The sequence below is a fragment of the Gammaproteobacteria bacterium genome (genome assembly GCA_016199745.1).
Lineage (GTDB): Bacteria > Pseudomonadota > Gammaproteobacteria > Acidiferrobacterales > Sulfurifustaceae > JACQFZ01.
This window is the reverse complement of sequence record JACQFZ010000057.1, coordinates 113153-170823: the sequence shown is the minus strand read 5'-3', so window position 1 is coordinate 170823 and position 57671 is coordinate 113153. Positions and strand designations below refer to the sequence as shown.

Sequence of the window (57671 nt, the reverse complement as noted above, 5' to 3'; positions counted from 1 at the left end):
GTTCATCCGGCGCGGCAATGCCTACCTGCACCAACACCGCGCGCGCACGCGCGCGGGCGGCGTTGCTACTGACGCGCTCATGCGCCTTGATCGCTTCGATCATTTGCGTGTCGATCCGCAGTACCGGATTCAACGCCATCGCCGGATCCTGAAAGATCATGGCCAAGCGATTACCGCGCAACGACCGCCATTGCTCCGGCTGCAACTGTCGGAGGTCCTGGCCTCTGAACAGAATGCGCCCGCCGATCACCTCGCCCGGCGGATCGACCAGACCCATGATCGAATAAGCGGTGACCGACTTACCGGATCCGGATTCGCCGACCAAGCCGAGCACTTCGCCGGGCGCCACCTGAAAGCTCACGTCATCGACCGCTTTGAGCACACTGCCCTTGCCGACGAAAACCGTTTGCAATCCGTCGACGCTCAAGATCGGTAACGTCATGCGCGGCTCACGGCGCCTGCAATCGCGGATTTATCAAGTCGCGCAGCTGATCGGCGACAACATTGATCGCCACGATCGTCAGCACCAGCGCGGCGCCGGGGAAAAAACTGATCCAGTAGTCGCCGGATAATAAATATTGAAAACCATTGGCGATCAACAAACCGAGCGACGGCTCGGTGATCGGCAGACCTATCCCGAGGAACGACAGCGTCGCTTCGAGCGTGATGGCGGCGGCGAGTTGCAGCGTGGCGATTACGATCAACGGTGGCAAACAATTCGGCAATAAGTGCTTAAAGAGAATGCGCCACGGTGACAGACCCAGCAGCACCGCCGCCTCGATATATTCCTGCCGGCGTTCGATCATCGCCGCCGACCGGGTGGTGCGCGCGTAGTACGCCCACTGCACGGCGACGAGCGCGGCGATCACCTTGCCGATACCCTGCCCCGCCACCGTAATCAATATCAGCGCGATCAAGATGGCTGGGAACGACAGCTGCATATCGGCGATACGCATGAGCAACGCATCGGTCCACCCGCCGACATAGCCGGCAATTAAACCGAGCAAGGTACCGATCGCGAATGCCAGCAGCGTCGCTGACACACCGACGGCGATACTGATGCGCAAGCCGTAAATTATGGCAGACAGCATGTCGCGACCCTGTTCGTCGGTGCCGAGCCAATAAATCTTGCCACCGTCGCCGGCCGGCGACCCCGGCGGCATGCGCGCGTCGAGAATATTGAGTTGCGCCAAATCGTAAGGATTTTGCGGAGCCAACCACGGCGCCGTTAGCGCCAACAGCACGATCGCCACCAACACGACTAACCCGCCGACGGCGAGTTTGCTTTCACGGTAGCTGGTCACGAGTTCACGGAACAACGTTGGCGTCGTCATTGCTTAGAGTGCCTAACAAAATGAAATGACTTCAACGTAGCGTTCCCTCCCCTTCAGGGGGGCGAAGCGGGGAATTCACGAATGTCCGGTGGACATTCGCGCCGCTGAGCGGATGCGTTGAAGTTTGCGCATCCTGGGCGGGAAGCGACAGGGTGGGGGTGGGTTTCGACGTTGCGTCACTAACCCACCCCCACCCCAACCCTCCCCCTGAGGGGGAGGGAGTTAACGTGCCAATGTTCATTTTGTTACCGTCTCTTAGCGTGCTCGCATTTTCGGTTCGGCTAGGCGAATTCGCGGGTCGAGTAGCGCATACAACAGATCGACCACGAGATTGATACCGATGAATAACGCCACGACGATCAACACGTAAGCGACGATCACGGGACGATCGAGCAAGTTGATCGAATCGATCAGCAGCTTGCCCATACCCGGCCAAGCAAAGATGGTTTCCGTGACCACCGCGAACGCGACTACCGAACCGAACTGCAACGCGACGACGGTCACGATCGGAATAGCGATGTTCTTCAAGACGTGGACACCGACAATGCGACGGTTCGACAAACCTTTGGCGCGGGCGAACTTTATATAGTCCTGCGCCATCGCCTCCTGCGTGCCGGTGCGCGCCAAGCGGATGATCAGAGCGATGTTGAACAATGCCAGCGTCAGCGCCGGCAGCAGCAGGTGGCACCAACCATCGAGCGTGAATATCGACAGCGGCATGCCAAAGATGTCGATCGTCGCACCGCGCCCGTTCGACGGCAGCCAGCCCAGCTGCACCGAGAACCACATAATCAACATCAGTCCGATCCAAAACGTCGGCAGGCTGAAACCGAGTATCGACACGCCCATGATGGTGCGCGCCGCCCACGACCGCGGATGCAGCCCAGCCCATAAGCCGAGCGGCATGCCGACGGCAATAGCGCCGACGATGGCGACGCTCGCCAACTCGAGCGTCGCTGGCATGCGCTCGAGAATCAGCCCCAACGCCGGCACGCCGTGCACGAACGACTTGCCGAGATCGCCGCTAACGGCGCCCTTTAGGAAGTACAGATACTGCGCCCACAACGGCTTATCCAAACCAAGAGCGGCGACGGTGCGGGCGATTTCGGCTTGCGTTGCTTGCGGGTCGATCAACAGATCAATCGGATTACCGACGGCATATACCCCGACGAACACCAGCAGCGACATGACTAACAGCGCCAGCACGCTTTGCAGCAGGCGCCGCAACATAAAAACCATCATGCCGTCTTACTCAGGATGAAATTGCTGCGCCAAGGTGAATTCGTCGGTGCGCGGCGTATAGCGAATGCCCTTCTTAGTCGCCCAGGTCACGACCTGGTTGTACAACGGAATAATGGCGTAATCTTTTTTCACGGCGAGCTCGACCGCTTGCTGCAACAATTTTTCGCGCGGCTTGTCGTCGACGGTGCGCAGTGCCTGCAACAACAACTCATCGAACCGCGGATTGCTGTAGCTCGCCCAATTGTAAGCACCGAGCCCTTTTTCCTTATCGGTGGTCGCCAAGAACGCGCGCATCGCGCCGGACGGCTCGCCGCCGCCGACGCCCCAACCGAGCAACCCGAAGCCGTTCTCCTTGCGCGCCGCGCGTGGGATGTACGTGGCCATCGGCATGGTCTGCACCTTGGTGTCGATGCCGCCACGCGTCAACATCTGGCCGATGGCCTGCGCCACTTGATCGTCGTTGATGAATCGATTGTTCGGCGCGAAGAACGTAATGCCGAAACCGTTGGGATAACCCGCCTCGGTCAGCAGCCGCTTCGCGCCGGCCAGGTCGTAGGTCTCCGGCGTCAACGTCGGACTGAAGCCGTATGTGCCGGGCGCGGCGATATTGCCGTTCGGCACACCGAGCTTATCGATCACGCGTTCGGCCAGAACGTTGCGGTCGATCAACTTGGATATCGCCTGGCGCACGCGCAAATCCTGCAACGGATTTTTCGCCAACGGCTTACCCGCTTTATCGACCGCGTACGGCGTGGTGTCGCGAAAATCGAGATAGATGAACATGAATCGGCTGGACACCTTTTCATACACCGACAGCTTCTTGTTCTGGCGAAATTGCGCCACCAGATTCGCCTGCACGTTCTCAATCGCCTGCACGTCGCCGGACAACAACGCCGACATGCGCGCCGAGTCGTTCGGCAGCATCTTCAACGTCACCTGGGTCCACGCCGGCTTGTCACCCCAATAAGCGTCGTTGCGTTGCAACTGAATGCTGTCGCCCTTGGTGTACCTGGTCAGCTTGAACGGGCCGGAACCGGCCTCGACCTTGCCCAAATTAAAATCTTCGGTCGAGGCGTTCTGCGCCGCCTTCTTCGACACGATAAAAATCCGCGACAGGTCGTTCGGCAACAACGGATACGGTATCGCCGTCGTCAGCTGGATCGTGTAGGGATCGATGATCTTTTTGCTGACGATCGTTTTCGTGTAACTGGTGAACGGCGCACTACTGGTCGTGAGCGTCGCCGGCCGATCGATCGAAAACGCCACATCGTCCGCCGTCAACGGCGATCCGTCGTGAAACTTAACATCGCGCCGCAGCTTGAACTCCCACGTCGTCTCGTTGATCGGACGCCACGATGTCGCCAATACTGGGATCAAGTGCGTATCCGGATCCAACGCGACTAAGGTTTCGTAAATATGCGCGCACACGGCGCTGACGGAATCTTGATTGGCAAAGTGCGGATCGACCGTAACGATGTCGGTGCTCAACCCAACCCGCAACTCATCGAGCGCCAGCAACGGCGAACTAGCAACGACCCATAACACGCAGAAAAATATACGCAGGAACTTCAGCATCCGACTCATCTCCTTTATCTCGGCAGGGGTTCCATAAAAGCTCGGTTCATGAGAACGCTAAACACCGCCACTGTCCAGCCGGCGGCACGATGTTGCCGCATTCACGAATCCTAATGAGCCTTTGGGTCGCCATTCTGGCTTAACTACCTATTCTTCCAAACGGATTACCCCTTAGCCCTAATTTTCTCGAAACTGTCATGTCATTATCGGTCCAACGGGGTCTCGGGCTATGCTTGGTAACACAGCAGTCATATTTCCCCTGTAACATTATTGAAAATTAGACCTGCCCCCATGAGCAGCGCCGAGACCATCACGATCGAACTGCAGCAGCAGCCCGAACTCTATTTGAACCGGGAGTTGTCGTTGCTCGCGTTCAATCGGCGCGTATTGGAGCAAGCACGCGACCTCAGCACGCCGCTGCTCGAACGGTTGCGCTTCTTATGTATCGCCAGCAGCAACCTCGACGAATTCTTCGAAATTCGCGTGGCCGGATTGAAGGAGCAAGTCGTATCGGGATCGACCCAGGCCGGTCCCGACAACATCGGCCCGCAGGAAGTGCTGACGCGCATCTGTACCGAAGCACACAAGCTGGTGGAAGAGCAGTACCGGGTACTGAACGAAGAGCTCATTCCAGCGCTGGAGCGCGAACGCATTCGCTTCTTGCGTCGCAGCCAATGGAGCACCGAGCAAGAGCAATGGGTGCGTAATTACTTTGAGCAAGAGCTGTTGCCGGTATTGAGCCCGCTCGGGCTCGATCCGGCGCATCCGTTCCCGAAGATCCTCAACAAGAGTTTGAACTTCATCGTCTCGCTACGCGGGCGCGATGCCTTCGGCCGCGTCGGCGGTATCGCCATCGTTCAAGCGCCGCGGGCGTTACCGCGGTTGATCCAGCTCCCGATCGAATGCGGCAGCGGTCCGCACGACTTCGTGTTCTTGTCGTCGATCATTCATAACCACGTCAGCGATTTGTTCCCCGGCATGGAAGTCACCGGCTGCCATCAGTTCCGCGTCACCCGCAACTCGGAACTGTTCGTCGACGAAGAAGAAGTCGGCGACCTATTGCGCGCGGTCGAAGGCGAGCTCGCATCGCGGCGCTACGGCGACACCGTGCGCCTTGAAGTTGCCGACAACTGTGCGGCGGCCATGACGTCGTATTTAATGAACGAATTCGAATTGGGCGAACCGGACGTTTATCAGGTCAACGGGCCGGTCAATCTCAATCGATTGATGGCAATCTCCGAGCTGCTCGACCGCCCGGACCTCAAGTACCCCGCGTTCGTACCGGGCATGCCGCCGGTGTTGGCGCACCGGGAAGACATCTTCGCCGCGATCCGTGCCGGCGACATTCTGCTGCATCATCCGTTCGAGTCGTTCGTGCCGGTGGTCGATTTTTTACGCCAGGCGGCAGCCGATCCAAACGTGCTGGCGATCAAGCAAACGCTCTATCGTACCGGCAAAAGCTCGGTGTTAGTCGAAGCGCTGATCGCCGCCGCCCGCGCCGGCAAAGAAGTGACGGTCATCATCGAGCTACGCGCCCGGTTCGATGAAGAAGCAAACATCAACCTCGCGTCGGCGCTACAGGAAGCCGGCGCGCACGTCGTCTACGGCGTCGTCGGTTACAAGACGCACGCGAAGATGGTGTTGGTGGTACGGCGCGAAAACGGCAAGCTGCGACAGTACGTGCACCTCGGTACCGGCAATTACCACGACCGTACCGCCCGGCTCTACACCGACTTCGGCCTGCTGACCTGCGACGGCCCGATTGGCGACGACGTACACAAAGTGTTTCTGCAACTCACCAGTCTCGGCCGAGTGCCGAAGCTGAAGAAACTTTTACAGTCGCCGTTTACCCTGCAAAAAGAACTGCTGAACCGCATCGAGCGCGAAGCCAACTACGCCCGTGTCGGTCGGCCGGCGAAGATCGTCGCCAAGATGAACGCCATCATCGAGCCGCAGATCATCCAAGCGCTCTATCGCGCGTCCCAGGCCGGCGTGCAAATCGACCTCATCATCCGCGGCACTTGCTGCCTGCGGCCGGGCTTAGCCGGCATTTCCGACAATATTCGCGTGCGCTCGATCATCGGTCGCTTTCTCGAACATCCGCGGGTTTATTGGTTTCAGAACGACGGTAAGGAAGAAGTATGGCTCGCCAGCGCCGACTGGATGGATCGCAATTTCTTTCGGCGCGTCGAGATTGCGTTCCCGGTCAACGACGCAAAATTGCGTGCGCGCGTCGTCAAGGAAGCGCTGGAAACGTATCTCGCCGATAACACGCAAGCGTGGGAACTTCGGAGCGATGGTAGCTATGTGCGCGTTGCCACACCGGAGGCGCCGCCGATAGCAGCACAACTTACCCTGCTTAAGAGTTTGGCAGAGACACCGTAGCAGATTGCTAGACGGCGCTGCTCGCCGACATAAATGCTACGCAGTCACATCCATCTTTTTCGATCGCGACCGACGATATTCATGGGGCGTCATGCCTTCTAGGCGCTTGAACACGGTAAGGATTGGCTGTATCGAATCCGGCTGTTGTCGCTTCACCGTGTAATTACCGGGTTATTATTTTTGCCTTCACTGAGTGACAGCATTTTTATAAAGCCTATCGCCACTCACTACCGTTTTGCCGCTAATAACTAACTCGCAAAAAAGACCGGGGCCGTCCCCGCTCCGGCCTACCGCTAGCACGTCACATAGCAGCTTTATTAGGTAGATTGATGAGCCAACAACTAACCGTTAACTGTGCGAATGGTCGCCGCGGTCCAGGCACATCTTGTATCCACAGAGGCAATAATATTGAGCGCCAGTGCCTTGGTAACCGCTTGTGTGCGATTGCTGACGTTCAACTTAACGAAGATTTGTTGAATGTGGTATTTGACGTTCCGATGAGTAATGCCGGTAATTTCGGCGATTTCTACGTTGGTCTTACCGTAATGCAGCCAACGCAGAATCTCGATCTGACGCTCACTCAAAATTGCCGAGCCATCGTTGGCCGGCAGATCAAGTGCTGTTATCGCTTCCAGCACAACCATCGCCCGCTTTAGGGCCATATGTAGCTGCGGTACTAACCCAGCAGTGCTTACCGCTTTTAATTCATCTATGACATCTACCAGTGTCAGGCGTTGCTCAGCGTTCATGGCTCGACGGTCTAGTACCTATCTTTTGTTCGCTGTTCCTTACCGTTCCCGTCACCATCCCTGGCAACGGCGCCCTATGGGCGCGCGTGCTGCACTTAGGCAGGTGAATCTTGCATCATTAGAGCGACATCATCGTCCACGCCTATAGGCGCGGACGCCGTTCAGCGGTCAAGCGGCGGTCGCCTGTCTCGATCGGGTCTTGCGATACTCGCTAGGCGTCATCCCTTCAACGCGTTTGAACACTGAGTTGAACGTGGTCTTTGAGCGAAAACCGCTGATATAGGCAACGTCGAGCAGCGAAAAAGAATCGAACGATGGATCATCGATCGCCCGCTTTACGGCATCGATGCGCATCCGGTTAATGAAATCGTAGAAGTTGGCGCCCATATGCTGGTTAATCAGCTGTGATAATTGATTTGGCGTGGCATCGATTTGCTCGGCGAGGTCGGCTAATGTTAGGTCCTCTTCCAAATATGGCTTATCGGTCTTTATAACCGCCTCCAAACGCGCCTGAAGCACGGCAATTTGTTCAGCGGTGAGGGTTGAGCGGACGTATTTGCCGGCTTCTACCCGATCCAACATCGGCGTTTCCGATACAGCCGACTCTTCCATCGCGGGCGGCGCATGGGCCGATTCGCGGCCCGAGTTAGCGGTAGTAGCCACACTGCGCTTCCTGCGGACTCCATGCCTTATATATATCGAACGCTGAATGACGCCGTAGTAGCCCATATAGCCAATGTAAATCGCTATCCCAATAGCGGTAATCGAGTTGCCAATTTGTAGCGACCATGTCCAAGTCATCGCCCAGGCCAACCATAATCCGAACGCCACCCCGAAGAGCCCAGTGACCCAGTTAAGCGAGCGCGACTCGATTTCGGAAAATTGCTCGACCAAGCGACGACGATATTGCGTAACTGCGCGGAAAACAGCGAGCAGATAGACCAGTATCTGTGCAACCGCTGGCGCCATCATTATCAAGATCACCGACGTTTGGCTCGTCATTGAGACGTTCATATCAGGTACGAGCAACTCCAGTCGGCCGTCGATAATGACGCCACAGGTGAAAACTACCGCCGCGATCGGCAACGCAAAATGCAACGCATCGCGCCGACGGAACGCGGGTACAGGCTGCGTCAGTGTTCGTATATAAAGCCACAATGCTGGGCCGATTGAGAGAACTGCCGTAGGAACGAAAGCGAGTAGCAGTGCCCCTTGGTGGGCCATATCGAATTGCAGAAAGAGGGTGGCGATACAGTTAATAGAAAGCCCGGCCAACGCTAGCGCCAGCCAGTAGTTCGCCCGGTTTTTGACGGCAGAACGCAACAACAGCAGAATCAATGGCGCCGCCTGACCTACGCTGGCGGCGGCAATGATAATGTTTAACTTATTAATACCGCCCAAGAGATTGCGATCCCCCCCCATCAGTGAAATTTAGCGCCGCCCAAAAAAATAAAGGACCAACAGAAGTGTCGGTCCCTCGCGCACTATCGCCTGCCCATTGAGCCTAAAACTAACTGGCTATTTTAAGGAGCACTACGCCTGATCTCTTACGACGCTTATCGGCGCAATACCCAGTTCCGTCGCCGCCGATGGCCAAGGTCGAGAGAGTTCTAGCTAAATAACGATGAAGACAGGCACAAATGTCTTTTTGCGAGGTTACAACGACGGGCAGGAAATTACCGAGTAAATGCCAGTAGGACCAGCACTAATACTGTGTCAATCGAAGTTGAGCTGCAACTTAGCTACCCGCAAATAACGCGCTTCTTGTGCCAAATCCGCCGCCGTCAGCGGATTGTGCGCCAACCAACCGGCCGGAAAACGCAATGATAACCGACGCTTATCGGCGCGCAGCCGAGCGCGCGGTAGTGGCGCGTCGGTACGGCCGCGATTGAGTAGCACCGCCAACCGCAACATTGCAGCCATTTGCCGCGCGCGTTTGCCGCTGCGTCGCGGTAACGTCTCGAACGCTTCGATAGGAAACCGCCGGCGATGACTGCGCACTAACACCGCTAACAGCTGCTGCTGCTCGCGGGCAAAACCAGGGAGATCGGAATTCGCCAATAGATAGGCGCCGTGATGATGATATTTACTGTGGGCGACTGCCAAGCCGAGCTCATGCAACCGCGCCGCCCAACCGAGCAACCGCGCCGCGTCGTCGTCTAGCTCCCAAGCGTGCTTCACTTGGGCGACGCACTCGTCGACCGTACGGGCGACGCGCTCAGCTTGGGCAGTATCGATGTGATACCGACTGCCGAGCGCCTGCACCGTCTGCTCGCGCGCGTCTTCGTGACGTAAGCGACCGAGCAGATCGTGCAATATGCCTTCGCGTAATCCGCTCGCCGATACCTGCAAACGCTTGAGATCGAGTGCCTGAAATACGGCGCGCAGGATGACGACACCGGCGGCAAACACCGGCGCGCGCTCGGCACTCAAACCCGGCATATCGAACGCACGCGCGTGGCCGGCGGCGGTAATTCTGTCGGTTAATTTTTCGAGCGCGGCGGCAGTGATACCTTCGTCCGGCTCAACCCACTTCTGACTCTGCACCACCGCGGCCATCGCACGGATCGCGCCGGAACTGCCGTAGGCCTCGTCCCAGCCATGCGCCCGAAATTGCGCTTCGATGGGTTTGCACTCAAGCCGGGCGGCAGTCGAGGCGGCGCGCATCGCCTTGGCGTTTATCCGACCGTTAGCGAAGTAAGCGCGGTTCAGGCTGACGCAACCGAGCGACAAGCTTTCGGCGAGCTGCGGCATGACACCGACACCGAGGATCAACTCGGTACTACCGCCGCCGATATCGATCACCAACCGTCGCTTGTCGGTGTTGGGTAAGTGGTGAGCGACGCCTTGGTAGATGAGTCGTGCCTCTTCTTGGCCGGAGACGATCTCGATCGGATGGCCCAGCGCCTTCTGCGCCGCTACCAGAAACGGTTCGCTGTTGCGCGCACGCCGCAAGGTGTCGGTGCCGACCACGCGCACCGCCTCCGACGGCAAGCCACGCAGGCGCTCGCCGAACCGTTGTAGGCATTCGAGCGCACGCCGGCTGGTGGTTTTGGTCAACCGATTGCGCGCATCGAGCGCGCCGCCCAGCCGCACCATTTCCTGCAAACGATCGATAACACGCACTTGACCGTGCTCGATACGGGCGACCACTAAGTGGAAACTGTTCGAGCCGAGATCGATTGCGGCGATCAGCGACGGCACCGGCTGCTGCAGGTTCTCGGTTAAAGGGTCGAGCTCTAAGGCCTTCAGCGGCACCGCGATATTCCTGTCATCACCTACTGCGAATCTAACCGCTGGACAGGTGATCGAACAAGACCAGCCCCCAGGTGAGGATTACCAGAAACACCGACAACAACACTGCCGCCGAGCCCATGTCCTTGGCGCGGCCGGAAAGCTTGTGCCGGTCTTCGCCGATACGATCGACCGTTGCCTCGATCGCCGAGTTCAACAACTCGACGATCATGACAATAAACAAGCTACCGATCAGGAGTATCCGCTCGATGCCGTTGTCGCCAAGCCAAGCTCCCAACGGCGCCAGAATAAAAAATAATGCGACTTCCTGCCGAAACGCCGCCTCCTCCTGTAGCGCCGCCCGTATCCCCTGAACCGCGTAACGCAACGCGTTAATCAATCGTTCGATGTCACCCAAGCTGGCAATGATCTTCGTTAGCAACGGCATAAGCGTTCCTTATTTTGCGGCCACGCCATCTTAATGACACGGCCGTGACAAAACGATGACTCCGAAATCATCTGCCCGCAAAAAATGTTTCATGACCGTGCGTCATAGTCTAGTGGGCAAAAATGAGAGTGACGTCTATGGAACCGTTGCGCTTTCGCTCGATATGGATATCTGACGTTCATCTCGGCACACGTGCCTGCAAGGCCGAGTATCTCCTCGACTTCCTGCAGCACACCGACTCGACGCGCCTCTACCTGGTCGGCGACATCGTCGATTTCTGGAATCTCAAAGGCGGTTGGTATTGGCCGCGGCTGCATAACCAAGTCATTCAAACCGCCATGGAAAAAGCGTCGCGCGGAACCGAGGTGACGTACGTACCGGGCAATCACGACGAGCTGTTCCGCGATCATATCGGTCGTGCGTTCGGCGGTATACGCGTCGTCAAGGATGTCATTCACGAAACCGCCGACGGTCGCAAGCTGCTCGTGATCCACGGCGATGAGTTCGACGCCATCGTCGTCAACAGCAAGTGGCTGGCGCTGCTCGGTAGCTGGATGTACGACGTGCTGCTGTCGGCCAACCGCTGGGTCAACTGGGTGCGCCGACGCTGCGGCTTTCCGTATTGGTCGCTCGCCGCATTCCTCAAGCACAAAGTCAAAAACGCCGTCAACTTTATCAGCCACTTCGAACAGGCACTCGTGCACGAAGCCAAGCGCCGGCAAGTCGACGGCGTGATCTGCGGCCACATTCACAAAGCGACGCTCGAAGACTACGGCGACATCTTGTACGGCAACTGCGGCGATTGGGTGGAGTCGTGCACGGCGCTGGTCGAACGGCTCGACGGCAGCCTCGCCATCGTCCACTGGGCCGACGAAAGCGTTTACCTGTTGGAAGAAACTGACCATGAATATAGTCATAGTTACCGACGCCTGGTTCCCGCAGATTAACGGGGTCGTCCGCACGATCGCGCGCACGCGCGACGAGCTGCAGCGGCTCGGCCACGATGTCGACATCATCGGCCCGGATCGATTTCGCACGATCGCCTGCCCGACCTATCCGGAGATTCGCCTGTCGCTTTTTCCCGGGCGCAAACTGAACGAGCTACTCAGCCGCGCGCGCCCCGATGCCGTCCATATCTCCACCGAAGGACCGCTCGGTGTTGCCGCCCGTGCGTGGTGCTTGGATCATGATTTCCCCTTCACGACCTCGTTCCATACGCAGTTTCCGGAGTACGTGTGGCTACGTACGCGCATCCCGCTTTGGCTGTCGTACCGCGTGATGCGTTGGTTTCATGGGCGCGCAGCGACTGTCATGGTTGCCACACCGACGCTGTATCAACGCTTGTCGAAATGGGGCTTCAAGAATCTTGGAATGTGGTCGCGCGGTGTCGATACTGAATTATTCCGCCCACGCGATAAGTCACTGCTCAATACCAAACGCCCACTGTTCATGTACATGGGTCGCGTCGCCGTCGAAAAAAATATCGAGGCGTTCCTCACGCTCGATCTACCCGGCAGTAAGTGCGTGGTCGGCGGCGGCCCGGATTTGGAAATGCTCAAACGCAAATATCCGGACGTGCTGTTCCCAGGCTTCAAAGAGGGCGACGCCTTGGCGCAGCATCTCGCCGGCGCCGATGTATTCGTATTTCCGAGTCGCACCGACACTTTCGGGTTAGTGCTGATCGAGGCGCTCGCGTGCGGCATCCCGGTCGCGGCGTACCCGGTACAAGGTCCGGTCGACATCATCGACGACAGTGTTACCGGTTGGCTCGATGAGGATTTACGTAAAGCGGCAATTAAAGCATTAGCGCTCGATCCACAACGTTGCCGGGCGGCAGCGTTGCAATACACCTGGGGCACGTGCACCGAACAATTTTTATCGCATTTGCGGGCGGCGTCGATACCACCCACCAACAGGCGGGCGCGCGCGAACCAGACAATACCCGAGCGGCTGTAAGGGAGGACACCGATTTACACGGTGTAGCGGCTATCTCGATGTACAACGGCTCGTATCGAGCGATCTCGATATTGCGCTGCTTACAGCAGCGCTATCCGCTGCTCGATTCCACGTGCGTCAGCCATGGCGATAGTTCGTGGCGCTGTTGTCTACTCGCCGCCAACAGCTAAACCAATCGCCGCAACAGTGACGGCGGCGCTAACCACTGGAGCTTGCCAGTACCAGGCGCGGCGCGTGCCGGAAATTCAATCAAACAAGCACCACCTTTTTTGAAATCGATGAAACCCGTTTCGCGACCGGTAAGCAGCCAATCGACCAGGCTGCCCAAGTTCGGCTCATGACCGACCAATACTACCGTCACGCCCGGTGCCTGCTGCTTCAACCATTCGACGACTTCTGCTGCCGAACCGCTCGGTGCCAATGCCGGCACTTCGATAAGAGCATCGCACGCGAAAGCGTCGGCGACGATCTCGGCAGTTTCGTGCGCGCGCAGTAATGGACTGGTGGCTAGTACGTCGATGGTAGGGACGATTTGGCGCAGGCCTTTGGCATATTTACGCATGCTCTTCCGACCTTCGTCGGATAAACGACGTGCGGCATCGTTGTCTGTAGAAAACAGACTAAAGGCACGCTCTTCTGCCTTGGCATGACGAATTAAGAGTAGCTTCATATAAGAAAGAGTCTAACAAATGACCGGCGAGTTATTTGTTAGACTTAATACTAATGAGCGACGATTCACAGTTACATCAGCACGATAATTTGCAGCGCTTCGTTTTCGAAGGGGCGCCCATCCGCGGCGAGATCGTGCGCTTAGACGCCACTTACCGCGCGGTGCTCGACCGGCGCGACTATCCACCGGCGATACGCGAGATCTTGGGCGAGATGATGGCGGCGACGGCATTGCTCGCTTCAACGCTCAAGTTCGAAGGCCGGCTGATCATGCAAATCCAAGGCGACGGACCGATCACGTTGGCGATGGCTGAATGCTCGGAGAGCGGCGTCATGCGCGCTATCGCGCAATGGCAAGGCGACGTGACGCCGGCGCCGCTGGAGCAACTCGTCGGCCGCGGTCAGTTTGCCATCACAATCGATCCCGACGGTTCGCGCGAGCGCTACCAGGGTATCGTAACGTTGCAAGGCGGCTCCGTGGCGGCGGCGCTGGAACATTACTTCGCGCAATCGGAGCAATTGGATACACGACTGTGGCTGGTTACCGATAGCACGCAGGCGGCCGGCATGCTTCTGCAAAAATTACCGGACACACCGTTCGAAGACGCCGATGCCTGGGACCGGGCGGTACACTTAGGCGCGACGCTAACGCGTGAAGAATTACTGTTGCTGCCGGTGCCTGACCTTCTGCACCGGCTGTACCACGAAGAAGACGTACGCTTATTCGCCCGGCAACCGCTGAGCTTCCGCTGCTCCTGCTCACGCGATCGGGTCGAAGGGGTATTGCGGATGATGGGGCAGACGGAGGTCGAGTCGATCCTGCAGGAACGCGGCAATGTGCAGGCGGAATGCGAGTTTTGCGGGGCTAAATACGAATTCGACCCGATCGATGCCGCCCAGCTCTTTACCGATCCAGCGCCGGCCGACACCCCTTCCACGCGGCAATAATGCACCGTTATGGGGCGTTCTCGGCCGATAAGTCAATTCGTCGGTTTCGATAGCCTGTAACGCGGCTTGCTGTATAATGCCCGACCTTTTGCCCGACCCCCTACCCACTTCCAGCGAACTCCCGTGATTCAAAACTTACGCAACATTGCGATTATTGCTCACGTCGACCACGGCAAAACCACGCTCGTCGACAAATTGCTGCAGCAGTCCGGCACCTTCGATGCCCGTAAAGAAATGGGCACCTGCGTCATGGATTCGAACGCGCTCGAAAAAGAACGCGGCATCACGATCCTGGCGAAGAACACCTCCATCCGTTGGCGCGACTATCGCATCAACATCGTCGACACCCCCGGTCACGCCGACTTCGGCGGTGAAGTGGAGCGCGTGTTGTCGATGGTCGACTCGGTGTTGTTGCTGGTCGATGCGGTTGACGGCCCAATGCCGCAGACACGCTTCGTGACGAAGAAGGCGTTCGCCCACGGCCTGCGCCCGATCGTTGTCATTAATAAAATCGACCGCCCGGGTGCACGTCCGAGCTGGGTGCTCGATCAAACTTTCGATCTGTTCTTTCGCCTCGGCGCGACCGAAGAACAGCTCGACTTCCCGGTCGTCTACGCCTCGGCGCTGAACGGCTACGCCGGCCTCACGGAAGACACCAACGGCGGCGACATGACGCCGTTGTTCGAAACCATTTTGAAGCACGTGCCGGCGCCGGACGTCGACCTCGAAGGTCCGTTCCAGATGCAGGTATCGAACCTCGACTACTCGAGCTACGTCGGCGCCATCGCCGTCGGCCGCATCAAGCGCGGCCGCGTGAAGCCAAACCAGCTAGTTTCGGTCGCCGATCATTCCGGCAACGTACGCAATGGTCGCGTGCTGCAGGTGCTCGGCTTCCTCGGCCTTGATCGCCATGAAGTGCAAGAAGCCTCCGCTGGCGACATCATCGCCATCACCGGCATCGAAATGCCGCGCATCTCCGACATGTTCTGCGAACCGGATCACGTCGAGCTGCTACCGGAGCTGACGGTCGACGAACCGACCGTCAGCATGACGTTCGAAGTGAACAACTCACCGTTCGCCGGTCAGGATGGCAAATACGTCACCTCACGCAATATTAAAGAACGCCTGGAACGCGAGCTGATCCACAACGTTGCGCTGCGCGTCGAGCCGGGCGAGTCGCCCGACAAGTTCAAAGTCTCCGGCCGTGGCGAGTTGCATCTATCGGTGCTGATCGAAACCATGCGTCGCGAAGGCTTCGAGCTCGCGGTGTCGCGTCCACAGGTCATCATCAAGGAAGTCGACGGCGAGAAGCATGAGCCGTACGAGCAAGTGACGGTCGACATCGAAGCCGTGCACCAAGGCTCGATCATGGAAAAGCTCGGCGCCCGCAAAGGCGACCTGCTGAACATGGAGCCGGACGGCCAAGGCCGCGTGCGTTTGGAATATATGATTCCGGCGCGCGGATTGATCGGCTTTCAAACCGAGTTCTTGACCGCCACCGCCGGCACCGGTCTGCTGTACCACGTGTTCGACCATTACGGTCCGATGAAGAAGGGCGAGATCAAGAACCGCATCAACGGCGTGCTCATCGCCAACGGCGTCGGCGCCAGCGTCGCCTACTCGCTGTTCAGCTTGCAGGAACGCGGCCGCATGTTGATCGGCCCGGGCGAAGAGCTATACGAAGGCATGGTCATCGGCATCCACTCGCGCGACAACGACCTCGTGGTCAACGCGATGAAGGGTAAGCAGCTGACCAACATGCGCGCGTCGGGCTCGGACGAGAACATCATCCTCGTACCGCCGATCAAACTGTCGCTCGAGCAGGCGCTCGAGTTTATCGACGACGACGAGTTGGTCGAAGTCACGCCGAACTTCCTGCGTGTCCGTAAACGTTTCTTGAAGGAAACCGACCGCAAGCGGGTCGAGCGCGCAGCGGCGGGTTAATCACCTACGCTAGGCGACAGATAGGGCGGACTATGTCCGCTCTATTTTTTTGCACTAAAAAACTAAAGAAAACACTTCGAGCGGTGGGCAAGTCCGCCGTTCATTCTCCAAAACTCTCAGCGTCCTCGCGACGGCTCGCGATCGCCCAATCTTCCGGATATGCCCCGTGCTCGACGTACCGTCGAAATGTTGAATACGCCCATTCCCCGGGAGACCTCACGAGCCCATGCTTAACGGGATTCCAATGAATATAATCCGCGTGCCGCTCAAAATCTGCTTCATCTCGAATTTGATGTTCCCAAAACCGTCGCTGCCAAAATCCGAGTTCACCGTTTTTTTGTTGTGTTGGTGTTAGCAGGCTATGGTCAATTAGCATTGTCGCGCACTGCTTGCTCGTACCTTGCTTAATCAGCGACCAACGCAGAGAAAAATCGGCGTCCCCTTCCGGCATCGTCCACAAACAATGCAAATGGTCAGGCAGCAGGACCCAAGCATCGATTTGAAATGGGTGTTGCTTCCTCACAGCACCGATTGATTCACGCAGCGTACGCCTTGCTACTTCATGCGCAAAAAGCGGTTGCCGGCGATGCGTAGTGACTGTGAAAAAGTAAGTTGCACCTACAGTCGTCGCGCGCCGATAGTTTGGCATCCCAACACTCTCTCCTTACTGTATGAACGGCGGACAAGTCCGCCCTACACAATAATGTAGGGCGGACTTGTCCGCCGTTTCATCATCTCTGGTTAACGTCGCCGATGCGCCAGTGCCATTAGCGGCCCAACGACCAGCCACACCACCACGGTGAACCCGGTCTCGAGCAAGACGAAATCCGCCACCGACGTCATCGGATGTTTGGCGGCATCGGCCACCGTCGTAAACGACCACGACAACAATCCCATGACAGCGCCGAACATCAATCCCGGCGCCAACCAGGTACCGGCCTTTGCCGCCGACCCGGCGACCCGCGGATAGAGCCACGAGAACACCAGGCCCTGGATCGCCATCGACAACATCCCGAGCGGAATAATGGGATCGTCGCGCAGGGTATGCAGCTGCTCATAGTTGTCGCTGAAGATGACGAGATGCCATAGGAAGGCGATGACAAACGTGCCCACTAAATAATAAATAACACCAAGCCAATACTGACGTTTCACGATTCCTCCTTCGTTATTTTTTTGACGCTAGTAACCATCATCGTGCTAGCAAACCTCGAGCATCGGATCGAGATAGTCCCACGGCTGTTTGCTGGCACTCCAATAAACAACACTCGGCCGGAACGTGCTCGGATCATCCAAGCTGGCGGCGAACAGGCAAACGATATCGGGATAGCCCGAGGTCTCTTTCAAAATCGGGCTACCGCAACGCGGACAAAAGCCGTTGGTCACGGCGCTGCCGCTGTCCGCCTTGGTGTCGTACAACTTGAGCTCGCCGGTGATGAACACTGCCTTCTTCGCGAATACGATCTGTGGCGCGTGGCCGCTGCCGGTGGTGCGCTGGCATTGCCGGCAATAACAGTGCAGCGCCATCTCCGGTTCGCCGCGCGCCTCGTAACGGATCGCGCCGCATAGGCAGCCGCCGTGATAACCCTTCGGCTGCTTCGCTGTCATGCGTTCACCGTCGACGTCGTACGGGCGACGTTGTCGGCGCGCCAATGCGGCGGATAGGTCCGCTCGTAACCCGGCAATGTCTCTATACGTTTCATTTCGTACGGAATGCGCTTGAGCTCGGCCGTCAACAACACTCGCCACGAATGGGGGCTGCCGCTGCCCCAGAAAATTTCCAGATTGGTTGCCATGATTCCTCCCTATCGTTAAACCGCCGGCGCATCAGGTGCGCGAATGCAACGCCACGCGATTGCCTTCGCAATCTTCGAAGTGGGCGATGAAGCCGTGCGAACCGACGCTGGTCTTTGGCATGAGCTGCTTGCCGCCGTTGGCGGCGACGCGCGCGAGCGTGGCGTCGATGTCGCCGACGCTGAAGTACACCAACGTGCCGGTAGTCGACGGCGTGTAGCCCGGGGCCTTCATCAGTGAACCCGAGGTACCCGGCGCCTCGGGCGCCATCGGAAACATCGCCGCCCGCTTCGGCCCTACCTCCATGATCGACAACTTCAGGTCGAACACGGCTTCGTAAAAGCGCTGCGCTTTCGCCAAATCGTGAACAGGAATTTCAAACCAATTAACAGCGTTCATGACTATCTCCCTTAAAGTTGAGTCCCGGCTGATCGCCGAAACGTTTTTCGAAATCTTGCGTAAACGGTATTACGTCGCCGCCAACAAAAGCTGTAGGCGTGCCAGGCAACCGGTGTGACCAAACACATGCAGCTCGCGGGCGTGTGCGGTTTGGAAGCGTTCGTGCGTCAGCACCAGCTCAGTCCGCCCGCCGACATCGCGCAGATCGACGGTCACCAACGTGTCGCCGGTGCCGATCTCGTCGCGCTCCCAGGTCCAGGTGAACACTAATTTTTCCGGCGGACGTATTTCTTCGTAACGGCCGATTGCGCAATGACGTTTGCCGTCGGGGTCGATCATTTCGATGCGATAACCGCCGCCGACGCGCAGATCGACCTCGACCGCGGGTATCTGGAAATCGGCGGACGGCGCGAACCACTGCATCAATACCTGCGGATCGGTCCAGGCACGGAACACTTGCGCGCGCGGTGCGTCGAACTGGCGCCTTAGAACGATGGCCGCTTCGCGCTCGCGCGGCATCGTCGTTGAGTCACTGGCTGCGCCCGTCAGCAACCGGCGCGCACGTTCGACCGCCAACAGCCGCTGTAAACGATCGAGGCAACCGCTGTGGCCCTGCTCGTGTAGATCACGTGCGTGCGCTGTCAAGAAACGTTCGTGCGTGAGCACAAGCTCGGTGCGCCCGCCAAGATCACGCAGCTCGACGGTTACCAAGGTATCGCCGGTTTCAGGCTCCTTGCTCGCCCACGCCCAGGTAAACACCAATCGTTCCGGTGCGCGGACTTCTCGGTATTCGCCGGCGACGATGTGATGTTTGCCGTCGGCTGAGACCATGTCGATCCGATAGCGGCCGCCGACGCGCAGCTCGACGTCGGCCGCCGGCGTCGTGAACGAGTCCGCCGGCGCGAACCACTGCATCAACGCTTTCGGGTCGGTCCACGCGCGGAAGACTTGCTCGCGCGGCGCGTCGAACTGGCGCGTGAGGACGAGCGTGGTTTCGCTTTTTTTGAGTTGTGGTTTTGCCATGACGATTGTTCCTCGGAATTTCGAGACAGATAAGTTGCCAATGCATCCAAGCGCACGTCCCAGAATGCGCGATAGCGTTCGATCCACTCGGCGGCGGCACGCATCGGCGCGGCGTTCACCTGGCAGCGATGGACACGACCGTCGATGGTACGCAACAACAAGCCGGCGTCTTCGAGAATCCGTAGATGCTTAGAGATGGCCGGCAGCGAAACGTCGAATGGCTTAGCGAGTTCGGACACATTCGCCTCGCCTTCTGCCAGCCGCGCCAAAATCGCTCGACGGGTAGGATCGGCCAGGGCGGCGAATGTGCGGTCCAATACAGCCGGCGAATAGTTAACCATATGGTTAACTATCACACGGTGCCAAGTCCGGCGTCAACCCGGACTTGTTTTTTTAGAACTCGGCTTGCACGCCGAAGGAGAACAGCAGCGGCAATTGATAGACCGGCTTACGCGAGCTGTAGTCGCGGCTGTAGCTATAGCCGTCGACATTCTTGTGGTTGTAAGCGTTGATCAGCTCGAAATAGGTATTGAGTTTCCACGTGTTGTAAACGAAATCGCGGCCCAGCCGCAGGTCGAGCCGATGGTATGCCGGCAAGCGATCGGAGTTGGTCTCGCCGTAGTTCGCGCGATATTCATCGGTGCTCCCCGGCCGCAGCGTCCCACCGGTGATGGGTGTGTCCGGGTTACCGCTGTGATAGCGCCAGCTGGCACCCAAGGTCCAACGATTCGTTAGTTTGTAATTGCTGACGAGGTTAATCACCACCGGCTGATCGAAGTTCGCGGGAAATGTTTCGCCGGTGGTTTCGTTGGTACGCTCGGAACGCGACAATGTCGTCGATATCCAACCGGAGAATCGATCGGTCAATTCTTTCTTGATCAGGATGTCGACGCCGTACGCCTCGCCGCTGCCGTTGTTGAGATAGCGAAACGTATCGTCGGCGACCACCAAATCTTCCATGGTTTTGTAATACAGCTCGGTCGACCACGACCAGCCGTCATCGAACTTGTGCAATGCGCCCAACACCGAGTGGCGGCCACGCAGGCTCGAGAGATCGGGATTACCGAAGGTGTCGATCACCTGTTCGCCGTCGGGAAATTGATGATACTTACCCCAACCGGCGGTCAAGCGCGTGCGCGGCGTCACTTGCCATTCGCCGCCGAGGCGCGGCTCGATAAACGGCCCATCTAAATAATCTTCGGTAGAAAACCGCGCACCTAGAATCAGCGTAAACGGCTCGGTTAGGCGCCAACGATCTTTGGCGTACGCCGTGGCCCCATGAATACTTAACTGGTCGTCGCTCTGCAAGCGTTCGGCCGATGTTAAATCGCAGTCCGGATCAAACTCGGTGCAACGCGGGTTGCGCGCGTCCAAATTTAAATTAACGTCGGTGGACCAAAAGCCGCCGCCAAGCAGCAAGGTATGCGCGTCGTTTAATTTCGTCGTCAACTCCTCCCGCACTTGATAACTGTCGAACGCCACAAATACCGTGCCGGCGCTACCGACGGATTGGCCGACATCGCTGGTCATATGCGAGAAACGAAATTTGTGATTACTCTGCGACGATAGCCGGCCGCTCCAGACGACTCCTTGCGAATCGAAGCTGGTATCCGACGTCAGCGAACCGGTCAGTACCGGATCCTTCGCCGCCGGTTTCGAATCTTCCGGAACGAACAGCTCGAATTTATCGCCGGCACCGGTAAGCAATACGTTAACCGTGTTGTCGTCATTGACGCGCCATACATATTTTCCCTGGTAGTCGTAGAACGCCGGAAACTGGCGGTACTCGACGCCATTTTCGTCGTCGCCGAAATCGCCGCTCTTCGGCAGAATTAAATCGTAATAACTGCGGCGTGCGGAAAAATAATACGACTGGCGATCGTTGACCGGTCCTTCAATCAGAAAATCGCTTTCATAAAAATTGATGTTGAGCTTGGCACCGAAGCGATCGGTGCGCGGCTCGCGTAACCGCACATCGATCACACCACCGAGGGCGTTGTCGTATTCGGGACCGAACGCTGACGGGAAAAAATTGAAGTCAGTAACCAGATCGGCGTTGAAGACGCTGAACATGCCGCCGAAGTGAAACAGATAAAACACCGGCAAGCCGTCGACGTAATAAAGATTGTCGTCCGGCGACGTACCGCGAATCGCCGGCGCGGCGCTGGTATCGCCGCTAACAGTAATGCCGGGCAATGTTTGCAAGCCGCGTAATGGGTCGCCGGCGCTGCCGGCGACTTCGTGCAGCTCTTTACCGGTGATGCTGATCTTGCTGACCTTGTCTGGATTGCGGTCGGCGTAAACGACGACACCGGGCAATGTCGTCGCCGGTTCCAAATAAAGCGTCACATCGGCCGCCGCTTGATCGTCGCCGACGCGAAATTTCTGCGGCGCCAGCCGTTCATAATCGACGCTCATGGCCGACAATGAATAGTCGCCGGGCTTGTCGATGACCAATACAAACTTTCCCTGAGCATCGGTAACCGTGCTGTGCGTGTCGTCCTCGACCAGAAACACATTAATCAGCGGCAACGGCCGGCGAGTCCCTTTTTCCAGCACGACTCCCTGTACCTGCCACGGCAGGCTCGCCGCTCGCACCGGCATGCCCATACCGACTAGGGCCAGCGCCATAAAAAAGAGTGGTACCACACGCATGATCGACGATCCTCCCTAATGAACTTCTGTTTTTGATCCCTCCACCCCGATCCGGGGTGAGAGAAATAGTTAACGACTTCCTAATTTATTTTGAACGTGTACGGAATGTACCGCCGCACCGGCACCGGCTTGTCGTCGTTATAGGCGGGTGTAAATAAACTCTGATCGGCCGCTTCTAACGCGGCCTGATCGAATGAGTTGCCGCCACTGACGGCAATGTTCTTCTGCACGACCGTCCCACGCGTATCGATCACGACCTCAACCGTTACCTGCCCCTCTTTGCCGATCGCACGCTCACGGTCGGGATACTTGGGCTCGACCTTGCGTAGGAACCGCGGTGGATGTGAAACACGATGAATCGGCAATGCCTCACGCACGATCGCCGCTAGATCGGATTCGAGCGATGCAGCGGCGGTCGCTGGCGGTTGCGGATCATCCGCCGTAGGGGCGGTTTCTGCCGTCGGTGCCACTTCCGCGGCTGGCGGTGCGGGTGTGACCGGCGTTGCCGCGACCGCGGCACTTTTCTGCTCGACCGGTATTACGGCGGGTTTGGCCGGCGCCGGCCGGCGTCGTGACTTTGGCGCGGACACGCGCGGCGCCGGCATGTCGTAGACCAGGCTCACCTGGATATCGGACGCCGGCGACTCGACGACGACCCGGTGATACGCCAACACCGTGAACAACGCCGCATGCACGCTCACTGACAAGCTGAGCGCCAGCACATGGCGCCAACCGGGCTTTTGGGTAGGTCTATTGGGAGACATCGGGCAAAACTGCCGAGCTTGTTACCTTAGTTATCGATGCGACAGGCGGTCAAGCATCCCTGCTACCACGCGTTAAATCAAGGAGCGATCGGCTAGTCCGAAGGTCGGCGGCACAGACCGGCGGCGGCCGTGTAAAATCAGCTTTCCAGCGAGGATTCCGTCATGCCGTCAGCCAGTCCCCTCACCCGTTCCCAGCATAAAGCCGAATACGAGGCCAATAAACTGGCTAAACGGCTGCGTCGCGCCGTTGGCGAGGCGATCGGCGATTTTCACATGATCGAGGACGGCGACAAGGTGATGGTATGCCTGTCCGGCGGCAAAGACAGCTATGCGCTGCTCGACATTCTGTTATTCATGCGCGAAAAAGCGCCGATTCGGTTCGACATCGTCGCTTACAACCTCGATCAGAGGCAACCCGGCTTTCCCGAGCAGGTGTTGCCGGGCTATTTAACCCAGCTTGGCGTCCCATTCCGGATCGAGCAGCGCGATACCTATAGCGTGGTGAAGCGCGTCATCCCCGAGGGCAAAACCACCTGCGGCCTGTGCTCGCGCCTACGCCGCGGCAACATTTACCGAGCAGCGACCGAGCTCGGCTGCACGAAGATCGCGCTCGGCCATCACCGTGACGATATCCTGCAAACGCTGCTGCTCAACATGTTCTACGGCGGCAAGCTGAAGGGCATGCCGCCGAAGCTCATTTCGGACGATGGCCGCCATATCGTCGTCCGCCCACTCGCCTACTGCCGCGAGCACGACCTTGCCGAGTACGCCCAGCACCGGGAATTCCCGATCATTCCGTGCAACCTATGCGGCTCGCAGCCAAACCTGCAACGCCAGGCGATCAAAGAAATGCTGCGCGACTGGGACAAGAAATTCCCCGGCCGTATCGAGTCGATGTTCCGGGCGCTACAGAGCGTCGCGCCGTCGCATCTCGCCGACCGGACGCTGTTCGACTTCGCTAACTTGGCGCCGCGCGCCGAGCCTTATGCCGACGGTGATATCTTGTTCGATGAGATCGTGCTGTCCGACCCGTAATTGTTGTCGGCTGCCGGTTTACGACGGCATCAAATGGTGTCAACGCTGATCCTAAATCAGCGTTGACACATAGAACTGACATGGCGACACGCATGCAATCTATGAAGCGCTGGTTGATCATTCCGCTGTTGGCGATGCCCTGGCTTTGCGCACACGCGGAGTACACCGTCGCGCCGGATATCGCCCAAGAATATCGGCAACTAAAAGCGAAGGCCGGGCAGGCGCCCAATGACACCGAGCTCAATTTTGAATACGCCACTTGCCTTTCCTACCTCGGCAAAGTGGAGGAAGGCCGCACGGTGTTGAAACATGTGCGCCAACTCGATCCCGGTTTTGCGAATAAAGTGTTGCCGAAATATCTCAAGAAGCAGCAAGAGAACCCGAACGATTTAAAAGCCAAGTACCGGCTCGGCTTCTTGTATTACTTCAAGGAAGACTACGCCCAGGCACTCAACCTGCTCGGCCAAGTCGCGAATAGCGAACCGGTTGGGCAGCTGAACGCCTGGGCGCTCGGTTACATGGGTGTCGTCAAAGGCAAGCTCGGAAAGTGGGACGAAGCGGAGAACCTGGTGCAGCGAGCGCTGAAGATCGAGCCGGAGGCGTATGGGTTACACGCGGCGCTGGCGGTCGCGCAAAAAAAGAAGGGCGAGACATTCGCGGCCATGCGCTCGTACATGACAGCCCTGGAAGAACGAAACAAGTTCGAACGCTACGAGAAACAGCACTTACAGTGAACGCGGCGGCGATCGCGTGAGCCACCAGCCGATCGCTGTCACCAGCACGCCGGCGATAAAAAAGAAAACGATATCGTAGACCAGCCAGTTCGGCGTGTCGTCACGAACGTGATGCAGCTGTAATAGCCCGTGACTGACGATCGAGTCGACGATATTAAATCCGCCGAAACCGACAAGCAGATAGCCGAGCAACATCCGCCGAGATTTTGCGATCGGCATACCTGCCGCCGCGCGCCACAACAGCACCAGCCCCAATGCCATGACGACATAGGCGGCGCTGTGAAACACGCCATCCCAGAACACTTGCTGTTGCAACGCCGCCGTCGTTATTACTGGATCACGAAATGAGACCAGGTGATGCCATTGCAGCAACTGATGAAACACGATGCCATCGAAAAACATGCTGAGGCCGAAACCGAGCACAAGGCCGGCTTGCATAATCGGCGAACGCTGGCGCTTCTGCCAACTGGGAAAATTCTTTTTGCGTCGTACCATCCGTGAGCCAATCGATCGTACTGTTCTAAGTCGTTGAGTCGCGATCGAGAGCTTCGATGCTGTCGACAATATGCGTAAAGCGCTGACCGAAATCGGTCAGCAGATACTCGACGCGCGGCGGCACTTCCGGAAAGCTGTGCCGTTCGAGAATGCCGTAGCGCACGAGCTTGCGCAGGCGTTCGTTCAATACTTTAGTAGTGAGACCTTCGATACTCCGTTCCATGGCACCCGGGCGGTTAACGCCGGAACGCACCAGCGCAAGCACATGCAACGACCACTTGCAGCCGATAACGTCTTCCACCATCCGCTTTGCCGAAATTTTCTCGCCCAAGACTGCCAATTTTTCCCCCTACCGATCAACAAGACACACCAGAAAGTACCTACCATTCTAAAAAGTGCGGACTTTTCCTCATGCAAAGCGCGCCCTATTCTCCGGTGCGTGTTCAACAGCGTCAAACGAGGAGTACCAATGAAAGTGTTATGTGCTTTACCCGCAGCGTTTGCTTTCGTCGCGCTAACGAGTTATGCCGACGACGGCATTGCAACGACAACCAGTTCGAACGTCAAACCGCAATGGGACATCGTGCGCACGCAAGTGACGACCGAAAAACAGTATGTCGTATTCCGCATGCAAGTCAGTGGCCGCGCTGGGAAGAATAAACCAACGAAGACCGGCCAGCTCGCCGGTAGCCGCGTATTTTCCTACGTTTGGCCGACGTCGCTCGATCCGGCTGAGGTCGGCTTCGACGCGAACAGCGGAATACTCGCGTTCGCGGTCACCGCGCATCCCGACTTCGACGACAGCCCGCTGTTCGACGAAAACGGCGACGGTAACCTCGACAACGACGGCAATGTCTGGCACAGCCATTGGGTCGTGCTGACACCGGACGACGCCTGCGGCGCAAAAGGTCTCAAGGTACGCGACATCGCCGAAGGCACCACGCCCAAGTTGCCGAAGACCTGGCCCGGATTGCCGATCTACATCGACAGCCCCGGTTACTCGCCTGTATTGACCGGCAGCACGGTCACTGTGCGTGTGCCGTTCGACAATATCGGCGCTGTCAGTGGCGCCAAGTTCGACGGGGTGACCGCCGGCCTACGCGTCAATACCAACCTGCACGCGCCGCTGTTATGCGTCGAAAACGTTTTTAAAGTGGCGTCGGGCGATTTAAGTCTGCCGGGTACGATTCAATAATCATTCCGTATGGGCGGGGCGACGGACAGTCCCGCCTGCACGACTTAACCACGGCGCCCGGAAGCCGGCGTCAGCGAAAAGGGTCGGTTTGACCGTGGGCAGCAACAACGCCTTCAGCCGACGCTGGAACGCCCGCTCCACGCGCGGCGAATTCTTTCTGCGCTTCCGGATAATTGCAGACGATAGAAGTCTTGACGGGTTTTCGAAACCCGCGCGACAATGCGATTCGCACGCGATAACGTCGCATAACATCCGCCGTGCGCCACGCAATGGACGTGCAGGGAGAAAACATAACATGGCCTGTTCCTTCCCGATCGCTTGGAATGGCGGTCGACTTGTCACCCGCTTGTTGTGGCACCGGGGTAACCGCCACGCTACGGCTCACCAAAACCGGTACCGGCTCGGGTGCGGATGTGTTTGCTGAATATGTCTTCCGCAATTCGTTAATCAGCCAATACAAAACGAGCGGCACTTACCTCGACATCCTGCGACCGATGGAGCACATCTGCATCAGCTTCGTCGATTTTCAATTCAAATACATTCCCTACGACGACGACAATCGGGCAACGTCACCGATCATCGTCGGATTTGATGCGGCGACTAATACCAAACACTAAGTGAAACAGAAGCAGTGGGACGTCACCGCCGACCGCTTTAACCAGTGCAAGCAATAATTGGAGAAGTGCACGATGGAAGATCAAGCCGATAGAATTTTGCCGACGACGTTGACGAAAGAGCAGGCGATTTCGCTTTATGAGTTGCAGCAGACGAATGGGCGAAGAGTAGTCTATCTTGCGTGTCTTGATGTGGATGCCATCTTCAGAATGGGCAAAGTTGATGGCGAAACCACGATTGACATCGTGCGATACCACGAAGATCTTCGGCCGATGCTCAATAGGGATAAATTTGGAGAGCAGAAATCCAAACAATTAGATGTGATAACTTATCAGGAGAATGGTCTGCTATACGTCTTGCGCAGGTCGGGAGGCGTCTCACTATTTGACGGTATGAATCCCGAGTTGGCGCTAAGCAAAAATCGTTGCTGGTATTTGATGCCCAAAGAGACGCCGATTCCATCCGGTCTCATCATTGCGAAGGATGTAAGACCTCGTAATGGCTATACACACTATGCTTTGCAGCCAGACGAGGACATGCTAAGGGGGGAATTGCAAGAGCGGCTTGCATTACTCCGACCTTACTTGCGAAGGATATGAGCGAACTAAGAGAATTAACGCTTGAGGAAGTCGCGGCCATCCGCGTAGCAATCGAGCACGAGATCGAGTCTATTCAACTTGAGTTGGAGGAACACGATCGCGGGATTAACGTGTTGGACGAGGATAGATACGACGAACAGCTCGATGCGTTGAACTTTTACAAAGTGGTGCTGCTGCATGATTTTCGCAAAGCGGAAAGAGAAACCTTCGGTTTGAGAGATGCTGCTAATCCCGAGGCTGGGCCATATCCCGGTTCGGCCTCGGATACTTTGGTGATGCTTGAGTTTAAAGAGATTTCATTCATTAGGTACGCGCTTCATGGGAAACTTGGGCACATAAAATGGCAACTGCGAAACGAGACACTAGATGAAGTTCAACAGGAGTTTCTGCAAAGGGAGCTAAAATTCTACGAAGAATTATTTCGCGTTTTTGAAACAGCTGAGACGACGGCTCCGAAGCTTCGGCAAGTGCCCCAGATTGCTTATTCGCGCAGATGGCGTGCCTAGGGATTTTTCCGAAAACATTTGGACATAAATGGATCGGGAGTCTTTTCCGCATCAGAATCGATAAAAAGATTCCCAACCCAAATGTCCCATCACAGATTCCCGGCCCGAATGACACTTAACTTAAAGCGAAAACCGAAACGTATCAGCCGCCACTCCCTCCCCCTCAGGGGGAGGGCCGGGGTGGGGGTGGGTTTTTTAGAAACAGGGATCTCGGTTTTCGCTGCCATAAAACCCACCCCCCTGAAGGGAGAGGAGTCAATCGTGGCATCTGTTGTCGAGGGCGCTTAAGTAAGTGCCATTCGTTCCCGGTCCCTTTATTCCCACCCAGCATTATTATCGCCAAGGATTTGAAGCCCTTTAGAGGGCTCACCCATTACGAATTACAACCCGCAGAAGACATGTTGAGAAAAGAGTTGCAACGAAGACTTCAAATGCTTGAGCGCTTTGCCCGATCGCTATGAATGAAGTCAGAGAACTTACGCTGAAGGAAGTCACCGCGATTCGCCAGGCGCTCGAATATCGAGTTTCGAGCATCAAACTTGAGCTTGATGAGCACGATCGCGGTATTCGTGTTCTGGGAGACGAGGAAGCTAGCGAGCTATCAGATGATTTGTATTGGTATGAGCACCAACTTCTCTATGATTTTCTTAGAGCTGAAAGAGAAGCCTTCGGTCTGCGCGACGCGACCAATCCCGAGGCTGAACCATATCCAGGTACAGCCTCGGATACTCCGGTGATGTTGGAATTCAAGGATGTTTCTTTCATACGAGCAGCGCTCACCTGCAAGGTTGGGGATGTCGAGAGGCAGCTGCAAGGGGAGGACCTTGACGAAGCTAAGCGTCGTATCCTGCAAGATGATTTAACGTTCTACGAGGAGTTGTTTCGGATGTTTGAAACGGCAGAAACCATGGCCCCCAAGCTCCGTCAGTTACCGCAAATTGCCCTGCGGCGCAAATGGAAGTTCTGATTGAGAAGGAAGTCGTCGCTATCCGTGTAGCGCTCGAACACGAAATCGCGCATATCAAGCACCAGTTGGTACAGCCTCGGATACTCCGGTGATGCTGGAATTCAAGGACGTTTCTTACATTCGATTTGCGCTCGCTGGTGAAGTCGGTTCCATCAAGAACGAATTGAGAAACGAGAATCTTGATGAGGACAGACGCGGCCGCCTGCAAGACGATCTAACATTTTATGCCGAGCTGTACGATGTCTTTCACACCGCCGAAACCATGGCCCCCAAGCTCCGTCAGTTACCGCAAATTGCTCTGCGGCGTAAATGGAAGTTCTGAAATTAGACCGCCTACTTCGGATGTGAGTGATGTCAGAGAATTAACGCCGAAAGATTTGCCGCGATACGCCGCATTATCGAATGTCAAATTCCTAGCATCGAACTTGAGCTCGATGAGCATGAACGGGGCATCCATGTTCTGAGGGATGACGAGGCCTTCGAATTGTCGTATAGGCTGGATTGGTGTCACTGGCGGCTACTAATTAAGTAGGCCGACAGATAACGCTGATCTCGTTGCTGCAGTTTTCTAAAGAAACATTTGCATCGCAAGTTGCTGCACAAACGACGACATACCGCCTTGCATTGCCAACAGCACCCACGCTAGGTACATGGGTTCAATCGAAATTCGTTAGAAAATTTTTCCCCGCGCTGTATTCGATCACGTAGCTGCCGCATAATTTCGATCCACTAACCAATAGTTGAAAGGGAGTTCGACATGCATATTGCCACTTCATGGTCCACTCAGTCCGACACCGTTAAAGCTGTCGAAGAAGCTTATGAGAAGCTCGGGCAATCACTTAACGGCGAGCCACCGACCTTATTGTTAACTTATTACTCCAACAATCACGACAGCCGAACGATCCTCAAGCGTCTCGATGCATTGTCCGGCAATGTCCCGATTCAAGGAGGAACGTCTTGCCTCGGCATCATGACGCAGCAAGGATTCCACAGCGCCGATGGGTGCGGCTTTGGTCTGTGGGCGATTCAGGATCCGCAAGGCAGTTATAGCGTCGGCATCGCCGCCATCAATGACAACCCTCGGCAGGCGGCGGCAGAAGCGACCGAGATGGCGCTCGCCGGCGCCGGGCGGCCAGGAGAAGTGCCGGCGCTGGTATGGTTGAACAGCGCTCCCGGTTGCGAAGAAAAAATCCTTCAGGGCATCGAAGACGTGCTCGGACGGCAAGTGCCGATTGCCGGTGGCAGCACCGGCGATAACACGGTTGCCGGCGATTGGAAACAAATCGGCGCCGGCCAAGTCCATCAAAATGCCGTCGTCGTCACCGTGATGTACCCCTCGACCGAAGTCGCTTTCGCGTTTCACTCCGGTTATGAACCGGCGGAACATCGCGGACGGGTTACTCGCGCCACTGGCCGCACGCTCTACGAAATCGACGGTCGTCCAGCCGCTCAGGTTTATAACGAATGGACCGGCGGCATAATTGCTGAGGCATTGCCCGCCGGCGGTAATGTGCTGCCGATGACGACGTTGTCTCCGCTCGGTCGTGAAGTCGGACGGATGCGCGGTGTGCCGTATTTCAAATTGTCTCATCCCAATAGCGTCGCCGCCGACGGCGCGCTCACCTTGTTTTCCGATATCGAAGAAGGCGAAGAAATTTTGTTAATGACCGGCTCGAAAAATAATCTGGTCACGCGCGCCGGCCGCGTCGCCGAATCGGCGATCTCCGCTGGTTCGCTCGCCGCCGACGACGTTTGCGGGGCGTTGGTTATTTACTGTGCCGGCTGCATGTTGACCATTCAAAGCGACATGGACAAGGTGGCGACCGGTGTCAGTGGCGTGCTCAAGAACAATCCTTTTATCGGCGTGTTCACGTTTGGCGAACAAGGCTGCTTTGTCGGCGGCGAGAATCGCCATGGCAATCTGATGATTTCGGTGGTCGTATTCGGTCGTCGGGCCGTCGGCGGATAGCCTTGAACGGGCAGAGCGAGAAACTGCTCGAAGTTCTGGTTGATCTGGAGCGCGCCAAGGAAATAGAGCGCCAGTCCCGTTTCGAGTCGGAAGCGCTATTGGAAGGGCTGCACGCTATTACCATGGCATCCAGCACCGATGAAGTGTTTGCCAGCCTGTTAGAGGTACTGCGCGGCACGATCGGCTTCGACGATGCTTTTATTCTGTCGACGGAGGGTGGCGATGTCCTTGAGGTCGTCGCCACGACCGATCCGATATTTCGCTGGACGACGTGGATTCAGGGCGCGACGTTCAATCGCGTCCTCGCCGGAACACCCGTGGCACTGTTCGATGTCGCGCGGGCTCCCGAATGGGAAGTGCAATCGCCGACGGTAAAGGCGCGCGTCAAGTCGGCGTTGCATGCGTCGTTTTATGCGCCGAAATCGGCGGCGTTGTTCATCTGCACCAACCGGCGTCCCGGCTTTTTCAATAAGCAACATATTCACCTGCTGCAACGCTTTGCGCCGCTGGCATCACAGGCAATGATCAGCCTCAATGCCCGAGAACTCACGGTCAACGCGTTCCAGGCCGGCGTCGCGGAAACCGCCACCAGCATTCTGCACAACATCGGTAACGCTATTACCGGCATTCGCAACCGCGCATGGCGCCTGCGGGCGGACGCAACGGGGCTACTTGAGGCAGCCGATGTGCTGGATGAAATTCGCAACGAGATGCTGCGGCTCAACGCGGACAATTTGCCGCGATGGGCCGGCGTGCTTGACGAGGCGAGCCGGGCGTTACGGGCGGCGGTTATCGACGATATCCAACCTAGCGTCGACATGATCAGCGACGGCGTCAAGCACATCGCTGAAATTGTCACGATCCAACAAGGTGCGGCCGGTCCGGAACACATGGCGACCCGCTTTTGTTTGCGACGCCTGCTGGAAGACGCCGTGACCATGCATGTCGATACGTTGAAAAAATATGGCGTGCGCGTGGATATCACGCTCGATCTTGCTTTGACCCAAGTGACGTTGCCGCGGAACCAACTACTCCAGGCCGTGGTCAATCTCATCAAGAACAGTCGTGAGGCGCTGCAAGCCAGCGCCGAGCGCGTCGCCGAAAAAGTTATCACGCTGGCCGCGGATTCCATCGCCGACGATCGTTTTGTATTGCGGGTTGTCGATAACGGCTGTGGTATAGAACAACATCAAGTCGCGAACTTGTTCTCTTTTGGTTACAGCACCAAACAAGGCGGTCATGGTTACGGATTGCACTGGGTGGCTAATTTCGTGCAAAGCCTGAACGGGACGATCGCCGCTTACAGCGACGGCAATGGCAGCGGCATGGAAATTCGCATTGAATTACCGGTTGCGATCAATCGGTGGTCGTAGACAACCTGCACGCGGACGGCATTATGACATCGGACGTTGTCAGCACACCTTATGAGTTGCCTAAGAACAAACGCATTCTCGCGGTAGACGACGATCCGGGCATCCTCGACGCTTATATCCATCTGTTGCAGCCGCGCGAGCAACGATTCTCCAAGCTCAAAGCCATGATGGGGACGCCGGTTCTCACCGACGCGAGCTTTGAGTTGTCCATCGCGCAACAGGGCGCGGCGGCAATCGAGCTGATCAAAGAAAGCTCGCAGAAGAAGTTGCCCTATGCGGCGGCTTTTATCGACATGCGCATGCCGCCGGGAATGAACGGCCTGGCGACCGCCAAGGCAATTCGTGCCATCGATGGGCGTATCTTCGTCGTTATCGTTACCGCTTATAGCGATCATTCGATCGACGAAATCTACCGGGAGCTGGAGCGCGATGTGCTTTTATTGCGGAAGCCGTTCGCCGAGGACGAACTGTTGCAGACGGCACGTACATCGATCGACATCTGGAACCGCGAATGTCATCGCGTGCGGCAACTCGACGCCGCTAAAAAACGCGGTAAATTGCTCGAACAGAACTTATTCTCGGGCGCCGTCCGCGCGCACAAGACGAGAGAAAAAAAGCCACGTGCGCACCTGTCTTTTTTGGAAGATGTTCCGCGCGTCATTCTGCTTGACCCAGATAGAACAATGTTGGCCAAGCTGCGTCGGGCGTTTCCGCAAATCACCCAATACGTGTCATTTGCATCGTCTGCCTTCCGGCGTCAACGTCCGCCGGAACTTTTGATAGCGAGGATTGACGAAGATCATTCGCGCCGGCAACGCCAGTTGTTCGAATGGATGCGCGAGCGGCGCTACGACACCGCCTTTCTTCTTTATGGCACTGGCGCAACCACACGGGTCCGCACCCACCTGCTGCGCGGTGCGCTCGTCGATATACTGCCGGAGAATTCGCACGAGCACCTATTGGCACACAGCGCGCAACGCCTGTTCGAGTTGCGTGCGTGCGCCTATGAACTATCGGATCCGGATTGGCCGCTTCTCGGAAACACCAAAGCGTTTAAACAGGCGTTGCGCGACGCACGCAAAATGGCGGTCGTCGGCCAACCAGTGCTGCTCCGCGGTCACGCGTTCGATGTCGCTGCGGTAGCACGCTACATGCATCGCATGAGCGCCGTCCCCGGACCGCTAAAGGTACTATCGAGCGCGGTGTTCGTGCATTGCCAATCGGTGACTGATGTTGGCCATGCATTCGCGCAAGCGATGTTGAAAAATGTCAGCGCCGGCCTGTTGATCGAAAACATCGACAGCTTGGCCACCGAGCTTAGTCAGGCGCTGATACAAAACGTCCGCGCGCATGGGATCGAATTGATTCTTTGCGGCAGCGCTCGCGCGGCGGCTGTCGCCGATGTCGCCAACTTTGAACCGTTCGTGATCGACATTCCTGCCGTCGCCGAACGGCATGACGATTGGCGCCTGCTGATCGATTACTTTGTGTTGCAATACGTGCTGCGCACCGGCGAACCGCATTACCTCGATCAAGCCGATATCGATGTTATCGGCGGCAAACCCATCACTGATCTGCACCATCTTCGGCAAGCGGTGTTCGCCCGACTGGCGTCGAAGGAAGCGGCGGAAGTCCATTTACCGGTAAAGACCGAACCCTTACCACCGCGAGTGCTGGCTGACCACATCAATCAGATCGAGGCCGCTGTCATTGCCCAGACCCTTAAAGATTGCGACGGCAACATCTCGAAAGCAGCGCGCTTGTTGGGCACGCGACCGAATACGTTGCACTATCGCTTAAAGCGACATGGCATCGAGTACAAAAAATAAGGCAGTGCTATAAGCGGTCGCGCACAATGACGGCGATTTCATCATCCGTCAGCACGATCGGATTGGTTTGCATGCTGCCGCCGCGCGCGTTGGCGACGATCTTGTCGATGTGCGATTCGTCCACGCCGTAATGACGCAGGCGCGGGATCTGTAACCGATCGGTCCATGCTTGCAGCGTGTCCCAAATAGGTTTCGGCTCGACGTCACCGTCTGCTAACAACGCCGTTATCTCAGCATATTTCGCCAATGCCGGGCTTTGCGGCGCGCGTTTTGCCAGCGCCTGGCTATTTATCCGGGTGGCGGTCGCCATTAACGTACCGCACACCACGCCATGCGGAATTGGAAAAAAGGCGCCGAGCGGCGACGCCAATCCATGCACCGAACCAAGACCCGCCTGCGCCAAGGCAATGCCTGACAACAGCGACGCGTACGCCATGCACGCGCGTCCTTCGTCGGCGTCGACGCTATCGCCGCCGCGCCAGGCGGCGAATAACCCGGCCTTCGCCGCCTGCAAACCGCTCAACGCCAAGGCATCGGTAAACGGGTTGGCGCGAATCGATACATACGACTCCAGCAACTGCGTCAACGCATCCATGCCATTCGCCGCTATCAACGGTGCCGGGCAGGTGGCTAACAACTGCGGGTCGACCAGCGCCAGTTGCGGCACCAGCGCTTCGTGACGAAACGATTTTTTGAAGCCGTCGGTGCCACGCACACTGAGCACGGCGTTCTTCGTCGCCTCGCTGCCGGTACCCGCCGTCGTCGGCACCGCCACCAGCGGTGTCGCCGGGCCGCTGTAAGGGATGTCTCTACCAACACCTTCGAGGTAGTCCATTACCGAATTGCCATGGGGCAGTAAACCGGCAATGGCCTTCGCGGCATCCAACACGCTTCCGCCGCCAATGCCGACGACAACATCGATACGCGCCGGGCGATACGTACGCACGGCTTGGTCGATGTCAGCCGGCGACGGCTCGCCCGCTATCGTCAATTTTTCAGCAGCGATATCCAGCCGACGAAGCTCATCGAGCAATACTTGCCATTGCGGCGATTGCCGGAATGAACGAGCGCCCGTTACCAGCAAGGCGCGCTTACCGTAGCGACCTATGTAGCCAGGAAGTTGGTCGATCGCACCCCGGCCAAACACAATCTGCGGCAAACGCGAAAGCGAGAACGCAGGAACACACAGATTCAACCGAATGGGAAAAGCCCCTTATAAGATATTCCGGCACGCGGGCTCGCCATCCAATCGGCGACCGTATCGCGCCATTGGCGGTAATGCGGCGTTTGTTTATGCATCACCGCATCGTCGGCACTGGCGTAGGCTTCATAAAGAACGAAACGGGTACGATCATCCGCCGATTGCAGGACATCGAAACGTCGATTCCCGGATTCTTGGACCGATGCCTCATGGTTTGCGCGTGTCGCGGCGATGAAATCTTCGACACGGTCCGGCTTAACTTGAACATTCACCAAAGTCACATGCATGCGGTGTCCTCTTGTCGAGCAGGATTTGCGTTAGCGTTGATCGGCGCATTGTATGCAAAGCGATTTCAGGATCAACGAAATTTGCGTATTCAGTTTCGCCCTTTCCCCGCTCAAAAAGTTGGTATAAACGAAATTTCCGAGCGAGTTACCGCGTTGACGCTCAAGCTGTTGATCTAAAAATTATTAAATGATCAAAAATTTGATAATTGACAGCCCACCGATCATTGGAAGGTTGAAGGGATCCTCATTTCCCGGTAAATCGCTATCCCTTCTAACCAAAAGGGACGGTCCATGTTGGTTCTAACGAGACGGATAGGCGAGACGTTGAACATCGGCGATAACGTGCAGGTCATGGTGTTGGGCATCGATCACAATCAGACACGTATAGGTATTGCCGCACCGAAAAATATTCCGGTGCATCGTGTCGAGGTATACGAACGAATCAAGAAGGAGCTTGAGGCGAATGCGATGGCTAATGCTTAGTCGTTGTACCGGTAACTAGAGTCTGGGGTTCGCCACGATCGCTGTCGTGGCGAACGAGGCCTATGATGCCGATGCGCTGATCGTGCGCCTCCGGGCGAGTTCGACAAGCATCAGTATAAACACCGAAACCTCGCTGAACGTTTTTTCTGCCGGATAAAACAATTTCGCCGTATCGCCACGCGCTACGAAAAGTTAACGCATCGGTTCTCATCGTTCATCGCCCTCGACGATGCGCTGGAGCAGGGCACGTTGTTCTGCAATAGGTATGCGGAGAATCTGCGCGGTTCCGGTCCGGAAGGCTAAGCGAGGACCCGGTGATCGGCACCCAGGGCTGTTAAATTCTATTGATTTCCCCTGATTTACCACTATGCCCAAGCAACCTCTGTAGCGTGCGCCATGCGCACGATGAATCTGGAAGCCACTGAAAATGAGCGTGCGCATGGCGCACGCTACGAGAATTTAACAGCCCTGGATCGGCACCAACGTTCCTTGACACAACGGCAAAATCAGAAGAGTTGGATTCTTGAAGTCATACGAAAGGAGCCATTCTTGACCGGCCACGCGCCATGCATTTACTATCGGCCGGCCCTATAAAGGGAACCGCTAAAAATTCAAAAAATGTAGGGTGGGCAGCGATTTTTTGCCCACGCGGATCCCAAAAAAAACGCGTGGGTAGAACAACGTTGCCCACCCTACCTTGAATTTTTAGAGGTTCCCAATAGATAAACGCGAGGGAGCGTGTGTGTCTCATGAGTTGTCCATCGTCGATATTCCTTCCAGCGCAGCCAATTCATCGCAACGCGCATCGAGCGGATATCGTTTCACCGCGTCTTCCTCCCGTTGCTCGGCGCCCATGGGCGGTATTCATGGGTGTTCGTTAATAATTATCCATCCATCCCAGCAACAACCACAGGAGGACGTCCATGTCGATTTTCATGAACTACGAAGGCATCAAAGGGGAAAGCTCGGATTCCGGGCACAGTCAATGGATCGACATCGACCGGCTCAGCTGGGGCGTCGGCCGTAAAGTCACGTCCGCGTCATCGACCACCGGCGACCGCGAATCGAACAACGCCGTCATCACCGACCTCACCCTCACCCGCCGCGTCGACAGCGCCACGCCGAAATTCTTCTTAGAATCGTGCTGCGGCACCGGAAAGAAAGTCACCCTCCATCTGACCAAGACCGGCCAAGGCTCGGGCGCCGACATCTATCTCGAATACATCCTAAAGAACGCCGTCATCAGCCAATACAACGTCGACGCCACCAGCAACAGCAGCGAGCGCCCGTTAGAGCGAATGGTATTGAGCTTCGTCGAGATCGAAGTGAAATACACCCCGTACGACCAAAACGGCGAAGCCCTATCGCCGACCGCCGTCGGCTTCAACACCGCGACCAATAGCAAGAAGTAACGCGGTCTGCCGGGGTCGATGCCGGCGCGAGCTGGCATCGGCTGTGGGGGTGTTACGGGTACCGAGACAAGGAGGCCCATCGTCGTGACGAGGTTATCGCGTGGTATCACCGAGTGTCGGCGTAACGTCGGTTGTACCTCGAAACAACACCAGCGACGATCGCACGCTTGAACGACATCGCGAAAATAACTTGATCAACATGCAACACCTAATGTCGTACTCATTCATGGAACGAAAGAAATCATCGAACGAACCTAAGGCTCGACGCCGTGCTCGCATGCGCCTCGTTGGTATCAGCCTGTACGTCATCTTACTGGTCGCCTGCGATTCCGCGCCGGCCAGCGATCCGAACACGGTCACGCCGTTTCCCCAAACGGCGTTCACCTGGAAGGAATGGACGGCGTTGGAATCGCCGAAGCGGCCGACTTACGTAACGTACTATCACGGGGGGCGTGGACTTCCCAATATGGAACGCTGGAAGGCGCAAGATTTTTTGCCGAAGGAATATTTTGCAGCGCCGCATGCGGATATGTGTCGGGCGCCGCAAGCGGTGCGGAAAGATTTGTGGTCAATGCCCATAGTTTCCGGCGATACAGCAGACAAGGTTCGACAACGCATCACCTACGCCAAGAAGGGCTACGCCAAGGCGCAGGCGGGGTTGGGTCACTATTGCTTTAAGAAGACGTTCGACGCTTACGTTGATGCCAAGTTACAACGCGAGCTGTCGTTCAGCATTGACCAAGCTTACGACTGGGCTCGCCGGGGCGCGGCCAGCGGCGATCCCATTGCGATGTATCGGTTGGCGGATTGTATGAACGTTATGGCGCGGGGCGCCGACTTAGGAAAAACGCACCACGATCTCGATCCCTTCTGGAAAGATCAGTCGCGCTATTGGTTATGGCGCGCGGTGACTGACGGGTTGGATGAGTGGGCATTGAGAGCCATTCGATACCACGGTAGATTCCTTATCGAATATCCGACCGACGACGAGAACAAGATTCAAGACTACCAATGGAGCCGGCTATTCGAACTGCAAACCATCTTTCGTAACGAATTTTACGGGTCAGTCGAAGAACACATGCAGGATTTTTGGTTTTCGACGATGGAAGAAGCTCGCCATCGACTGACACCCGAACAACTGCGGACCGCAGAAGTCGCCGTCGGCAAATTCCTCAAGGCGCATCCCAAAGTTTGGGACAACATTGTCCGCCTGCCGCGAGAAGATGGTCACTCGGGCAATGTTCTTTGCCCCGGAGAACCTGGTTATCGCGAACACTTCAATTACGACAGCCTCAACCGTGAATTAGCGAGATACGGATTGCATGTCACGCCGCCGGACAAATAGTGGCCCGCTGTTTTTTTATAAAACGAACGCATCAACCAACCATTGGGAGGAAATATCATGGCTATCACTGCCTCAGATCTACAGGATGCAATTCGCACCGCATTATTTGTAGCGTCATCCGAGTGGGGAGAAAATCAATGTGATGCCCTCAAAGAGGTCGCAAACGGGGTCGGCGAATACAGTCTTTCCACCATGCCTGCCATCTTCCAAGCTTCAGCTTGGCTTGGCGCTGCCGTGGGTACCGCGAAAGCGCTATTCCCTGCGATAGAAACCGTCGTCAGCAAATACAGTCTACCGCTCACGATGGCCGGTCTCATCACTGACGGGTTGCAAAAGGCTTATGGGAGTGAGGACGATCGTCTTAGGACGCTTAGGGGGGCGAATGTTCAGGCGCTGAAGAACGCGGTTGAGGGAGAAGTTTTAGAAAGCGCAGATGATTTAGTGGGCAGTACTTTCGGCCGCCAAGGTGCGGAGCTGTTGTTCGAGATACTTAGATATCGCTTGAACGACCCGATTTTCGATAAGACAATGGCTCTCACTCACTGCAAGCATGTCATCAGACACAGTTTGATTGAATCCAAGCCAAGTGAAGTTCTCGAGCGCACGCAGAAAGGTTTCGGCGCAATGTGCAAAAAGATTAACGATGTCTACCAGACTCTTACCTACGGCCATCACTTGCTCTGGCGCTTGGATCCCAATGTGCAGGTCTGTTACCAACATATCGTCACCAAAAAGCCTATGGAACTCTATGATCCTAGGGATCGGCGTATGACTTATTGTGGTCCAGGTCGTGATCTCATCGGTGAAGGTTCGGGCTTGAGCCTGAACAACCCCAACGCGCGAGATCAAATTCTTACCATCTTGGCTAATATCTGCGATTACGATACGCACGGCACCACAAGCTGGACCGAAACCCAGACTTACATTTGGCCTCTCGACAAACCCAAGACTATCGCGGAACTTGCCAGCGAATATGCCAAGGGTTCCGGCGCGCGCGATATCGGTATTCTGCGCGGAAATATCGAGCAGGCTGATCGCGATTGTTGGGAGAGATCAAAGAAGAGAGCGGCATAGCGTCTACGCGCAGAGCATAGTCATCGCCATGCAACACGTTCGTTGATTCTCGTCGCATTGCAGCCAGAGGAACCTCAGACACCATTGCGGTTGCTCTAGCCACTTTAATCATCAGACGTGGGTGGCCATTGTCGGTCAACAGCCGGTGCTCTCCCGGCGCCGACCGTTTTTGACGAAAAGTGTTGCGCGGACGTCAAAAAGCTGGCGTTTTACCTGCTATTGACGGTTGTCAATGGTCCGGGCTCGGCGCGCTGACCGAATCACGGTATACTGCGCGCCATTCCGCCCGACCTATTCTTTCCCCATGCAACCCGCTCGCGATCTCTTTTCTTATCGTCCCTATTGGGCCAAGCGTTTCGGCATCGCGCCGTTCTTGCCGATGTCGCGCGCAGAAATGGAGACGTTGGGTTGGGACTCATGCGATGTCATCCTCGTCACTGGCGACGCCTATGTCGATCATCCGAGCTTCGGCATGGCCTTGGTCGGCCGCTTGCTCGAAGCGCATGGCTTTCGCGTCGGTATTTTGAGCCAGCCGGATTGGCAGAGCGCCGATCCGTTCAAGGCGTTGGGTCGACCGAATATTTGCTTTGGCATTACCGCCGGCAATATGGACTCGATGGTCAATCGTTACACCGCCGACCGCAAGGTGCGTTCGGACGACGCCTATACGACCGGTGGTGCCGGCGGTAAGCGACCGGATCGCTCGGTCATCGTCTACGCGCAACGTGCACGCGAAGCGTTTAGCGATGTGCCGGTCATTATCGGCGGTATCGAATCGTCGTTGCGCCGTATCGCCCATTACGATTACTGGTCCGACAAAGTCCGTCGCTCGATTCTGATCGATGCGAAAGCCGATCTTTTAATTTACGGCAACGGCGAACGCGCGCTGATTGATGTGATCCACCGCCTTGCCGCCGGCGAAGCGATCGCCGCTATTACCGACGTGCGCGGCACAGCGTTCGCGCGCAAGGCAGTGCCCGACGGTTGGACCGAGCTCGACAGTACGCGTATCGATACACCGGGCCCGCTCAATCCGCCGAGCAATCCGTACGCGACCGAAGAAGAAATGCGTGAGCCATCGCCGGCGGTCACGGGCAATGTGAAAGTCGTGCGCTTCGAGCGTAAACGTCCGAAGGTCGACTCGACCCATTGCGTCATTCGCTTGCCGAGCTACGAGCAAGTCGCCGCCGATCCCGTGCTCTACGCGCACGCTTCGCGCGTGCTTCATGTCGAGGCGAATCCGGGCAATGCGCGCGCGTTGATCCAGCGTCACGGCGATCGCGAGGTCTGGCTCAATCCGCCGCCGATTCCGTTGACGACCGAAGAGATGGATCGCATCTACGAGCTGTCGTATCAACGCCGGCCGCATCCGTCGTACGGCGACGCCAAGATACCGGCGTACGAGATGATTCGCTTTTCGATCACGATTCAGCGCGGCTGTTTCGGTGGTTGTACCTTCTGTTCGATCACTGAGCACGAAGGCCGCATCATTCAGAACCGATCGGAAGATTCGATCATTCGTGAGATCGAAACCGTGCGCGACACCGTGCCCGGCTTCACCGGCGTCATCTCCGACCTCGGCGGGCCGACAGCGAACATGTATCGCATTCATTGTAAGAGTCCGGAGATCGAGTCGGCGTGTCGCTTACCGTCGTGTGTCTATCCCGGCATTTGCTCCAACCTTAAGACCGATCACTTACCTCTTATTAAGTTGTATCGGCGTGCGCGCGAAGTGCCGGGCGTGAAGAAGGTATTAATTGCCTCGGGTGTGCGTTACGACTTGGCGATCGAGTCGCCGGCGTATGTGAAAGAGCTGGTCACCCACCACGTCGGCGGTTACTTGAAGATTGCCCCGGAACACACCGAGCAGGGGCCGCTATCGAAGATGATGAAGCCCGGTATCGGCAGCTTTTACCGCTTCAAAGAGATGTTCGATCGCTACTCGCAGGCGGCGGGCAAGAAGCAATATCTCATTCCGTATTTCATTGCGGCCCATCCGGGCACGACCGACGAAGACATGGTGAGCTTGGCGCTCTGGCTCAAGAAAAACGGCTTTCGCGCCGACCAGGTCCAGGCGTTCTTGCCGTCGCCGATGGCGAGCGCGACCGCCATGTATCACAGTGGCAAGAACCCGCTGCGCAAAGTGACGCGCGATTCGGAAGGCGTGTTCATCGCTAAAGGGTTGAAGCAACGTCGGTTGCATAAGGCATTTCTGCGTTATCACGACCCGAACAATTGGCCGCTGCTGCGCGATGCTTTGCGACGCATGGGTCGCGCCGATTTAATCGGTAACAGCAAGCAACACCTCATTCCCACCTGGCAACCGGCCGGCACCGGCGAACAGCCGGAAGGTGCACGCCGCCGCGCCGGAAATTTCCGCACGCAACATACGGGTCTTCCCGCTAATCCTCGACCGCAGGCACGCGCTAAGCGTAAACCACGATAGATCTGCGTGTGTGGTGTAGGGGTTTGCCCTCGCGCTGCTCGGTAGTCGCAGCGATTTACCCCCGCCGGTACTTTGCGTAACTTGGCGTAAAACAACTGGCGCCGAGGCGCATTCGGAGGCGAACCATGGTAGGGGTGCTGTTGTGGTAGTTGGGTGTGCCGATCACTGTGGTCATCTTGCTGTGTCTGTTCGGCGTATTGGGGTAGGTCAGATAAACCTGAGTTAAACAAAAAGGGCTTCTTTAAGAAGCCCTTTTTTTTACAGCTACAGCGCTCGTTGTTCGCTAAGCGATGAGCTTGTCCTTCATCACTGTCAGCGCCTTCGCTTCGATTTGGCGGATTCGCTCGGCGGAGACGCCGTATTCACGCGCCAAGTCGTGTAACGTCGGTTTTTGCTCATCGAGCCAGCGGCGTTGAATGATGTCGCGCGAGCGCGTATCGAGCGATGACAGTGCCGATTTCAGCTGTTCATCGCGCGCGTTCTCTTGGCTCGATTTAGTCGCCACCACTTCCGGGTTGTAGCGCATGTCTTGCAGATAACCCGAAGGAGCGGCGTGAAAGGTGTCGTCATCGGTTTCGACTTCGCCGTCGAACGGAACGTCGACACTCGCCATGCGCGATTCCATTTCCTGCACAGTCTCTGGCGCTACGTCGAGATTCTCCGCTAGCGCATCAACTTCGCCGCGCCGCATCCAACCGAGGCGTTCACGCGACTTGCGCAAGTTGAAGAACAGCTTGCGCTGCGCTTTGGTGGTCGCCACTTTGACAATGCGCCAATTGCGCAGTACGTAGTCGTAAATTTCCGCGCGAATCCAATGAACCGCGAACGACATTAGCCGAACTTCATGCGCAGGATCGTAATGTTTTACCGCCTTCATCAAGCCGACATTGCCTTCTTGGATGAGGTCTGCCTGTGGCAGGCCGTAGCCGGAAAACCCGCGGGCAATGCGAACCACATGGCGCAGGTTGGCGAGAATTAATTGGCGCGCGGCGTCGAGATCGTTGTACTTGTGTAGGCGTCGGGCAAGATGACGCTCTTCTTCGACGCTCAATACCGGGACGGCATTAACTGTCCGCACGTAGGCAGACAGCCCTCGTTCAGGGCGTAAATCAAGGGCGATTGGTAAAGCGTACGTCATGAAAAACCTCCCACAGCTGTCCTAGGGCGCGAGTTTAGCACTCGTCTCTTGAGAGTGCCAAAGTGGGGATAGAGTTCCGACTTTCAATAAGTCTTTAATGAGCAAAGGAATTACGTCGGCTCAATGGCACGGAGGTGGCGACCAACGGCCAGCCGCGAGCCGATCCAGCCAAGCAGGGCGCCGATCCCGAGGAGTAGGGCGGATGCAGTGAACCCGAGGCCATGTACACGGAAATCGCTGCCGTAGAGGGCTCCCAGCTCGGCCAGGGGCTCGGCCAAGAACATCAGGGTGACGGTCAAGATGGCCCAGGCGGTAGCGGCACCCAGCAGGCCCTGCAAGACGCCGGCATAGAGGAAGGGGCGGCGGATAAAGCCGTTGGTTCCGCCCAGCAATTTCATGACTTCGATTTCGTCGCGGCGATTGAGCACAGCCAGGCGAATGGTATTGCCGATCGTGAGCAACACCGCAAGACCGAGCAGGCCGGCAATGATCAGTACCGCGCGTTCGGCAAGGGTAAGAATTAAGCGAAGGCGGCGGACCCATTCCAGGTCGAGCTGTGCCGAGTCGACGATGTCATGTTGGCGGAGATCGTTTAACAGCGCCTGTAGCGCTTCCGGCTTGCTGGCGGCGCTACCTGGATGAACGATCAGTACTGCCGGCAATGGATTTTGGTCGAGCGCATTCAGTGCTTCGCCGAAGCCGGACAGTCGTTTGAACTCGGCGAGCGCTTGCGCGCGCGATAAGTATTCGACTCGCGCCACACCGCGCATACGGCGTACGCGATCGGCCAATCGCTCGGCGGCGGCTTCGCTGGTATCGAGCTTCAAGAACAGCGAGATCTGTCCGCCGGTATCCCAGCCGGTGCTCAGGCGTTGCAGATTATCGATGGCGAGATAAAGCCCGGTCGGAAGCGCCAGCGTAATGCCGATGACGGCGACGGTTAAGAGGCCGGCGACCGGCGCCCGCAACAACTGCATGAACGTTTCGCGCAGTACGCGGGAGTGCTGGCGTAAATAAATATTGAATCGCTGCATGATCAAGCGGTCCCTAAACGGTCAGCGGCATGGCGCGACGACGCCGGGTCCGAATCGTGTGTCAGCTCGCCGTGATTGAGCGTCAGCACGCGTTTGCGCGCCCGCGCAATCAGGTGCTGGTCGTGCGTGGCGATCAATACCGTTACGCCATGGCGATTGAAATCGATAAACAAGTCGAGGATCTCGTCGGACAGCGCCTGATCGAGATTACCGGTCGGTTCGTCCGCCAGCAGCAGTGCCGGCCGATGAACGATGGCGCGGGCGATGCCGACGCGTTGTTGTTCACCGCCCGATAACATAATTGGATTGAGCCGCTCTTTATCGAGCAACCCGACCTTGTCGAGCGCGGCGCGCACGCGCTTGCCGATTTCGCGCGGTTCGACGCCCGTCACAAACAGCGGCAACGCGACGTTGTCGTAAACGCTGCGGTCGAACAGCAATTTGTAATTCTGAAAGACGATGCCGACCTGGCGGCGGAAATGCGGCACACTCCAGCGGCTCAGCTTGCCGAGATTTTTGCCGTTGACCATGGCCTGCCCGCGGGTCGGCCGCTCGATCAAGCTCAGCAGCTTGAGCAGCGTGGTTTTACCGGCGCCGGAGTGACCGGTGATGAACGCCATCTCGCCGCGCTCGATCTTGAAGCTGATATTTTTGAGCGCGTCGTACTCGCCCGGGTAGCGTTTGAAGACGTAGTTAAATTCGATCATATGGGCCGCATCAGCGAACATAATCTCCCTCTCCCTCCGGGAGAGGGATGGGGTGAGGGATGCTCGCACCAGCACTTTGCTGAACTTCGGCACACCGTGCCCTCACCCCAACCCCTCTCCCGGAGGGAGAGGGGCTTAACAGTCGGTCGAATGGAGAGGCCGAGAACAATCTTCACAATGTTTCCGGCAACAACGCATCGACGAACGCGGCGGCGTCGAAATCCTGCAGATCATCGGACGTCTCGCCGACGCCGATGTAGCGGATCGGTAGCCCGGATTGCTTGGCAATGGCGATAACGATCCCGCCCTTGGCGGTGCCATCGAGCTTGGTCAACACCAGCCCGGTGACGCCGACGGCTTCGCGGAATGCTTTGAGCTGCGCCAGTGCGTTCTGGCCGGTGCCGGCGTCGAGTACCATGAGCACCTCATGCGGTGCGCTCGGGTCGACTTTGCCGAGTACACGCCGGATTTTTTTGAGCTCTTCCATCAGTCCGCCATGCGTATGTTGGCGGCCGGCGGTGTCGACGATCAGCACATCGACTTGGCGGCTGCGGGCGGCATTGATCGCATCATGGGCGACGGCAGCAGCGTCGGCGCCGGTGTGTTGCGCGATAACAGGGGTATCGACGCGCTGGCCCCACACCTTGAGCTGCTCGACCGCGGCCGCGCGGAACGTATCGCCGGCGGCTAGCATCACCCGGTGACCATCTTGTTTCAGGCGAGCGGCGATTTTGCCGATGGTGGTCGTTTTGCCAACGCCATTAACACCGACCACCATGATCGTATAGGGCCGCCCGTCTTTCGGTATGGTGAGCGGGCGGCTCGCGGGTTGAACAATGGCCAAGATGTGTTGTCGAAGCACGCGGTACGCGGCATCAGCATCGGCCAGTTCTTTGCGCGATAGTCGCCGACTCAAGTCGTCAATCAGCGTTTGCGTCGTTTCGACGCCGACATCGGCGCGTAGTAGCGCGGTTTCGATGTCATCGATGAGGTCTTGGTCGAGTGCGCGCTTCACGCGCAGTAAATCGCCGAGGCCCTCGCTCAGAGTTTGTTTGGTCGCCGCCAGCTTGTCGCGCAGACGCGCGAACAGCCCGGGTCGTTTTACGGTCGTTGGTTCGTTCGGTGAGTTCAACGCTTGATTACCGGATTCAGTCAATCGATTATCCTATAGCGGTCATTATAAAAGGTAAGGCGATGTTTCACACATTGAAAAAATGCACGCTCGTAATTGCAGCGTTGTTACTGACCGGTTGTAACGACATCCATGAAATTACGCTGCCGAACGGCTTGCGGGTGATCGTCAAAGAAGATCATCGCGCACCGGTGGTGGTGTCCATGGTTTGGTACAAAGTCGGCAGTGTCGACGAACCTGTGAGCCTAACCGGCATCTCGCATGCGCTCGAACACATGATGTTTAAGGGCACCACGCACCTCAAACCGAACGAATTCTCGCGCATCATCGCTGATAACGGCGGTCGCGAGAACGCATTTACTTATTACGATTACACCGGCTACTACCAGCAATTGGAAAAATCGCGGTTGCCGATCGCGTTCGAGCTCGAGGCCGATCGCATGCAAAACTTGACGCTTGACGCCGGCGAGTTCCGCAAGGAAATCCAAGTCGTAATGGAGGAACGCCGGCTCCGGACCGACGATCAGCCGCAGGCGCAGGTGTACGAAAAATTCATGGCGACGGCGTACAAAGCCCATCCCTACGGCCATCCGGTGATCGGCTGGATGGCCGATATAGAACATCTGCGCATCGATGACCTGCGTACGTGGTACAAACGTTGGTATGTCCCGAATAACGCGACGCTGATAGTGGTCGGCGATGTCAAACCGGCGGCGGTATTCGACCTCGCCAAGAAGTATTTCGGTCCGATCCCGTCGCGGTCGTTAGAGCGCACGCCGATCTCGGCCGAGCCGCCGCAGCAAGAGCCGCGCCGCATCACCGTCAAAATTCCGGCCGAGCTGCCGTATCTGCTGACCGCGTTCCATGTGCCCGTACATAGCCGGCAGGCGCCGGCTGAGGAAGCTTGGGAGCCGTACGCACTGGATGTGTTGACCGGGGTGCTGGATGGCGGACAGAGCGCACGTTTTGAGACCGAGCTGGTACGGGCGACCAAAGTCGCTGCCGGCATCGGCACCAGTTACCACGCGATCGCCCGTTTTCCGCAGATGCTGTCATTCAGCGGCACACCGTCGGCCGATCACACGGTTGCCGATCTCGAGCAGGCGCTGAAAGGGCAAATCGAACGCGTACAGCGGGAGCCGGTATCGAAGGAAGAGCTCGAGCGCGTCAAGGCACAGGTGATCGCCGGCGACGTATTCGAGCGCGATTCCGTCTTCAGTCAGGCCTATCAGATCGGCGAGCTGGCGATGGCTGGGCTCGATCTCGACTTGTTAGATAAAGAGGTTGAGCGATTGAACGCGATAACACCGGAGCAAGTCATGACGGTAGCACGTAAATATTTGCGCGAGAACAATCAGACGACGGCGGTGCTCGATCCGTTGCCCTTGAGTGAAGCGCCGCCGCGCCCGCGGCGTGGCATGTTGGGAGGACGTCATGATATTCAATAATAAAAAATGGTGGGTCGGTCTGTGCTTGTTGTTGCTGAGTAATGTCGCGCTGGCAGTGCCGAAGATTGAACATTGGACGCTCGACAATGGCGTGCGGGTGTTGTTTGTGCGTACGACCGAGTTGCCGCTGATGCAATTGCACATCGCGTTCGATGCCGCCAGCAGTCGTGACCCGGAGGGCAAGCATGGCGTCGCATTGTTAACCAATTCCATGCTGCGGCAGGGCGCCGGCAGTTTGAATGCCGATCAAATCGCCAGCGGCTTCGAACGGCTCGGTGCGGAATACGGCGATAGTGCCGAGCGCGACATGGCAGTCATCGAGTTGCGTAGCTTGTCGGATCCAAAGCTGCTCAATCCAGCGCTCGATCTGCTGGCGCAGCTGCTCGGCCAACCGAGCTTTCCACCGGAAGCACTTGAACGCGAGCGCGCGCGGACGTTAATCGGGTTACAGCAGCAACAACAATCGCCGGAGGTGATCGCCGATCAGACGTTTATGCGTTTGGTTTATGGCAACCATCCGTATGCACACGACCCGTTAGGCACGGCCGAATCGCTGCGCGCTATTTCGCGTGCCGATCTGGCGGCGCACCACGCGCGTTACTACGTCGGTAGTAACGCCTGGCTCGCCATGGTCGGCAACGCTAGCGTGAGTGAGGCGAAGGAGATCGCTAAGCGCGCGCTCGGTCGTCTGCCGCGCGGTGAGCTGGCACCGCCGTTGCCGAACGTAGTGTCGATGGACAGCCGGCGCCAAGTCGTCAGCTTTCCGGCACAGCAGACGCATGTGCGTTTCGGCCATGTCGCCATCAGTCGCGACGATCCGGATTTTTTCCCGCTCGTAGTGGGCAACTACACGCTCGGTGGCGGCGGTTTGGTGTCGCGACTGGCGGATGAAGTGCGGGAAAAGCGTGGCTACTCGTACAGCGTCTACAGTTACTTTCAGCCGATGCGCGTGCCCGGGCCGTTTGCCATCGGCCTGCAAACGAAGAACGTGCAACGCGATGATGCAATCAATGTCGCCCGCCAAGTTTTGGCCGATTTTGTCGAGCACGGACCGACGCCGGCCGAGCTCGAATCGGCCAAGCGACATTTGACCGGTAGCTTCCCGTTGCGGCTCGATAGCAATCAGAAGATTGCCGAGAACCTCGCCTACATCGGCTTTTACGGATTGCCGCTCAACTATCTCGACCAATACATCGCTAAGATCGAAGCGGTCACGGCTGAGCAGATCCGCGCGGCGTTCAAACGCCATGTCGACTTGCAGCGCGCGATCACGGTTGTCGTCGGTGGCAACCCGTAAATCGGCGCGCGGTCCGCGCCAAAAAAATTATCCCGGCGAAATTCGTATTATCGGTGGCCGCTGGCGCAGCCGGCGGTTACCGGTGCTGGTCAGCGACGGCTTGCGGCCGACGCCCGACCGCGTACGCGAGACGCTGTTCAACTGGCTGACGCCTTACGTGCCGGGCGCGCGCTGCTTGGATCTGTTCGCCGGTACCGGCGCCTTGTGCCTCGAGGCGTTGTCACGCGGCGCGGCAAACGTGGTCATGGTCGAGCACTCGCCGGAAGCAGCACGGCAGCTGCGGGCGAACGTCGAACGGTTGCCGGCGACCGATGCGACAGTGGTGGCATTGGACGCGCTCGAATATCTTGCCGGATCACCTACGGTTTTCGATATCGTTTTTCTCGATCCACCGTTTGCCGTCGCCGAATCGATGCTCAAGAGTTGTAGCGTACGGCTCGTGCAAGGCTGGATGAAGCCGGGTGGGTTAGTCTACGTTGAAGCGCCGGCTGAGCTGGCGTTGCCGCTGCCCACCGAATGGGAACCGATCAAAAGTAAGGTTGCCGGTCAGGTGGGTTATCATTTGCTGCGCCTTCCGAGCAGTTATACTTGATCCCATGAAAGCTATCGCGCTTTACCCTGGCACTTTCGATCCCATTACCAATGGTCACGCCGATCTCGTGCGACGCGGTACGCGCATTTTCAAAGAAGTCATCGTCGCCGTCGCTGCCAATCCGAAGAAGCGACCGTTGTTTACGCTCGGTGAACGTGTCGCGCTGGCGCGCGCCGTGCTCGACGATGTGCCGAGCGTGCGCGTCATCGGTTTCGATAATCTGTTGATCGATCTCGCCCGCGCGCACGACGCGAGCGTACTGTTGCGGGGATTACGCGCCGTGTCGGACTTCGAGGTTGAGTTCCAGATGGCGGGTATGAACCGGCGGTTGGCGCCCGACATCGAAACCATTTTCATGACGCCATCCGAGCAGGAGACCTTTATTTCATCGTCACTGGTCAAGGAAATTGCCGCCTTGGGCGGAGATGTCTCGGGTTTCGTGGATGCGCGTGTGGTCGCTGCTCTTAAGGGCAAGATGAGTTAGAATTTCGTTCGGTTTCCCCCGCGTTTATAGCGATGTCCCTCCTCATTACCGACGAATGCATTAATTGCGACGTGTGCGAGCCCGAGTGCCCGAACGGCGCCATCTCGCAGGGCGAGGAGTATTACGTTATTAATCCGAAGCTCTGCACCGAATGCGTCGGTCATTTCAATGAATCGCAGTGCGTCGTGGTTTGCCCGGTTGATTGCATCCACGTCGATACGACGCAACCGGAAACGCGCGACGAATTGCATCAGAAATATCTGGCGCTCACCGGTCAGATCAAGACGGAATAGCGCAAACAAAAATCCCGGCAGCGCCGGGATTTTTGTTTGCTAAAAGCTAGATTGTGTCGTCAGGCAGTTTTGCTGACTTGGCTGATATCACCGTCGTCCGGATTTTGCAGCAGCGGCGTGATGTTGCCGATACGTTTCTCGATGGCGCCTTCCTGCTCATGAATGCCTTCGCGGATTTGCTCGAGCTCCTTGATGCGATCTTCCAGCGTGTCGGTCGCCTTGTGAATGCGCTTGATCGATTCCAGCCGGCGGCGCAGCAAGATTTGGTGCTCGCGCACCTGCGACTCCATCGGTGACATGATGGTCTTGAGCCAGGCGTCGGCGTCGCGATGCGCCATGCGGAAGATCGCCCGGACTTTTGCCACCGACGATTCGAAGAATTTGCGTGTCAGGATTTGCTGTTCAGTGAACACCAGCGACAAGCCGCTCATGAACTGATCGTGTTTACCTTCCAGACGTTTGATCTCGCGCAGGTAGCGTGTTACCGAGAACCCCCCCGGCTTCACGTTGGCGAGGCCATATTCTTCCTGGAACTTGTGATACACGCCTTCCATCAGCTCTTTGATTTCCTGCGCCTGCGCCGCGGCGTCTTCCATGGTCTTGTGCGCTTTGACGAAGAAGTTATCCATGCACGACTTCAAGCCCGCCGTCGTCATGCTGATTTCCATGTCGCGCTTGGTGGCAGCGATCAGGTTATCGACACTCTTCAGGTTTAAGTGCGTGTACAGCACGTTGGTCTGTTGCGAGAAGATGCTGCGCGTTGCTTGGAAGCGTTGCAGACTCTTTTCAAAAATTTCTTTATCGGTCTTGACCTTGTTCATCATGTGGTCGATGACGTCGAAGTTCTTGCCGTTGAGTCCCTGTAGCTCGCCGAGATGTTCGTGTACACCTTGCAGCCGTTGCTTCAGCAATTGCCGCATATTGTCGATGGCGTAGTTGACGTCGCCGCCGATGGCGTCACAGACGATTTCGCGTTTGGAGGGAAGAATTTCTTGTGCCAGCGCTTGTTCCAGCGTGCCGATGCGACTCTTCTCCAAGATTTCGTCATCGTTGCGAATCTTGCCGAGCAATGCCTTCTGCGCCGACACCGGGAACACGTTGGTCTCTGGAATGTTCAGCGTATTCGCGGTCTCGCGAATCTGTCGGTCGATCTCGCGATTCACTTCATTCCAATCGCGCAGCTCGTCCCACAAGCCGTCGATCTTGTTCAGCACCACCAACCGACCTTTGTGACCGCCGCCCTTACCGCCGATATGGTCGTGCCACACTTGAATGTCGGTTTTGGTCACGCCGGTGTCGGCGGCGAGAATGAATAACACGCCGTGCGCACTGGGCAACAAATTCAGCGTTAGTTCGGGTTCCGAGCCGAGTGCGTTCAAGCCCGGTGTGTCGAGAATGACCAAGCCACCTTCGAGCAATGGATGTGGCAGGTTGATGATTGCGTGGCGCCACTTCGGAATTTCGACCAGACCATCTTCGGCGATGCGTACGCCCGGTTGCGTTTCGTCTTCGGCGATGTGCAGCCCGAGCGCTTGCGCAAGCTCGCGATCGACGTGTTTGGTTTCGGTGATATGGCCGAGCGTCTTCGCCATGCCCTCGGCCGATTTCGTATCGAGCGGCACGTTCTGCCACTCATCAGGAAATGTCCGGAACTCGGAGATGCTAGTGCCGCTGCGCCGCGTTTCGATTGGCAGCAGTCGCAGCTCGGGGCCGCGGGCCTTGTCGTACATCAATTCGGTCGGGCACATCGTCGTGCGGCCGGCGCTCGACGGCAAAATGCGCGCGCCGAAGTTGGCGAAGAAGATGGCGTTGATCAGCTCCGACTTGCCGCGCGAGAACTCAGCGACGAAGGCGATATAGAGTTTGTCGTCGCGCAGCGTCGACAACACGTGATCGAGTCGTTGATCGACTTGCGTGTCCGACAACTCTTGTGTTTGCAACCACGTGCGGAACTCAGTGATTGCCGCCGCCAGCGTTTTACGCCAGCTGCCGTACTGCTCGAATTGTTGCTCGAGGCTCGGGTTCGTCATTGGACGGGTTCCCCTTAAAACGAAGTTAGTGTTTATTTTTTGTCGGAAGGCGAGGTATGCCAGCCGCTTAGCTAAGAATGCTCAACTTCACCTCAGTTTAGCCCAGGGTTTGGCAGCTCGCACAAAAAAAGGCTGAACGGCCACCTAAACGATGGATCCGAATAGGGGTTTGGCAGGTTAGACAGGGCTGGCCGTCGCGGCCGTAGACCTTGAGGGATATCTGAAAATAGCCGGGTTTGTCGTCGCCGCCGCGGAAATCCCGCAGGGTCGTGCCGCCGGCCTTAATCGCCCGTTTGAGGGTGGCACGGATCGCCGTTGCCAGACGGTCGTAGCCCGCGCGCGAAATCCGGCCGGCGGCCCGGGTTGGCCGAATGCCGGCGGCGAACAGCGCTTCATTCGCATAAATATTGCCAATGCCCGCGACAATGCGGCCGTCGAGCAGGAAGTCGCGGATCGCCCGGGTACGGCCGCGCGAGACCTGGTGCAAGTACGCGCCTGAGAAAGTTGATTCCAGGGGCTCAGGGCCGAGATCGGCGAGCAGTTTATGGGTGTTGGGGTCGGCATCAGTCCATAGTACCGCGCCGAACCGACGCGGATCGCGTAATCGCAGACAGTCGCCGTTGGTGAGCACCAGCTCGACATGGTCGAACTTACCGGCAGGTTCACGGCTGTCGACCACGCGCAGACTGCCCGACATGCCTAGATGCAGAATGACCGTGCCGACGTCGGTTGCCAGCAGTAGGTACTTGGCGCGGCGGCTGACGGTGTTGATGCGTTGACCGGGTAACTGCTTCAGCAAACTCGACGGAACACGCCAGCGCAGGCGCGGATTGCGCACGAGCACGCGGCCGACGTGTTGGCCGACTAAGAACGGCTCGATACCGCGGCGAGTGGTTTCGACTTCGGGGAGTTCGGGCATGGCGGTGACGTAGGTTTTGGCAAATGGATCAGATTTACAGTGTGCGTTTCGCACGCGCAACGGCGTCGCTATCCTACCCCTTGAATGGGCTAAGCGAAAAAAAGAAATCCTTAATTCGGATTGTCCGCGCGCAAGTTGAGCAAGCGCTGCGCCGTCTCGGCAGGGAAGTGATATTCCAATTGTTCGTCAGCGCGCAACAGCACGAGCTCCGGCGTGCGCGCCAAGACGCTCAGCGTCAGCGTTGATAACTTGTTAGTGTCATCGGCGAACGTGATGGTGATCCGTTCTTTGCCGGGTGCCGCTGTACTGGCTTTGACGTTGAGCGCCCGCGCATGCCGCCACTCTTCGACGAACGCGTTGATGCGGTCGGACGATAGCGCTTTGTCTTCGGGCGCGCGCTGCCAGGTGCCGTCTTTGAGCGTGAGTGCAAAACCCGGCAACTTGAATGCCACCGGCTTGCTGTCGGCGATGAGCAGGCGCGTATCGATGAAGCCGGTATATGGCTGTGCCGCCTGGGCGTAGTAACCGCTGGAAACGAGATGAATCGCGTCGCCGTGGCGCGCGTAGTACTGGTCTTTGAAGGGATGCAGATCGCCGAACTCGATGACGCTATCGTTGAGGCGCACGACCAGCTTCGGCTTGGACAAGCCATAGCGACCGAGGTCGTCGGCGGTTGGCGTTAACCGGCCCTCGCTCGGTGCCTGCGCCAAATGCACAACCGATTCGATCGCGAAGTCGTTGCCGCGGGCATTGATCGGCGCCGTCAGCCGCCAAACGCCGTTGTTTCGTTGCAGCGTGATGGTCGCATCCGCTTTTTTAATGTCGATGCGGTCGATGGCGTCGGTTTTTAGATCGGTAAGAAGTAAGCGCGTGTCGTCTTGCTGGGTCTGGTCCGAGCGTTTCCAAGCAAATAGGCCGAGACCGATCACGACCAGAAGTAGTACAAGATTAACCCACCAGCGCCGCATTAGCGGCGACGGCGCTGCTGGCGGCGGGTTCTGATTCGGCTCCGTGCTCATCGTATTAACGTTTGCGCCGACGCCACCAGATGGTGACACCGCTGCCGATAAGCGCCAACGGCAGCACCAGCAGAAAGACGCCACCGATGATGTCATGCGCTGTCGGCGACAGCTTCAAGTTGCGATCGCGGGCGGTCCGCACCGGAATGTTGACGTAGGCGTCATCGCGCGACAGCCAGTTGACCACGCTCATACCAAGCTCGAGATTGCCGCCGTTGCCGATGATGCTGTTCGATAGAAAATCACCATCGCCGACGACGACCACGCGCTGCTCGCGGCCTTCGACCGTACGCGTCATGGCAAAGCCGAACGCCAATGGGCCGGGAATATCTTTGCCTTTGTCGAAGCTGATCTCGCCTTCGAGTCGGCCGGTTTCCGACCAGGCACGCGCGCTCGTATCGAGCAGCACTTGGCTCTTCCAGCCTTCGCTAGCCTGCACGCTGATCGGGACAGCGTTCGGGAATACCGTCGTGTCGCTGAATTCGCGAATGATCGGGTGCGAGCCGTAGCGCGTGACGACCATCGCCGCCGGATTGCCGGTGCGTGCTTCCGAGTCCGGGTCGACGATCGTGCCCGTTTGGAACTCGATTCCTAAGGATTCGGCCACCGGATCGAGGCCCGACGATTCATTCGGATCGGACAACCACAGCACATTACCGCCGCGCGCCAAGTAATCCTCGATCGCCTTGACCTCGCCGGCCAGCAGCCGCGTGCGCGGGCTGGCGATGACCAGGGCGGCGGCGTTGGTCGGTACCCGCGGTGTTTCGGCGAGCGCGAGCGAACGCGTCTTGAAGCCGCGCTTGTTCAGCTGTGCCGACCACGTCGAGAGATCGAAGTTGGCTTGTCGATCCGGGCTGCGCTCGCCGTGGCCGGATAAAAATACCAGCCAACGTTCGCCGCGATGGCCGAGGCGGGTAAAGGCGTTGGTCAGGCTTTCTTCATTGCGTGCACGCGGCGGAATATTTTCGCGCGCATCGCCGTAGTGGATAACGAGCTCACCGTCGTCTTGAACGCCCGCGGCACGCACGCGTTCGGGATCGCTGTCGAGATCGACGAACTCGAGCGTGATGTCGGCTTTGTGTTGCTGATAGCGGCCGATGAGATCGCGGATCGGGTAACGGATCTCGGGTTGCTGGCTGGCGAAGGCGGTAACGGTAATCGGCCCTTTGAGACGCTCGACCGCGGCGATACTCGCCGGCGACAACGAGTAGCGGCGGTTTTGGGTGATATCGAACTGCCAATGGAATTCGCGGCTCATCCATTGCAGCAAGCCGACGGCGACCAGGAATAAGACGATGAAGCTTAAGTTGACTAGACGCAGTTGCAGTTTGGCGCGGGGCGTGTGATGCACGGCTCAGCCTCCCAGCCGGTCAGCATCGAGCCGGCGGATACTGAGGGTCAAGAACGTCACCACCAGCAGCGCGTAATAAACAGCGGCGGTGCTGTCGAAAATGCCTTTGAGAAACGTTAAGTAATGATTGAACAGCGATAGGTATGCCGGCACGCTGGCATGGATGTCGCCTTGGCCGCTCCAATCGACGATCCAAAAGAACAGCGATAACCCGAAGGCGCCGATGGCGGCGACGATCGGATGTTGCGTGAGGGTCGACATGAATAAACCGATAGCGGCGAAGCTCGCCAGCGTTAGCGCCAGACCGAGGGTGGCGGCGCCGAGCAAACCGAAGTCGACTGGGCCGCCGAAGATCAGCGATAACGGCATTAGCGCGATCATCGCCAGCAGTAGCCACAGAAACAGCAACACCCCCAAATATTTGCCGAGCACGACCTCGGTCATCGAGATCGGCGAGCTGAACAGCAGCGGCAGCGTTCGATTGCGGCGCTCTTCGGCGATTAGGCGCATGGTTAAAAGCGGCGTGACCAACAGCAGGATCATGGCGGCGTTGGCGTAGAGCGACGGCACGATCATTTCGGTGACGCCCGGAATGCCTTCGAGCGCCATCAGCTGATCGCTTTTTTCGATCACGTCGCGGATGCTCAATAGATAGATGATGGCCAAGATCGTTTGGACGACAGCCAGTACGACCCAGGCGAGCGGCGACAGGAATAGATTCTTGAATTCGCGCCGGGCGATAGTGAGGATCATGCGGGCGTCTCCGCGGCGATGGTTTGTTCAGCGGCAGTGAGCTCGACGAAGATTTGTTCGAGCGACGCGCGCTCCGGGCCGATCTCGTGTAAGCCCCAGTGGCGCTCGGTCGCGAGTCGAACGATCTCGTCGGTTGGGTCTTGCCCCGGCTCGTGCAGCACGCGTACGTGGCTGCCGTCGATCGTACTGACGCCGCGCACGCCGGCGATATGCTCGATCTCGGTCAATGCCGGTGGCTGCCGCAAGCCGACGATCAGTGCGGCCGACTTCAAGTGCCGCGCTAGACCGTCGATGGTATCGCTCAGCACTAGGCTGCCTTTATTGATGATTTGTACCCGATCGCAGGTGGCCTGCACTTCGGGAAGAATGTGGGTCGAGAGGATGACGCCGTGATCTTTACCGAGTTCGCGGATCAACGCGCGGATCTCGCGGATCTGGATCGGGTCGAGGCCGATCGTGGGCTCGTCCAGAATCACCAGCGGCGGTAGATGAATGATCGCCTGAGCGATGCCGACGCGTTGCTGATAGCCCTTCGACAAGTTGCCGATCACCCGTCGACCGACGTCGCTCAAGCCGCACTTGCTCTTGGCGGCCTCGCGCATCTCGCGCCGCCGCGGACGCGGGATGCGGTGCAGCGCCGCGCAGTAGTCGAGGTATTCATCGACCGTCAGGTCGCGATAAACCGGCGGTTGTTCCGGCAGGTAACCGAGCGCCGCCTTCGCTTGGCGCGGCTCGGCCAGCAGGTCATGGCCGTTGATGCGCACGTCGCCGTCGCTCGGCGCCAGGTTGCCGG

58 protein-coding genes and 1 pseudogene (2 of these 59 running past the window's edge) are annotated in these 57671 nt (G+C 57.5%); 27 read left to right on the top strand and 32 right to left on the bottom strand.

Annotated elements, in window-relative coordinates; genetic code table 11:
* From HY308_16290 to HY308_16275, 4 genes are all read right to left on the bottom strand, one after another.
* On the bottom strand, positions 1–442 hold the beginning of the coding sequence (locus tag HY308_16290) for an ABC transporter ATP-binding protein (protein ID MBI3899837.1). The gene continues 536 nt to the left of window position 1, outside the view; the window shows 442 of its 978 coding nt (coding positions 1–442); the start codon lies at positions 440–442; its stop codon lies beyond the left edge, outside the window.
* Between the two features lie 7 nt (positions 443–449).
* Complete coding sequence (locus tag HY308_16285; GenBank protein ID MBI3899836.1) at positions 450–1334, bottom strand: ABC transporter permease; 885 nt, start codon at positions 1332–1334, stop codon at positions 450–452.
* A gap of 255 nt (positions 1335–1589) precedes the next feature.
* Complete coding sequence (locus tag HY308_16280) at positions 1590–2576, bottom strand: ABC transporter permease (protein ID MBI3899835.1); 987 nt, start codon at positions 2574–2576, stop codon at positions 1590–1592.
* A gap of 6 nt (positions 2577–2582) precedes the next feature.
* Entirely contained in the window at positions 2583–4160 is a 1578-nt protein-coding gene (locus tag HY308_16275) for an ABC transporter substrate-binding protein (GenBank protein ID MBI3899834.1), read from the bottom strand.
* Between the two features lie 282 nt (positions 4161–4442).
* Here HY308_16275 and ppk1 point away from each other — a divergent pair, with 282 nt between their 5' ends.
* Positions 4443–6536 carry a polyphosphate kinase 1 gene (gene ppk1 / locus HY308_16270; protein ID MBI3899833.1) on the top strand — a complete coding sequence of 698 codons (2094 nt, stop codon included), beginning with the start codon at positions 4443–4445 and terminating at the stop codon, positions 6534–6536.
* A gap of 341 nt (positions 6537–6877) precedes the next feature.
* On the opposite strand, the gene HY308_16265 is transcribed toward ppk1, so the two are convergent.
* The 4 genes from HY308_16265 to HY308_16250 all read right to left on the bottom strand — a co-directional run bounded on the left by HY308_16265 (position 6878) and on the right by HY308_16250 (position 10967).
* On the bottom strand, positions 6878–7285 hold the full coding sequence (locus HY308_16265; GenBank protein ID MBI3899832.1) for a hypothetical protein: 408 nt from the start codon (positions 7283–7285) through the stop codon (positions 6878–6880).
* A 168-nt stretch (positions 7286–7453) separates the two neighbouring features.
* Positions 7454–8686, bottom strand: coding sequence for a helix-turn-helix transcriptional regulator (locus HY308_16260; protein MBI3899831.1), 1233 nt, complete (start codon positions 8684–8686; stop codon positions 7454–7456).
* 315 nt (positions 8687–9001) lie between these two features.
* The gene (gene ppx, locus HY308_16255) at positions 9002–10501 is read right to left on the bottom strand and encodes an exopolyphosphatase (protein ID MBI3899830.1); all 1500 of its coding nucleotides are present in this window, start codon (positions 10499–10501) and stop codon (positions 9002–9004) included.
* 73 nt (positions 10502–10574) lie between these two features.
* The gene (locus HY308_16250) at positions 10575–10967 is read right to left on the bottom strand and encodes a diacylglycerol kinase (protein ID MBI3899829.1); all 393 of its coding nucleotides are present in this window, start codon (positions 10965–10967) and stop codon (positions 10575–10577) included.
* 137 nt (positions 10968–11104) lie between these two features.
* On the opposite strand from HY308_16250, the gene HY308_16245 reads away from it, so the two are divergent.
* On the top strand, positions 11105–11914 hold the full coding sequence (locus tag HY308_16245) for a UDP-2,3-diacylglucosamine diphosphatase (GenBank protein ID MBI3899828.1): 810 nt from the start codon (positions 11105–11107) through the stop codon (positions 11912–11914).
* Positions 11871–12923, top strand: a complete 1053-nt coding sequence (locus HY308_16240) for a glycosyltransferase family 1 protein (GenBank protein ID MBI3899827.1) — start codon at positions 11871–11873, stop codon at positions 12921–12923. The genes HY308_16245 and HY308_16240 overlap by 44 nt, the downstream gene beginning before the upstream one ends.
* A gap of 166 nt (positions 12924–13089) precedes the next feature.
* Here the strand turns inward: HY308_16240 and sixA are convergent, their stop codons facing one another.
* Positions 13090–13593 (bottom strand): phosphohistidine phosphatase SixA, encoded by a 504-nt coding sequence (gene sixA, locus HY308_16235; protein ID MBI3899826.1) that lies wholly within the window; start codon positions 13591–13593, stop codon positions 13090–13092.
* A gap of 53 nt (positions 13594–13646) precedes the next feature.
* On the opposite strand from sixA, the gene hslO reads away from it, so the two are divergent.
* Complete coding sequence (gene hslO / locus HY308_16230) at positions 13647–14540, top strand: Hsp33 family molecular chaperone HslO (protein MBI3899825.1); 894 nt, start codon at positions 13647–13649, stop codon at positions 14538–14540.
* Between the two features lie 123 nt (positions 14541–14663).
* Complete coding sequence (typA, locus tag HY308_16225; GenBank protein MBI3899824.1) at positions 14664–16484, top strand: translational GTPase TypA; 1821 nt, start codon at positions 14664–14666, stop codon at positions 16482–16484.
* 100 nt (positions 16485–16584) lie between these two features.
* Here the strand turns inward: typA and HY308_16220 are convergent, their stop codons facing one another.
* The 9 genes from HY308_16220 to HY308_16180 all read right to left on the bottom strand — a co-directional run bounded on the left by HY308_16220 (position 16585) and on the right by HY308_16180 (position 23116).
* Complete coding sequence (locus HY308_16220; protein ID MBI3899823.1) at positions 16585–17133, bottom strand: transposase; 549 nt, start codon at positions 17131–17133, stop codon at positions 16585–16587.
* A gap of 92 nt (positions 17134–17225) precedes the next feature.
* Positions 17226–17636 (bottom strand): hypothetical protein, encoded by a 411-nt coding sequence (locus tag HY308_16215; protein MBI3899822.1) that lies wholly within the window; start codon positions 17634–17636, stop codon positions 17226–17228.
* 45 nt (positions 17637–17681) lie between these two features.
* On the bottom strand, positions 17682–18089 hold the full coding sequence (locus tag HY308_16210) for a GFA family protein (protein ID MBI3899821.1): 408 nt from the start codon (positions 18087–18089) through the stop codon (positions 17682–17684).
* Entirely contained in the window at positions 18086–18277 is a 192-nt protein-coding gene (locus HY308_16205; GenBank protein ID MBI3899820.1) for a hypothetical protein, read from the bottom strand. Before HY308_16205 ends, HY308_16210 begins: the two co-directional genes overlap by 4 nt.
* Positions 18278–18308: 31 nt before the next feature.
* Positions 18309–18674, bottom strand: a complete 366-nt coding sequence (locus HY308_16200; protein ID MBI3899819.1) for a VOC family protein — start codon at positions 18672–18674, stop codon at positions 18309–18311.
* 69 nt (positions 18675–18743) lie between these two features.
* Positions 18744–19697 carry an SRPBCC domain-containing protein gene (locus HY308_16195; protein MBI3899818.1) on the bottom strand — a complete coding sequence of 318 codons (954 nt, stop codon included), beginning with the start codon at positions 19695–19697 and terminating at the stop codon, positions 18744–18746.
* Positions 19589–20038, bottom strand: coding sequence for a winged helix-turn-helix transcriptional regulator (locus HY308_16190; GenBank protein ID MBI3899817.1), 450 nt, complete (start codon positions 20036–20038; stop codon positions 19589–19591). The genes HY308_16195 and HY308_16190 overlap by 109 nt, the downstream gene beginning before the upstream one ends.
* Before the next feature lie 52 nt (positions 20039–20090).
* Positions 20091–22352: a TonB-dependent receptor gene (locus HY308_16185; GenBank protein ID MBI3899816.1), complete on the bottom strand. Its 2262-nt coding sequence runs from the start codon at positions 22350–22352 to the stop codon at positions 20091–20093.
* A gap of 80 nt (positions 22353–22432) precedes the next feature.
* The gene (locus HY308_16180) at positions 22433–23116 is read right to left on the bottom strand and encodes an energy transducer TonB (protein MBI3899815.1); all 684 of its coding nucleotides are present in this window, start codon (positions 23114–23116) and stop codon (positions 22433–22435) included.
* A gap of 162 nt (positions 23117–23278) precedes the next feature.
* Here HY308_16180 and ttcA point away from each other — a divergent pair, with 162 nt between their 5' ends.
* Both ttcA and HY308_16170 read left to right on the top strand, forming a co-directional pair.
* A complete protein-coding gene (ttcA, locus tag HY308_16175; protein ID MBI3899814.1) occupies positions 23279–24151 on the top strand; it encodes a tRNA 2-thiocytidine(32) synthetase TtcA in 873 nt (290 codons plus the stop codon).
* A gap of 92 nt (positions 24152–24243) precedes the next feature.
* Positions 24244–24885 (top strand): hypothetical protein, encoded by a 642-nt coding sequence (locus HY308_16170; protein ID MBI3899813.1) that lies wholly within the window; start codon positions 24244–24246, stop codon positions 24883–24885.
* Here the strand turns inward: HY308_16170 and HY308_16165 are convergent.
* The gene (locus HY308_16165; protein MBI3899812.1) at positions 24877–25380 is read right to left on the bottom strand and encodes a DUF2243 domain-containing protein; all 504 of its coding nucleotides are present in this window, start codon (positions 25378–25380) and stop codon (positions 24877–24879) included. The genes HY308_16170 and HY308_16165 overlap by 9 nt on opposite strands.
* A gap of 25 nt (positions 25381–25405) precedes the next feature.
* Positions 25406–25684: a helix-turn-helix transcriptional regulator gene (locus HY308_16160; GenBank protein ID MBI3899811.1), complete on the bottom strand. Its 279-nt coding sequence runs from the start codon at positions 25682–25684 to the stop codon at positions 25406–25408.
* A gap of 165 nt (positions 25685–25849) precedes the next feature.
* Here HY308_16160 and HY308_16155 point away from each other — a divergent pair, with 165 nt between their 5' ends.
* From HY308_16155 to HY308_16115, 9 genes are all read left to right on the top strand, one after another.
* Positions 25850–26575, top strand: coding sequence for a hypothetical protein (locus HY308_16155; GenBank protein ID MBI3899810.1), 726 nt, complete (start codon positions 25850–25852; stop codon positions 26573–26575).
* Positions 26576–26898: 323 nt separating this feature from the next.
* Entirely contained in the window at positions 26899–27192 is a 294-nt protein-coding gene (locus HY308_16150) for a hypothetical protein (protein MBI3899809.1), read from the top strand.
* A 72-nt stretch (positions 27193–27264) separates the two neighbouring features.
* A complete protein-coding gene (locus tag HY308_16145; GenBank protein MBI3899808.1) occupies positions 27265–27789 on the top strand; it encodes a hypothetical protein in 525 nt (174 codons plus the stop codon).
* Positions 27786–28295, top strand: a complete 510-nt coding sequence (locus HY308_16140) for a hypothetical protein (GenBank protein MBI3899807.1) — start codon at positions 27786–27788, stop codon at positions 28293–28295. The genes HY308_16145 and HY308_16140 overlap by 4 nt, the downstream gene beginning before the upstream one ends.
* Before the next feature lie 457 nt (positions 28296–28752).
* A complete protein-coding gene (locus HY308_16135) occupies positions 28753–29262 on the top strand; it encodes a hypothetical protein (GenBank protein ID MBI3899806.1) in 510 nt (169 codons plus the stop codon).
* A gap of 88 nt (positions 29263–29350) precedes the next feature.
* Positions 29351–29584, top strand: a complete 234-nt coding sequence (locus tag HY308_16130) for a hypothetical protein (GenBank protein ID MBI3899805.1) — start codon at positions 29351–29353, stop codon at positions 29582–29584.
* Positions 29585–30019: 435 nt separating this feature from the next.
* Positions 30020–31231 carry an FIST C-terminal domain-containing protein gene (locus HY308_16125; GenBank protein ID MBI3899804.1) on the top strand — a complete coding sequence of 404 codons (1212 nt, stop codon included), beginning with the start codon at positions 30020–30022 and terminating at the stop codon, positions 31229–31231.
* A gap of 2 nt (positions 31232–31233) precedes the next feature.
* Positions 31234–32604, top strand: a complete 1371-nt coding sequence (locus HY308_16120; protein MBI3899803.1) for a HAMP domain-containing histidine kinase — start codon at positions 31234–31236, stop codon at positions 32602–32604.
* A gap of 23 nt (positions 32605–32627) precedes the next feature.
* Positions 32628–34433, top strand: a complete 1806-nt coding sequence (locus HY308_16115) for a response regulator (GenBank protein MBI3899802.1) — start codon at positions 32628–32630, stop codon at positions 34431–34433.
* A gap of 7 nt (positions 34434–34440) precedes the next feature.
* Here HY308_16115 and HY308_16110 read toward each other — a convergent pair whose 3' ends face one another.
* Both HY308_16110 and HY308_16105 read right to left on the bottom strand, forming a co-directional pair.
* Positions 34441–35622, bottom strand: a complete 1182-nt coding sequence (locus HY308_16110; protein MBI3899801.1) for an iron-containing alcohol dehydrogenase — start codon at positions 35620–35622, stop codon at positions 34441–34443.
* Positions 35623–35624: 2 nt separating this feature from the next.
* Positions 35625–35921, bottom strand: a complete 297-nt coding sequence (locus tag HY308_16105) for an antibiotic biosynthesis monooxygenase (protein MBI3899800.1) — start codon at positions 35919–35921, stop codon at positions 35625–35627.
* Between the two features lie 291 nt (positions 35922–36212).
* On the opposite strand from HY308_16105, the gene csrA reads away from it, so the two are divergent.
* From csrA to HY308_16075, 6 genes and pseudogenes are all read left to right on the top strand, one after another.
* The gene (gene csrA, locus HY308_16100) at positions 36213–36404 is read left to right on the top strand and encodes a carbon storage regulator CsrA (protein MBI3899799.1); all 192 of its coding nucleotides are present in this window, start codon (positions 36213–36215) and stop codon (positions 36402–36404) included.
* 114 nt (positions 36405–36518) lie between these two features.
* Positions 36519–36599, top strand: a pseudogene (locus HY308_16095) (transposase).
* Positions 36600–37327: 728 nt separating this feature from the next.
* On the top strand, positions 37328–37816 hold the full coding sequence (locus HY308_16090; GenBank protein ID MBI3899798.1) for a type VI secretion system tube protein Hcp: 489 nt from the start codon (positions 37328–37330) through the stop codon (positions 37814–37816).
* 100 nt (positions 37817–37916) lie between these two features.
* The gene (locus HY308_16085; protein ID MBI3899797.1) at positions 37917–39161 is read left to right on the top strand and encodes a hypothetical protein; all 1245 of its coding nucleotides are present in this window, start codon (positions 37917–37919) and stop codon (positions 39159–39161) included.
* A 57-nt stretch (positions 39162–39218) separates the two neighbouring features.
* The gene (locus HY308_16080) at positions 39219–40235 is read left to right on the top strand and encodes a hypothetical protein (protein MBI3899796.1); all 1017 of its coding nucleotides are present in this window, start codon (positions 39219–39221) and stop codon (positions 40233–40235) included.
* A 304-nt stretch (positions 40236–40539) separates the two neighbouring features.
* Complete coding sequence (locus HY308_16075) at positions 40540–42681, top strand: YgiQ family radical SAM protein (GenBank protein MBI3899795.1); 2142 nt, start codon at positions 40540–40542, stop codon at positions 42679–42681.
* A gap of 283 nt (positions 42682–42964) precedes the next feature.
* Here the strand turns inward: HY308_16075 and rpoH are convergent, their stop codons facing one another.
* The 4 genes from rpoH to ftsY form a co-directional block, all read right to left on the bottom strand.
* A complete protein-coding gene (gene rpoH, locus HY308_16070) occupies positions 42965–43819 on the bottom strand; it encodes an RNA polymerase sigma factor RpoH (GenBank protein MBI3899794.1) in 855 nt (284 codons plus the stop codon).
* Between the two features lie 110 nt (positions 43820–43929).
* Entirely contained in the window at positions 43930–44853 is a 924-nt protein-coding gene (gene ftsX / locus HY308_16065; protein ID MBI3899793.1) for a cell division protein FtsX, read from the bottom strand.
* 2 nt (positions 44854–44855) lie between these two features.
* Positions 44856–45560: a cell division ATP-binding protein FtsE gene (ftsE, locus tag HY308_16060; protein ID MBI3899792.1), complete on the bottom strand. Its 705-nt coding sequence runs from the start codon at positions 45558–45560 to the stop codon at positions 44856–44858.
* A 172-nt stretch (positions 45561–45732) separates the two neighbouring features.
* Positions 45733–46716: a signal recognition particle-docking protein FtsY gene (ftsY, locus tag HY308_16055; protein MBI3899791.1), complete on the bottom strand. Its 984-nt coding sequence runs from the start codon at positions 46714–46716 to the stop codon at positions 45733–45735.
* A 38-nt stretch (positions 46717–46754) separates the two neighbouring features.
* Here ftsY and HY308_16050 point away from each other — a divergent pair, with 38 nt between their 5' ends.
* Genes HY308_16050 through HY308_16030 form a run of 5 tightly spaced genes read left to right on the top strand, consistent with a single transcriptional unit; the run spans position 46755 to position 50806 of the window.
* Entirely contained in the window at positions 46755–48140 is a 1386-nt protein-coding gene (locus HY308_16050) for an insulinase family protein (GenBank protein MBI3899790.1), read from the top strand.
* Positions 48127–49437, top strand: coding sequence for an insulinase family protein (locus tag HY308_16045; GenBank protein MBI3899789.1), 1311 nt, complete (start codon positions 48127–48129; stop codon positions 49435–49437). Before HY308_16050 ends, HY308_16045 begins: the two co-directional genes overlap by 14 nt.
* Positions 49388–50029 (top strand): 16S rRNA (guanine(966)-N(2))-methyltransferase RsmD, encoded by a 642-nt coding sequence (rsmD, locus tag HY308_16040; protein ID MBI3899788.1) that lies wholly within the window; start codon positions 49388–49390, stop codon positions 50027–50029. The genes HY308_16045 and rsmD overlap by 50 nt, the downstream gene beginning before the upstream one ends.
* A gap of 4 nt (positions 50030–50033) precedes the next feature.
* Entirely contained in the window at positions 50034–50513 is a 480-nt protein-coding gene (gene coaD / locus HY308_16035; GenBank protein MBI3899787.1) for a pantetheine-phosphate adenylyltransferase, read from the top strand.
* Positions 50514–50545: 32 nt separating this feature from the next.
* Positions 50546–50806 carry a YfhL family 4Fe-4S dicluster ferredoxin gene (locus HY308_16030; protein MBI3899786.1) on the top strand — a complete coding sequence of 87 codons (261 nt, stop codon included), beginning with the start codon at positions 50546–50548 and terminating at the stop codon, positions 50804–50806.
* Positions 50807–50865: 59 nt separating this feature from the next.
* On the opposite strand, the gene HY308_16025 is transcribed toward HY308_16030, so the two are convergent.
* The 6 genes from HY308_16025 to HY308_16000 form a co-directional block, all read right to left on the bottom strand.
* The gene (locus HY308_16025; GenBank protein MBI3899785.1) at positions 50866–52836 is read right to left on the bottom strand and encodes a dynamin family protein; all 1971 of its coding nucleotides are present in this window, start codon (positions 52834–52836) and stop codon (positions 50866–50868) included.
* 97 nt (positions 52837–52933) lie between these two features.
* Positions 52934–53755, bottom strand: a complete 822-nt coding sequence (gene mutM, locus HY308_16020) for a bifunctional DNA-formamidopyrimidine glycosylase/DNA-(apurinic or apyrimidinic site) lyase (protein MBI3899784.1) — start codon at positions 53753–53755, stop codon at positions 52934–52936.
* A gap of 110 nt (positions 53756–53865) precedes the next feature.
* On the bottom strand, positions 53866–54774 hold the full coding sequence (locus tag HY308_16015; protein MBI3899783.1) for a DUF4340 domain-containing protein: 909 nt from the start codon (positions 54772–54774) through the stop codon (positions 53866–53868).
* Between the two features lie 4 nt (positions 54775–54778).
* Complete coding sequence (locus tag HY308_16010) at positions 54779–56125, bottom strand: GldG family protein (protein MBI3899782.1); 1347 nt, start codon at positions 56123–56125, stop codon at positions 54779–54781.
* A 3-nt stretch (positions 56126–56128) separates the two neighbouring features.
* Positions 56129–56878: an ABC transporter permease subunit gene (locus tag HY308_16005; protein MBI3899781.1), complete on the bottom strand. Its 750-nt coding sequence runs from the start codon at positions 56876–56878 to the stop codon at positions 56129–56131.
* Positions 56875–57671 carry the 3' portion of an ATP-binding cassette domain-containing protein gene (locus HY308_16000; protein MBI3899780.1) on the bottom strand. It continues 157 nt past the right edge of the window, so 797 of the gene's 954 nt are visible here — the last part of the coding sequence; its start codon lies off the right edge, out of view; it ends in the stop codon at positions 56875–56877. The genes HY308_16005 and HY308_16000 overlap by 4 nt, the downstream gene beginning before the upstream one ends.

What these genes read in the sequence shown, in the direction of transcription:
- HY308_16240 (MBI3899827.1), top strand. Translation starts at nt 11,871, where the DNA reads ATGAATATAGTCATAGTTACCGACGCCTGGTTCCCGCAGATTAACGGG.
- HY308_16210 (MBI3899821.1), bottom strand. Translation starts at nt 18,089, where the DNA reads ATGACAGCGAAGCAGCCGAAGGGTTATCACGGCGGCTGCCTATGCGGC.
- HY308_16205 (MBI3899820.1), bottom strand. Translation starts at nt 18,277, where the DNA reads ATGGCAACCAATCTGGAAATTTTCTGGGGCAGCGGCAGCCCCCATTCG.
- coaD (MBI3899787.1), top strand. Translation starts at nt 50,034, where the DNA reads ATGAAAGCTATCGCGCTTTACCCTGGCACTTTCGATCCCATTACCAAT.
- HY308_16155 (MBI3899810.1), top strand. Translation starts at nt 25,850, where the DNA reads ATGAAAGTGTTATGTGCTTTACCCGCAGCGTTTGCTTTCGTCGCGCTA.
- ftsX (MBI3899793.1), bottom strand. Translation starts at nt 44,853, where the DNA reads ATGCAGCGATTCAATATTTATTTACGCCAGCACTCCCGCGTACTGCGC.
- HY308_16125 (MBI3899804.1), top strand. Translation starts at nt 30,020, where the DNA reads ATGCATATTGCCACTTCATGGTCCACTCAGTCCGACACCGTTAAAGCT.
- ftsE (MBI3899792.1), bottom strand. Translation starts at nt 45,560, where the DNA reads ATGATCGAATTTAACTACGTCTTCAAACGCTACCCGGGCGAGTACGAC.
- HY308_16190 (MBI3899817.1), bottom strand. Translation starts at nt 20,038, where the DNA reads ATGGTTAACTATTCGCCGGCTGTATTGGACCGCACATTCGCCGCCCTG.
- HY308_16075 (MBI3899795.1), top strand. Translation starts at nt 40,540, where the DNA reads ATGCAACCCGCTCGCGATCTCTTTTCTTATCGTCCCTATTGGGCCAAG.
- HY308_16145 (MBI3899808.1), top strand. Translation starts at nt 27,265, where the DNA reads ATGGAAGATCAAGCCGATAGAATTTTGCCGACGACGTTGACGAAAGAG.
- HY308_16005 (MBI3899781.1), bottom strand. Translation starts at nt 56,878, where the DNA reads ATGATCCTCACTATCGCCCGGCGCGAATTCAAGAATCTATTCCTGTCG.
- rpoH (MBI3899794.1), bottom strand. Translation starts at nt 43,819, where the DNA reads ATGACGTACGCTTTACCAATCGCCCTTGATTTACGCCCTGAACGAGGG.
- HY308_16090 (MBI3899798.1), top strand. Translation starts at nt 37,328, where the DNA reads ATGTCGATTTTCATGAACTACGAAGGCATCAAAGGGGAAAGCTCGGAT.
- HY308_16220 (MBI3899823.1), bottom strand. Translation starts at nt 17,133, where the DNA reads ATGCCAAACTATCGGCGCGCGACGACTGTAGGTGCAACTTACTTTTTC.
- HY308_16105 (MBI3899800.1), bottom strand. Translation starts at nt 35,921, where the DNA reads ATGCATGTGACTTTGGTGAATGTTCAAGTTAAGCCGGACCGTGTCGAA.
- ttcA (MBI3899814.1), top strand. Translation starts at nt 23,279, where the DNA reads ATGCCGTCAGCCAGTCCCCTCACCCGTTCCCAGCATAAAGCCGAATAC.
- HY308_16165 (MBI3899812.1), bottom strand. Translation starts at nt 25,380, where the DNA reads ATGGTACGACGCAAAAAGAATTTTCCCAGTTGGCAGAAGCGCCAGCGT.
- HY308_16180 (MBI3899815.1), bottom strand. Translation starts at nt 23,116, where the DNA reads ATGTCTCCCAATAGACCTACCCAAAAGCCCGGTTGGCGCCATGTGCTG.
- HY308_16170 (MBI3899813.1), top strand. Translation starts at nt 24,244, where the DNA reads ATGCAATCTATGAAGCGCTGGTTGATCATTCCGCTGTTGGCGATGCCC.
- HY308_16200 (MBI3899819.1), bottom strand. Translation starts at nt 18,674, where the DNA reads ATGAACGCTGTTAATTGGTTTGAAATTCCTGTTCACGATTTGGCGAAA.
- HY308_16050 (MBI3899790.1), top strand. Translation starts at nt 46,755, where the DNA reads ATGTTTCACACATTGAAAAAATGCACGCTCGTAATTGCAGCGTTGTTA.
- rsmD (MBI3899788.1), top strand. Translation starts at nt 49,388, where the DNA reads ATGTCGACTTGCAGCGCGCGATCACGGTTGTCGTCGGTGGCAACCCGT.
- HY308_16160 (MBI3899811.1), bottom strand. Translation starts at nt 25,684, where the DNA reads ATGGTGGAAGACGTTATCGGCTGCAAGTGGTCGTTGCATGTGCTTGCG.
- HY308_16250 (MBI3899829.1), bottom strand. Translation starts at nt 10,967, where the DNA reads ATGCCGTTGCTAACGAAGATCATTGCCAGCTTGGGTGACATCGAACGA.
- csrA (MBI3899799.1), top strand. Translation starts at nt 36,213, where the DNA reads ATGTTGGTTCTAACGAGACGGATAGGCGAGACGTTGAACATCGGCGAT.
- HY308_16280 (MBI3899835.1), bottom strand. Translation starts at nt 2,576, where the DNA reads ATGATGGTTTTTATGTTGCGGCGCCTGCTGCAAAGCGTGCTGGCGCTG.
- HY308_16015 (MBI3899783.1), bottom strand. Translation starts at nt 54,774, where the DNA reads ATGAGCACGGAGCCGAATCAGAACCCGCCGCCAGCAGCGCCGTCGCCG.
- HY308_16135 (MBI3899806.1), top strand. Translation starts at nt 28,753, where the DNA reads ATGAATGAAGTCAGAGAACTTACGCTGAAGGAAGTCACCGCGATTCGC.
- HY308_16195 (MBI3899818.1), bottom strand. Translation starts at nt 19,697, where the DNA reads ATGGCAAAACCACAACTCAAAAAAAGCGAAACCACGCTCGTCCTCACG.
- sixA (MBI3899826.1), bottom strand. Translation starts at nt 13,593, where the DNA reads ATGAAGCTACTCTTAATTCGTCATGCCAAGGCAGAAGAGCGTGCCTTT.
- mutM (MBI3899784.1), bottom strand. Translation starts at nt 53,755, where the DNA reads ATGCCCGAACTCCCCGAAGTCGAAACCACTCGCCGCGGTATCGAGCCG.
- HY308_16115 (MBI3899802.1), top strand. Translation starts at nt 32,628, where the DNA reads ATGACATCGGACGTTGTCAGCACACCTTATGAGTTGCCTAAGAACAAA.
- HY308_16275 (MBI3899834.1), bottom strand. Translation starts at nt 4,160, where the DNA reads ATGAGTCGGATGCTGAAGTTCCTGCGTATATTTTTCTGCGTGTTATGG.
- HY308_16265 (MBI3899832.1), bottom strand. Translation starts at nt 7,285, where the DNA reads ATGAACGCTGAGCAACGCCTGACACTGGTAGATGTCATAGATGAATTA.
- HY308_16185 (MBI3899816.1), bottom strand. Translation starts at nt 22,352, where the DNA reads ATGCGTGTGGTACCACTCTTTTTTATGGCGCTGGCCCTAGTCGGTATG.
- HY308_16150 (MBI3899809.1), top strand. Translation starts at nt 26,899, where the DNA reads ATGGCGGTCGACTTGTCACCCGCTTGTTGTGGCACCGGGGTAACCGCC.
- HY308_16285 (MBI3899836.1), bottom strand. Translation starts at nt 1,334, where the DNA reads ATGACGACGCCAACGTTGTTCCGTGAACTCGTGACCAGCTACCGTGAA.
- HY308_16140 (MBI3899807.1), top strand. Translation starts at nt 27,786, where the DNA reads ATGAGCGAACTAAGAGAATTAACGCTTGAGGAAGTCGCGGCCATCCGC.
- HY308_16080 (MBI3899796.1), top strand. Translation starts at nt 39,219, where the DNA reads ATGGCTATCACTGCCTCAGATCTACAGGATGCAATTCGCACCGCATTA.
- HY308_16245 (MBI3899828.1), top strand. Translation starts at nt 11,105, where the DNA reads ATGGAACCGTTGCGCTTTCGCTCGATATGGATATCTGACGTTCATCTC.
- HY308_16045 (MBI3899789.1), top strand. Translation starts at nt 48,127, where the DNA reads ATGATATTCAATAATAAAAAATGGTGGGTCGGTCTGTGCTTGTTGTTG.
- ppk1 (MBI3899833.1), top strand. Translation starts at nt 4,443, where the DNA reads ATGAGCAGCGCCGAGACCATCACGATCGAACTGCAGCAGCAGCCCGAA.
- HY308_16030 (MBI3899786.1), top strand. Translation starts at nt 50,546, where the DNA reads ATGTCCCTCCTCATTACCGACGAATGCATTAATTGCGACGTGTGCGAG.
- HY308_16025 (MBI3899785.1), bottom strand. Translation starts at nt 52,836, where the DNA reads ATGACGAACCCGAGCCTCGAGCAACAATTCGAGCAGTACGGCAGCTGG.
- hslO (MBI3899825.1), top strand. Translation starts at nt 13,647, where the DNA reads ATGAGCGACGATTCACAGTTACATCAGCACGATAATTTGCAGCGCTTC.